Genomic DNA, 57671 nt, shown 5'->3' with positions numbered 1-57671 from the left:
AATACAGATACACCAACATCAGCAAATACAGCTTCCCACATTGTTGCAATTCCGAATGCACCAAGAGTTAAAAAGATGGCTTTAACACCTAATGCAAAAATAATATTTTGCCATACTATTTTCTTTGTAAAACTTGAAATATCAATGGCTTTTGCTATTTTAGAAGGTTCATCGGTCATTAAGACAATATCTGCTGCCTCAATAGCAGCATCTGACCCTAAACCGCCCATAGCAATTCCGATATCTGCTCTTGCTAATACGGGAGCATCATTGATTCCATCACCGACAAAGGCTAGTTTTCCTTTGTCGACTTCCTCATTTTCAAGTCTTTCTAAAATATCCACTTTGTCTGTTGGAAGTAATTCTGAATAAACTTCATCTAATGACAATTCTTTAGCAATATTTTGAGCAATCACTTTATTATCACCTGTTAGCATGACTGTCTTTTGAACACCTTTACTCTTAAGTGATTGAATGGCTTCAAAACTATCTTTTTTAATTTTATCTGAAATCACAATTGAACCAGCAAATACATTATCAACAGCAATATAAACAACCGTTCCTGTTTCGCTGTTCGACGTATACTCAATATTATGCTGTTTCATTAATTTTTCATTTCCTGCAAGAACAGGTTTTTCCTTAATCAATACACTAATTCCATGTCCTGCAATTTCTTGATAAGAATCAAGTTCACTATGTTCAATCTCTTTACCATAAACTTTCTTAATTGACATAGCGATTGGGTGATTGGATAATGTTTCTGCTTTTGCTCCATACTCTATTAATTGCTCTTCTGTAAAACCATTGCTTGTATTAATAGAAGTGACTTCAAATACTCCCTCTGTTAGAGTTCCTGTTTTATCAAATACAATTGTATCAACAGTGTTTAGGGCTTCAAGAAAATTACTGCCCTTTACTAGAATACCATGTTTAGAAGCACCACCAATTCCACCAAAGAAACCTAGCGGGATTGAAACAACTAATGCACATGGACAAGAGATTACAAGAAAGATTAGCCCTCTATTTACCCAATCAGACCACTCACCACCAAAGAATAAGGGAGGAATGACTGCTAATAGCGTTGCAACAATTACCACTACTGGAGTATAGTATCTTGAAAACTTTGTGATAAAGTTTTCGGTGGGGGCTTTTTTACTACTAGCATTTTCAACAAGATCAATAATCTTTGCCACCGTTGATTCACCAAATGTTTTTGTAACTTCAATCGTTAAGACACCACTCTGATTGATACAACCAGACAATACGTTATCTCCAGTTTTTGTTTTTCGTGGGACTGATTCGCCTGTTAATGCTTTTGTATCTAACATGGATTCGCCATCAACGACAATTCCATCAAGAGATACTTTTTCGCCAGCCTTAACAACAATAATATCACCAATCTTTATTGTTTCAGGTTTTACTTTCTTGATGTCGTTTCCAACTTTCAAGTTAGCATAATCTGGTCGAATATCCATTAAATCTGTAATTGATTTTTTAGATCGCTTAACGGCAATATCTTGAAACAATTCACCAATTTGATAAAAAAGCATAACAGCAACTGCTTCTGCGGTTTCTCCAATGATAAAGGCTCCAATCGTTGCAATACTCATTAAGAAGTTTTCATCAAATACTTGGCCCTTAAAAATATTACGAATTGCTTTTAACAATACATCTCCACCAAGAATTGCATAACTGATTAAGAATAACGCTAACTTCAACCAATCATTTATACCGTCTTGCATGTTGGCTATAACTGCAAATATGAGTATAATTGCACCAACTACTAGTCGAAGAAAAATCTTATTATCTTTAAGACTCAAATTTTTTGTTGGTTCTTTTTTATATTCCTGTTTAGGAAAAACACCAACTTCTGGTTCGTACGTATGCACGATTTTTTCGATTTCTTCATCAAGACCGTTGTCATCTTTCTTATCAAATGCTAACGTCGTATTCATTAAGTTAAGTGTCACATTTTCTATACCGCTTATTTTCTTAACGTCATTCTCAATTTTACCTGCGCAGTTTGCACAAGTTAACCCCTCTAAAATATACTCTTTCTTCATATTGGGACCTCCAGATTCATTCTGCTACATGCTTGAAACTTTGTTCGAAAATTTCATACACATGTTTGTCAGTAAGCGAATAATACACAATCTTACCCTCACGTCTGTTTTTTACCAGATTAGCGAGCCTTAAAGTTTTTAATTGATGAGAAATTGCCGATTTCGTCATATTCAGCAACACAGCCAAATCACAAACACACATTTCACTCTCGTGTAATGCATACAGTATTTCCAATCTAGTTTTATCTGCAAATGCCTTATATAAACTAGTTAAATTAGTTATTGCTTGTTTTTCAGGCATCACTTCTTTCACTTTCTCTACAACTTCTTTATGTATAACATCGCAATCACAGATCAATTCTTGTTTATTCATATTTCTCACCCTTTCAATTGAGCAATCACTCAACTGTATTATAGCCTTTCAAATTTATTATGTCAATGTTGATTCCATACAATTGTCTATGAACGCTCCCTTGTTCCGATACTAACTTATACAGACAACAAGTTTTGTCATTTTCGCTATATGCAATCTCTTAGAAAAAGTTTCAATATTTGAATCCTGTTCCAATCATTTGTTGTTCAATTAATTCGTTTGATGACATTAAAATTAAAAAAAGATAGAATCTTATTATTGAAATACAAATAAGTTTCTATCTTTTTACTGTTTAATAATCTAATTTTTACTCTCTCAACCTTTGATATTCCTTCTTTACTAGCTTCTCAGCCCTTTCCCTTTATCAACAAGATACCAACAAACAGAATAAAGGATGATAATAAAAAGAATTAGAATCGTTATAGAAATGACGAGTGGCACATCAGTTGTCCCTAGAAAACCGTATCTGAACCCAGAAATCATATAAACGATAGGATTGACTTTTGAAACTCCTTGCCAAAAAGGTGGTAGCATTGATATTGCATAAAACACACCGCCAAGATAAGTTAATGGCTGTAGAACAAATGTTGGAACAATTGATACATCATCATATGACTGAGCGAAAACTCCATTGATTAAACCTGCTAAGGAGAATAAAATTGCCGTCATTAGAAATGTTATAATGACCATAAACCATGAATAAACATGTAAAGGCACAAAGAATAGAGAAATGATTGTAACTAGTGTACCAACTAAGATACTTCTTCCAAGTCCACCAATCACAAATCCCCAAATGATGATATGAGTTGGTACTGGGGCGACTAGCAACTCTTCAATATTTTTTTGAAACTTTTGAGAAAAAAAAGAAGACGATACATTGGCATAAGAACTAGTGATAACTGACATCATAATTAACCCTGGTACAATAAATTCCATGTAGGAGAAGCCCCCCATATCACCAATACGACCACCAATCATTTTCCCAAAAATAACAAAATATAAAGAGGTAGTAATAACAGGAGGCACTAAAGTTTGTACCCATATACGCAGATAACGATTTGTCTCCTTAACTGCTAAACTTTTTAGTGCTGTAAAATAGATACTAAACATTTTTTTCCTCCTTTTGATGTTTGTCTTCGGTAATTTTTAAGAACAACTCTTCCAATCTATTTGATTTATTACGCATAGAAAGAACCTTGATATTTTGCTGATTGAGCTGCTCAAAAATATTATTAACTCCCTGATTTCGTTCAACTTCTATAGCAAGTGTTAGATCATCTTCAAAAAAGTTTTTATAACCTTTTATCACAGGCTTTTTGTCGTATTTATCTAGATCAAAGATGAAAGTCTCATATTGAAGCTTTGATAGAAGTGATTTCATACTTGTATTCTCAATTAATTCACCTGATTGAATAATTCCAATATTACGACAAAGCATCTCTGCTTCTTCTAAATAATGAGTTGTGAGAATGATAGTTGTACCACTTTCATTTAGCTCTCTTAAAAACGTCCACATTTCTCTTCTAAGCTCAATGTCTACTCCAGCAGTTGGTTCATCAAGAATTAACAGACGTGGCTCGTGCATTAATGCTCGAGCTATCATAAGTCTTCGTTTCATTCCTCCAGATAACATACGGGCACGAACGTTTCTTTTCTCCCATAAATTGGACTGCTTCAAATACTTTTCACTACGTTTCAGAGCTTCTTTTCTAGAGACACCATAATACCCTGCCTGATTTACTACAATTTGTTGAACTGTTTCAAAAGGATTGAAATTAAATTCTTGTGGTACAAGACCAATCTGTTGCTTTGCTCGCTCTAAATCATTGTCAATATCATAATCAAAAACCTTTACTTGACCAGCAGTCTTATTAACAAGTGAGGTAATAATTCCAATTGTTGTGGATTTCCCAGCACCGTTCGGACCTAGCAGTGCATAAAAATCTCCTTCTTCTACAGTTAAATCAATACCACGTAGTGCCTCAACACCAGTTGAATATACTTTTTTTAAACCTTTTAAATCTAGTGCATAGCTCATTTACTAATTACCTCCTTACTAATATTATCTTTTGCCAAATAACAAATGCAGTCAAAGTACAACTGCATTTGCAACAAACTATTTTCTATCTTCTTTAGATTCTCTCTTTTTAGCTAAAACATATAGCACCACAACAATTATAACAAAATTTACAAATATACCAATACTTACTTGATAGTTTAACAGTTTGGCAGCAAGGAAAGCTCCTAGGACACCAGCAAGTCTTGCCAGTGCTCTTTTTTCTTCTGTCATCTACTCAATTCCCTTCATCATTAAATCAGTTAGAGGCAAGCATTTGGGCAATTATCTGGTAATTTTTATTTCCTCCAGATAAATTATAGACTTCTTTAAATCCTTCGTTTAACAGGATATTTTGAGCAGCATTTCCAGTTACTCCCTTATTGCAATACGTGATTGTTGTTACATTTTTATCTAGCTCCGCCACTCTATCACGTATTTCTGCTAATGGAATATGGATAGCCCCTTTAACACAAGAAATTTCATATTGTTTTTTGGAACGAGTATCAATAATTTGAAGTTGTTCTCCACTTGCTTGTCGCTCAATCAATTCAGCTGGGGTCATTAAAGGTGTTCCATTGCTTATTGCATTATCTAACGCCATTCCAGTATAAAGAATGGGGTCTTTCGTTGTCGCAAATGGTGGTGCATAAGCAAGGTCTAAATGGAACAAATCTTCTGCTACTGCACCAAATGAAATGGCAGTGGCAATTACGTCAATTCGTTTATCTACACCTTGCTCTCCAATAATCTGAGCTCCAAGAATTCTCCCGCTACTTTTATCTGCTAAAGCTTTGATTGTCAGCTCTTTTCCACCTAAGTAGTCCGCATGATCTGGCTTAATATTATAAAGAATAGCTGTCTCTAATCCTTCTAATTGAGCTTCTTTTTCTGTTAAACCAGTATATGCAACCGCTAAATCAAAAACTCGAACAATACCAGTTCCTAAAATACCACGATGTTCCAGTGTTCCTCCTGTGATGATATCACCTGCAATTCTACCCATCTTATTAGCAGTTGATCCAAGTGGACGATATATTGGTTTATCTGTAATGACAGAATAGCTCTCAGCAACATCTCCTACCGCATAAATATGTGGTACCGTTGTCTGCATTTTCTTATTTACTTTAATCGCACCAGATTTTCCCAATTGAATAGTTGTCGATTGAATAAGTGAAGTATTCGGAATAACACCAGCTGCAAGAATGACTAAATCCGATTTGATTGTTTGACCTTGATTGGTTGCTAATTCAGTAATATAGCCATCCTTCTCAATTATTTTTGTGATCGTTGTATTCAGTTGAAGCTTAACATGATTCTTTTCAAGCTCCTTTTGGACACGATAAGCCATATCAGCATCCATTTGGTTCATGACTTGATTGCCACGTTGAATAATAGTTACCTCTATTCCTTTATGAGCCAATTGCTCTGCCATTTCTAATCCAATAAAGCCTGCACCAATAATTGTGGCTTGTTGCGGCTTTTCTTTTTCAATAAATGAGTGAATTGTAGCAGCATCTTGAATATTACGAACATGAAAAAGATTTCTATTGGCTTGCTGTGCTTTAAAAATCTCTGGCACAATCGGGTTGGCTCCTGTTGCTAAAACCAATTCATCATAGGATTCGGTTTTCTTCTCCTTTGTTTGAAGATTCTCAACCTCAAGCGTTTGAGTTTCAGGATGAATAGCTGTCACTCGATGCTCTGTAAAAATATCTACATTATAACGCTTTTTAAACCATGCAGCATTTCTAGGGGTCAACTTATCTAACTCTTCAACTTCCTCCCCTATATAATAAGGAATCCCGCAAATTGAATAGGAAATATCCTTATCTTGATCATAGACAACAATCTCTGCTTCCTCTGTATTTCGTCTAGCCTTTGCAGCCACACTTGTCCCAGATGCTACTGAACCAATAATCACAATTTTCATAAAGATGCCTCATTCCTTTTTTAAGTTTGCTTAAAATATTTTTGCTTAAATTTCAATGCTACATTTACTAAACCAATCAAAACCGGAACTTCCACTAGTGGACCAATTACTGCTGCAAAGGCTTCCCCTGAATTAATACCAAATACACCAACTGCTACCGCAATTGCTAATTCAAAATTATTGCTCGCTGCGGTAAAAGATAATGAAGCTGCAATTGGATAACTGGTTCCCATACGTTTAGAAATAAAGAATGAAACAAAGAACATAAGGACAAAATAAATGAGTAATGGAATGGCAATCCTTACTACATCCATTGGAAGTTCAATGACTTTTTCTCCTTTAACGGAGAACATCACAACAATTGTAAATAATAAGGCAACCAATGTAATTGGACTAATTTTAGGAATGAATTTTTCTTCATACCATTTCTTTCCTTTTTTCTTTATTAGAATCCAACGAGATAAAAAGCCTGCAATGAAAGGAATACCTAAATAAATGAAAACACTTGTTGCAATCTCACCCATTCCAATTGAAACAGCATGCGTTTCTAAGCCTAACCATCCCGGAATAACTGTCACAAAAATATAGGCAAACACTGAATAAAAGATAATTTGAAAAATGGAATTGAACGCCACTAATCCTGCCGTATACTCATTGTCCGCTTGAGCTAAGTTACTCCACACAATTACCATTGCAATACAACGAGCCAGACCAATCATAATTAACCCCACCATATATTCAGGATAATCATGTAAAAAGACAACAGCTAAAATAAACATTAAAATGGGACCGACAATCCAGTTCTGGAAAAGTGATAATAATAAAACCTTCCAATCTTTAAAGACACGCCACATCTCTTCATATTTCACCTTAGCTAACGGTGGATACATCATTAATATCAAGCCTATCGCAATAGGTATAGAAGTTGTTCCAACTTCCAGTTTATTTATTCCTGTCACAACCTCTGGTACAAAATAACCTAATCCAATACCAAAGCCCATTGCAAGAAAAATCCAGAGGGTTAAATAACGATCCAATAATGATAATTTTTTTGTTACACCTGCCACAATAAACATCTCCAAGTAATAAATTTAGTCTTCTTAAACTAGCTTCTTAACGATTGAGGTAACTCATTTTTTTGAAACCATCCAACTGTACTATTCGCAACTTTAACTAATAGCAACATGACTGGTACTTCAACTAATACGCCCACTACTGTTGCTAATGTTGCCCCTGACTGTAAACCAAATAGTGAGATGGCTACTGCTACAGATAATTCAAAGAAATTACTAGCTCCAACCATGCCTGCCGGAGCAGCAATCGAATGAGGCAACTTCCAAAAGCGAGCCCATGTATACGCAATAGCAAAAATCAATAGTGTTTGAATGGTTAGCGGAATTGCAATCAAAAGAATGTGCAGTGGATTATTCAAGATTCTTTCACCTTGAAAAGAAAAAATAATCACTAGCGTTAAGAGCAGCCCAATAATCGTAACCTTATCAAATTTTTTTAGAAATACTGTTTCAAAATAATGAAGTCCTTTATTTTTTATAATGAATGTTCGAGTGACAACACCTAAAAGAAGTGGAATCACTACGAATAAAACAGTCGACAAGATCAACGTATTAATTGGAACAGCTACATTTCCAACACCTAATAAAATAGCAACGATTGGCGCATACAACACTAAAATAATTAAATCATTAATCGCAACTTGAACTAATGTATAAGCTGGATCTCCTTTGGTTAAGTAACTCCAAACAAAGACCATTGCAGTACAGGGTGCCGCACCTAACAATACTGCTCCTGCAACATATTCTTTAGCTAAATCATTTGGGATAATCCCTTTAAATACAACGAAAAAGAAAAATGCTGAAATGGCATACATCGTAAATGGCTTAATTAACCAATTCACTGTACAGGTTACAATCAGACCTTTAGGTTTTTTTGCTGCATTGACAATACTAGTAAAATCTATTTTCAACATCATCGGATAGATCATCAACCAAATTAAGATTGCTGTTGGAATAGATACTTGATAATACTCGAATTTCCCTAAAGTTGCTGGAACAGCTGGCAAATATTTCCCAATTAAAACACCCGTAACCATACACAAAGCCACCCAAAGCGTTAAATATTTTTCAAATATTCCCAATCCTTTTTGTTCTTCTTTTTCCATCATCATCTTCCTCCATCATAAAATTCAAATAAGTGCATGATAGATAGAAAAAATTCTATCTATCAATTAAAAAAAATAAAATGCTTCTAATTCAATATATTGTGTAGTGCTTCTCCAGAGATTTCTTCTGCATGCCATTCTACAACCCCATAATGATTATTAGATAATTCTGCTACTTTATCAATCCATGTATTTTCATTTTGTGCTCGGGCTAGTAACATTGGATTTGTTGTACCACTTGTTAACATACTGTTATTCACGACCCACCATGTATGAGCAATGCCTGCTCGATCCAAGTCTTCCTGTAGTCGCATAGATTCATAAACAGGTGTTGTTTCAGGTAAAGTGACCATGACCACTTCGGTTTCTTTTCCATCTTGCAAACGAGGTAAGAGACGTTTCACTGATTCTGGTACTTCACCAGATGTCCGCTCTACTTCTTTATGGTAGCTTTGGGTAGAATCAAGTAATAGTAAAGTATGTCCTGTTGGTGCGGTATCAATAACTACCACATCACAATCGGCATCATCCACAATCTCTGCAAAAGCTCTGAATACAGCGATTTCTTGTGTACAAGGCGAACGCAAATCTTCTTCTACATAAGCAACATCATCTGGTGACATCGTTTCACGAGCCTTGCTTAATACTTCTTCTGTATAATCTGCTAATTCCTTGTCCTCATCGATATGACTCACCTTAATTTGATCGGATTCAGAAATCACAAATTGTAAATGAGCAGCTGGATCGGTTGTAGCCAAATGAACTTTCTTGCCTTTATCTGCTAAACCAGTGGCAATTGCCGCAGCAATAGTCGTTTTCCCAACGCCACCTTTACCCATTGTAAAAATCACTTTTTTACCAGATTGATGCAACTCATTCACGATGTCTTTCAATCTAGGAAATGCTCTTGGTGTGACTATTTCAGTTAAAAATTCACCTTGATTGGATTTCAACAATTGGCGTAGATTTTCAACACCAGTCACATTGTAAGAACGTAAAGGAATACTGTACTCAGGAAAAGCTTTCAAACTATCTGGCATTTGTGCCAACGCTTCTTGTTGTCCATCATAAATCAATTGAGATACTTTATCTGTTGCTTCCTCTAAGACGCCATTCACTAATAAAACTTGATTTTCAATGCCTATCTCTTGTAATTCTTTAGAAGCTCGATCTGCTTCTAAAAGTGGTGCCTTTTGTGGTCTTGTTACAAGCATTAAAGTTGTTTTTGCTCCATCAGCTAATGTGGCTACAGCATGCTCATAAATTTCCTTTTTATCACCTAAACCAGATAATTGACCTAAGCAAGAAGCTCCTGTTGTATTTTCATCCATAAAATTACTCCATGCAGATGGTAACTGTAACATTCTTAACGTGTGACCTGTTGGTGCAGTATCAAAAATAATATAATCATACTTTTTCTCTGCTTCTGGATCAGTTAAAAAACCAGAAAATTCATTAAATGCAGCAATCTCTACTGTACAAGAACCAGATAATTGTTCCTCCATATTCGCTAAAGCAGAATCAGGTAGTTTCCCTCTAAATGGTCCCACAACACTTTCTTTATAGTCATCAGCTGCTGTTACAGGATCAAAATTTGCTACAGTTAATCCCGGAACTTCTGGAATTTCTTTCCCTTTATTTGTTAATTCTGTTTGAAAAACATCTTGTAAATTACTTGCTGGATCGGTACTGACTAACATAACTTTTTTCCCACTATCTGCTAAATAAGTAGCAGTGCCACAAGCAGTCGTTGTTTTACCAACACCTCCCTTTCCTGTAAAAAATAGATACTTTGTTAATGGTAGCTGATCTGGTTGGTACAATTTCATGTTTGGTTTCCTCCTTTAAATTTAGCATCATCATTCTAAGCAGTTGTTACTTTCTTTGTAGCTGTTACTCTCCCTTTAGCCTCACAAGAACATGCAGCATTATCAATCGTATGACAAATACAGTCATCCGTGTTTTGAATGATTGTTTGAATGACACTAGATAATACTTTCATATTCTCCGCATTCAATGAATAATTGTGCCATGTCCCTGATTTTCTAGCTTGAACAATCCCTGCATTCATTAACACTTTCATGTGATGGGAAAGCGTTGGTTGCGTAAATTCAAAATGCTCTAATAAATCACATGCACAACGCTCACCACAAGAGAGCATATCCACAATTTGAACCCTTTTTGGGTCTCCTAATGCTTTAAAAACTTTTGCTGTTAATTCATAATCCATCTTTCATCCCTCCATACATAGAAGTTCTTCTATGTATAATATAGATGTTCATCTATCTATTGTCAATAGATTCTGTCTCACTTAATAAAAAAGCCTATGAGAATCTCTTCTCATAGGCTTTAGTTTCTTCGTTTTAGCAACATCCAGATGATGGAGAGCAACAACTATTTGATTGTTCTTCTTTCTTATCCTCTGAGAAATTAACACCAGTATAGACACTAAACTCCTCATTTGACGGATAACCAGCCATTTTCACAATTTCACCATCTAATAAAACAACTGGTAGTATGTCGGCTCCTTTAGACTGTAACAACTCCCCAATTTTTTCATTTTCTACGAATGCTGCAGGATTACCTGTTAAATTAAAACGCTCTACTTCTACACCATCGGCTTTTTCCAATGTTTGAATAATAGAGGAAACTCGAAGCAATTCTGTATCTACTCCGGGACCACAAACTCCTGTGTCACAACACATTGCTGGTTCATACAACGATACTTTACTCATTTTACATAACTCCTTCTTTTTGTTTTATATTCAATATCTGATGTATTAATTCTTGAAACTCTTCAATGTTCTCTGTTACCAGAGAATAATATTGCCATTTGCCTTCTTTACGTGCGGTTACTACTCCTGCCTCAATTAAAACCTTCATATGATGTGATAGTGTCGGCTGAGTAAAATCAAAATTATCCAAAATATCACATGCACACTTTTCACCAGTTGAAATCATATCTAATATTTGAAGTCTATTAGGCTCTGCAATTGCCTTCATAATTTTTGATAATCCTAAATAATCCATATTCTCACCTCCATATAGATATTCATCTATATTTAATATAGAACTTTATCTATGTTTTGTCAATGAGTAAAATATGAGTTGTATTCTATCGTAAATTACAAAATATCTCTTAATGCATCTCCTGAAATATCCTCAGCTTTCCATTCAATCACTGCGTAATGATTGTTAGACAGCTCTGCTACCTTATCTATCCAAACTTCTTCATTTTGTGCTCGTGCTAAAAGCATTGGATTCGTTGTTCCGCTAGAAAGCATGCTGTTGTTCACTACCCACCAAGTACGAGCGATTCCCGCTCTCTCCAAGTCATCTTTTAACCGAATTGATTCATAAACAGGTGTTGCTTCGGGTAATGTGACCATTACTACTTCTGTTTCATCCCCATTTTGTAGCTTAGGCAGTAGCTTTTGAACAGACTCGGGTATATCTCCAGAAGAACGTTCAATCTCCATGTGGTAGCTTTGTGTTGAATCTAATAGCAATAGTGTATGACCTGTTGGTGCGGTATCAATCACAACAACATCACTATCTGCTCCTTCAACTATTTCCGCAAACTTTCTAAAAACAGCAATCTCCTGTGTGCAAGGGGAACGTAGGTCTTCTTCAACATAAGCCACATCTTCTTCTGACATTGTTTCACGAGCCTTTGTTAATACCTCAGACTGATAATCAGCTAGTTCTTTTTCTTCATCAATATGACTCACGCTAATTTTGTCAGTTTCTGAAATAACAAATTGAAGATGTGCTGCTGGATCAGTCGTTGCTAAATGAACTTTTTTTCCTTTGTCAGCTAAAGCCATTGCAATTGCTGCGGCTATCGTCGTCTTCCCTACGCCACCTTTACCCATTGTAAAAATAACTTTTTTATCCGTTTTATATAAATTATCCACAATGACTTGTAAGTGGGGAAATTCTTTTGGTTTAATTGATCCCGTCAATAGTTCTTCTTGATGTTCATTCAATAATTTTCTAATATTTTCAATTCCGGTTAAATTATATGGACGTAATGGTACAAAATATTCTGGATACTTAGCTAAACTTGCTGGCATTTGTTTTAATGCTTCCTGTTGAATAGCATAAAATTCCTCAGATACTTTATCTGTTGCTTCTTCCAGTACCCCATTAATAATTAATGCTTGATTTTTAATCCCCATTTCTTCCAATTCTTTTGAAGCTCTATCTGCTTCTAATAAAGACGTTTTTTGTGGTCTCGTTACCAACATCAACGTCGTTTTCTGACCGTCAATTAAGGTTTTAACAGCTAGATCATACATTTCTTTTTTGTCTACAGCACCTGATAATTGTCCTAAAGGAGCAGTTGCGTTCTCATTCTCATCTAAATAATTATTCCAAGCAGAAGGTAATTGAAGCATTCTCAGAGTGTGACCTGTTGGGGCAGTATCAAAAATAATATGATCAAATTTTGTAGAGGCTTCTTTATCCGTTAAAAAATTGGCAAATTCATTAAATGAGGCTATCTCTACAGTACAAGAGCCTGACAATTGTTCTTCCATATTTTCCAAAACTGAATCTGGCAATTTACCACGATAAGGTCCTACAATACTTTCTTTATAGTCATTAGCCGCCTCCACAGGGTCAAAGTTGGCGACAACTAAACCTTCTACATTAGGAATTTTAGTCCCTTTATTTGAGAGTTCTAATTCAAAGACATCCTGCAAATTACTTGCTGGGTCGGTACTAACCAACATGACTTGTTTCCCTTTATCAGCTAGATAAGTTGCTGTAGCACTAGCTGTAGAAGTTTTCCCAACACCTCCTTTACCTGTGAAAAATAGATATTTCGTTAAATTAATTGCCTCTGGTTGATACATTTCCATGATATTTCCTCCTTAATTTTTATTCATTTACACCTGTAAAATTTTCAAATTCTTTTAATGAGGGATAGGCACCAAACTTTTTTACCTCTCCATCCACAACGGTTATCGGTAAGACACTAATGCCATTTTTATCTATTAATGATTTGACTTCCTCATTTTCCAAAAATACATTTGGTTCAATTGTTAAGCTATGACGCTCCACTTCGTAATTTGTTTCTCGTTGAATTTTCTGTAATGTTGGGCTCAAATATAATAGATTTTTATTTACTTCTGCTCCTGTCTTTTTGATGCCACAACACATCTCTGACTCAAATAAAACTAATGATTTCACTTTATTCCTCCTTCAAACACATAGATAAATATCTATGTGTCGATCAAAAAAATAGGGAGATTGTCTCCTTAAACCCCTCTGTTTATTTTTATACTTTTACGGTTTCATTTCTAAAGCCTGTATGAGTATCATTTCATTTGCTAGTTTCCCCAGCTAGTCACAGGTTTAAACTTAGCAAATTGAAACAGAAGAAACTACACTACAATTACTTACATTCAACCATTTTGATATCAACTAAGTCTTTTCATTTCAATACGCCTCATCCTTTCACATAGATCGACATCTATGTATAATATAGATGAGAATCTATGTGTTGTCAATATATAATATTTGTTGCTTTTTCCATTAGGTATTTCAATTTATTGTTGAATACCTAATTTGAAAGGAGAAATTATGAATATTTCTGATGAAAAAAAAGTCATTTACCATCTTATGCAAGCAATTATGACTGAAAGACGACAACTAACTGAACAATATTTTGACTTAAAAGAGCGATTAAATGAGCTTAGTCAAACTACCACGAATGTTCACGAAAATAATGAATATTCGACAATGAGACAAAATCATATTAAAAAAGAAGATATTGAGAACGCTAAGTACTTATTAGCAAAAAAAGAAGGAAAATCCTACCTTCCTTACTCAAAAATAGCATTACAAATTTCTCATCTTCTTAAAAGTCATGGTGTGCCACTAAGTAATAAACAAATATATGAAAAACTAATCAATGATTTTCAACTATCTATCAACTACTCAAATTTGACGAACAATATTTTACCAAGAATGAATTCAGATTCTTCTATAAACGTCGAGAAAGTGACTCGAGGTTACTGGCAGTATAAATTAAATAATTAGTAAAGGATGATTCAATCATGAAATCAGAAGTTGAAGTTAACTATTTATTTGTTAGTTATGTACAGCAATCTATTAAAAATTCTGCCAGTGCTTGCCTAAAAAAGAAACAAAAATATTCTCATACCTACTTTCCAACTGATTCATTAGAAGATATTATGAGAAGCAGTATATCCGAATCTTATTTATCTCTTGATTTTATCTCAGAATCTGAAATTGTGAATCTAGAAAATTTCGCTGAGGACGAAGCGCTATCTAGGGCTATTGAACAACTAAACTTCAAAGAAAAAAAACTACTTTATGAAAAATATATTCAATGTAAAACAGATAGTGAAATTGCCCGAATTTTTGATATCAGCCGTCAAGGAGTCTCTATATTCAGAAAAAGATTATTAAAAAAACTTGAGGTATTTTTAAAAAGATAATCAATGGTCTAACAGTCGTGCTCCTCCTTCCATCTTTCACCTAACACTAAGGAAGGAGGGGATATCATGAAAAATTTCTTACCACTAATTGAACAAGCCAAAAAAGGGGATGAACAAGCTATGGAATTGTTACTTAAAGATTTCAAGCCCTTGCTAATTAAAGAAGCATCCAGACAAGGCTATTTGGATGAAGATTGCTTTCAAAACTTAACTGAAACTTTTATAAAAATAGTCCGCAATTTTGATCCAGAAAAATACCTTGGTTAAATTAGAGAGACAGGCTACTTTGCCTGTCTCTTTTCTATCTTTTTTGAAAAAAATCTGAATTATGTTGCTTTTATTTCTTCTTTTTCCAATTTACTTATAGAAACATTGATCTTTGATAATTGAATAATCTTCTATCAAATACGTTTTCTTTGTATTGAGCAACGCTTGAAAAGCGCCATGACCGTGTATTTTACTGCGAGCGATTTTTTTCAAGCAAAGTAGACTTGTCACCTACTGCCACGACATGCAAAGAATATAATGATACTTCTGTAAAGCTCGCCATAAACTGGGGAGAGGTGAAACTCCTATGATATCTTTTGACAAAAGATAATTTGATAGAAGAAAAGAGACAAATTAACAGATTACTATTTAAGATATTGAAGCTTAAACACATATTTATATTTATCCAATTTATAAAATCAAAACGATATTTGTAAGAAGTAAGATTTTAACTCATCAATATTTTTCTAGGAAATGGGAGCTGGAAGTCTTATAATCAATATACAGTATTTGCTTCTAGCTCGCATCCCTTGAAACATATACTGTATCTGAAAGAAAGGTTGAATAAAATTTTATTGATTAATTTTGAATATTCTATTAGTCTCAGAAAGGAAATTGCCTATGAATACTCCTGATAAAGTACCTTTGATTCTTGGTAGATATGTGAACCAACAAACCTTAATGAAAGAGCTGCATATTGGTTTCGACACGTTAAAAATGCTTCATCTAAACGGTTTAGAAGCGGTTATTATCGGGAGACAACATTTATATGACCTAGAAGACTTAAAGAACGTTTTAAATCAATTAAAAAGCGCTGAACATCAATAGGGAATAAAAACGAATATTAAAATCTTACAAACAACAAAATATCCTAATCCAAATAATGAATTAGGAAGGAAGATTTTATATGTCAGTATCTTTTAAACAATACACTAAGTACAATCAAAAGCTTTGGAAATTCCAATGTTACCTTGGAAAAACTGAATTTGGTGAAGAAGTACGCACTACTAGAAGTGGTTTCCAAACAAAAAAGGAAGCCCAGCAAACTTATCGACAGTTACAACTTGATTTTGATAAAAATAAGTTAAAGATGAATGGTAATATTACGTTTAAAGAGCTTTATGAAGAATTTATTGAACAATATCGTTTAAAAGTAAAACCATCTACTATCATGATAACAAGAAGAGCGATTGAAGATCATGCACTTGAATACTTCGGAAATAAAATGCTTAAAGACATTTCAGTCCGATTTTGTACTCAAGTCAATCGTCGCTGGATAAGAGATGGTTATAAGCAAGCTTATTATTTCCGCAGGGCTGTTGCTCAAATTTTACAATATGGTGTTCAACAGGAATTGATTCTTGAAAATCCCATGCGTAAAACTGAACCAATCAAACGTCAAGAAATTGATGAACATTTAGTCGCTACAGAAACAATGACTGTTTATACACCAAAAGAATTAGCCATTTTCTTGGAGTCTTGTAAAAAACATGACAATATGAAAATCGAAACTTATTTTCGTGTTTTAGCCTATACTGGTGCAAGAAAATCTGAAATACTTGCCTTAGAATGGAACGATATTAATTTTGATAGTAACAAATTAACGATCAGTAAAACATTGGCAGAAGTTGAGTACGATCCAAAATCTAAAAAAACTAAAGTAGCCAGTCAAAGCGCCAAAACAAATGCCGGTAAAAGGACTATTTCAATTGATTTAGAAACGATGGCTATGTTACAGGAATGGCGAACTAGACAGCAGTTTGAGTTTAAAGTTTTGGGAATTAGAGCAACGAATAAGCATCAGCTAGTCTTCCCTAATAAAGATAATCATTTTTGTCGCCCCGGTCAGCCAAATGACTGGTATGATGTCATAGCGACTAAGTACAACTTAAAACGAATTACACTTCATGAATTTAGAAAAACACATGTCTCTCTTTGCGCAATGGCTGATATGAACTTAGAGGATATTATGTACCGAGTTGGTCATAAAGATTCTAAAATGACTCGTCAGGTCTATAACTACTTCTATCCTGAACGTGAAGAACGCAGTGCAGATCAATTCGCACAATTCATTGAAAAAGAGAAATATTTATTTTAATCGCTGTTGTAGTTAGTTTTGTAGTTAGTTTGCTTTTACGAAAAAAAGAAGCACCAGAAACATTGATAAATCAACGTTTCTAGTGCTAAAAAAGGCTTTAGCCAACACTGCCTTCCATCTCATAACTAATCAATCTATTAAGTTCAACCGCATACTCCATCGGCAATTCCTTCGTAAACGGCTCCACAAATCCCATAACGATCATTTCAGTCGCTTCTTGCTCTGACAAACCACGGCTCATCAGATAATAAAGCTGTTCTTCCGAAATTTTCGAAACCTTCGCTTCATGCTCCAACGCCACTTGGCTGTTATGGATCTCATTAAACGGAATCGTATCTGATTTCGATTTATCATCCATGATGATCGTGTCACACTCAATATGTGAAATCGAGCCAGCACTATCTTTGGCAAAGGTTACTTGTCCACGATAGTTCACTTCTCCGCCATCTTTAGCGATCGATTTTGAGACGATCGAGCTTGATGTGTTCGGTGCGTTATGAATCATTTTTGCCCCTGTATCTTGGATTTGGTTTTCGCCGGCGAATGCGATCGATAGCATCGTCCCGCGTGCGCCTTTTCCATCTAGATAGACACTTGGGTATTTCATCGTTGCTTTTGCTCCTAGGTTTCCATCGATCCACTCAACGGTTGCTCCTTCGTAAGCTTTAGCACGTTTGGTTACTAGGTTATATACGTTATCTGACCAGTTTTGGATCGTTGTGTAACGTGTATAGGCATCTTTATGCGTGAAGATCTCAACGATCGCTGCGTGTAAGCTATTGCTTGTGTACGTAGGTGCAGTACAGCCTTCTACGTAGTGAACACTTGCGCCTTCATCCACGATGATCAACGTACGTTCAAATTGTCCAGTATTTTCCGCATTGATCCGGAAGTAGGTTTGTAATGGGACGTCTACGCGAACGCCTTTCGGAACATAGATAAAGGTTCCACCAGACCAAACAGCAGAGTTTAGTGCAGCTAATTTGTTATCTGTTGGTGGCACTAATTTTGAGAAATATTTCTTGAATAAATCAGGATATTCTTTCAATGCTGAATCAGTATCGGTAAAGATGATCCCTAGTTTTTGGAATTCTTCTTTCATATTGTGGTAAACCACTTCTGATTCGTATTGGGCAGAAGCACCAGCTAAGTAAGCACGTTCTGCTTCTGGGATCCCGATTTTTTCAAAGGTTTCTTTGATTTTATCTGGTACATCGTCCCAGTCACGAGCAGGTTTATCGCTGGCTCTTTGGAAATATTTGATCTTATCAAAATCGATATCTGATAAATCCGGTCCCCATTCCTGCATTTTCATTTTATTGAATTGTTCTAATGATTTCAAACGGAATTCTAACATCCATTCTGGTTCTTCTTTTTTACGTGAAATTTCTCTAACGACTTCCTCTGTTAGTCCATCTCCCGTACTGAAGATCGGTTTCACATCATCGTGGAAACCAAATTTATATTCTTCTAACTCTGGTACGTTGCTCATTATTTCACCTTCCCTTAAATATAAGTTCGAACTCTAAATACGAATAAACGGTGGGAGCAGAAGCAACCCTTTCGGAAATAAGCTGAAATTAACAAAAATTTGAAAAGCAATTTTCGTTAATTCCTTCTTATTTCTCAGGGTTGAGCACTTCTGTCCCATCCTCTCTTGATTTGTATTTTTATTCTTCGCAGTGTAATTGTCCTGCAGTTCCTTGTCCGTCATTTTCCACTGCTTGTTCTAATGCTTTCCACGCTAATGTGGCGCATTTGATCCGTGCTGGGAATTTCGCTACGCCGCCAAGCATCGCTGCATCACCAAGTTTTTCTTCATCTGATACCTCATTGCCTTGCACCAATTGGGAGAAATCTTCCGCAAGCTGCTCTGCTTCAGTTAAGCTTTTTCCAATGACTGCATCGGTCATCATGCTGGCACTTGCGGTACTGATCGAACAGCCGCTGCCGTTAAAGGCGATATCTTTGATGATATTATCCTGGATATCCAGCTGTAATTCGATCACATCACCGCACGTCGGATTGTTCATTTCGATTGTCTGACTTGACGCATCCAAGCTTCCATGATGATGCGGATGGCTAGAATGATCTAAGATCACTTGACGGTATAAATTATCTAATTTAGAGAGAGCCATGTTGGAAAAACTCCTTTGTCGCTAAAATTGCTTCGATCAATCGATCCGCATCTGCTTTGGTATTGTAGAGATAAAAGCTTGCTCTAGCTGTTGCTGCTACGTCTAAATATTTCAGTAATGGCTGGGCACAATGATGTCCTGCCCGAACTGCCACACCCTCCATATCTAAAGCCGTCGCTGTATCATGAGGATGCAGTCCATCTAAATTAAATGCGATCACACCCGTATGATGCGCAGGATCTTGTGGTCCATACACCGTTAGACCATCGATCGCTAACAATTTTGGCAATACATACTCTACTAATTCTGCTTCATGTTGATGGATATTGTCTAAACCGATCTCATTGAGAAAATCGATTGCGGCACCCAAAGCGATCGCACCGCCAATATTTGGCGTTCCTGCTTCGAACTTCCATGGCAATTCTTTCCATGTACTATCATACAAATTCACAAAATCGATCATTTCTCCGCCGAATTCGATGGGCTCCATTTTCTCTAGCAATTCGCGTTTTCCATATAATACACCAATTCCAGTTGGGGCGCACATTTTATGTCCGCTAAAAGCATAAAAGTCCGCATTGATGGCTTGAACATCCACCGACATATGAGGAACAGCTTGCGCACCATCGACAACTAAGACAGCACCATGACTGTGCGCTAATTCAGCTAGTTCTTTAACTGGATTGATCACACCTAAGACGTTAGAGACATGAGCGATAGAAACGATCTTGGTTTTGTCTGTGATTTGTTGTTTCGCACTTTCCATATCTAAAAAGCCGTCTGCTGTAATATCAATATATTTCAACGTCGCACCTTTACGTTCAGCTAATTGCTGCCACGGAATGATGTTTGAATGGTGTTCCATGTAAGAGATCACGATTTCATCACCAGCTTGTACTGCTAGATCACCATAGCTTTTTGCGACCCAGTTCAAGCTAGTCGTTGTGCCTCGCGTGAATAATGTTTCAGTTGTTTCTTTGGCATTGATAAAAGCTCTAACTTTTTCACGAGCCGCTTCATAATCTTTTGTTGCCCGTTCAGCTAAAGTATGCACACCACGATGGACATTGGCGTTATCATGTTCGTAATAATAAGTCAGTCTATCTAAAACTGCTTTGGGTTTTTGAGTTGTTGCTGCATTATCCAGATAAACAAGCGGCTCGTCATTTACTTCTTGAAACAAGATGGGAAACTGTTGCCGAATCTTATCTGCGTTTATCATGCATTCAACTTCCCTTCAATAACCTCTACAAATTCTTTTTGGACTTCTTTGACCGGGATCGCTGTGATCACTGAGCCTAAGAAACCACGAATGACCAATCGTTCTGCTTCTTCTTTGCGCAGACCACGACTCATCAAATAGTACATTTCTTCTGGATCGACACGACCAACACTGGCTGCATGTCCTGCAGTTACTTCATTTTCATCGATCAATAAGATTGGGTTCGCATCACCGCGCGCTTTATCAGAAAGCATCAAGACACGGCTTTCTTGTTGCGCATCTGCCCCTTTAGCCCCTTTTAAGATATGACCAATTCCGTTAAAGGTCAATGTACCTTTTTCACGGATAACCCCGTGCTGTAAAATGTGCCCTACAGAATGAGACGCTTTATTGGTTACACGTGTATCGATTCCTTGTGTTTGTTTGCCGGCACTGATTGCCACAACTTTGACTTCTGAGTGAGAGCCTTCGCCTACTAAGTCAGAATCAAAATCAGCAACCACATCGCCATCATTCATAACACCGATCGCCCAGTCAACTGAGGCATCGCGCATGATATGACCACGGCGGTTCATATAAGTCGAAAGGTTTTCACCTAATTGATCGACTGCTGAATACTTCACTTTTGAGCCTGCTTTAGCGATGACTTCAACAACGATGTTTGCCGAAACTTTTGCTTTACGTTCGCCGATCGTTTGGAATCGTTCTAAATAACTGAATTCACTATGCTCATCTGCAATGATCAAAACATGTTTGAAGAAGGGCTGTTCACTATCTGAATCTTGGATAAAGATCGATTCGATCGGTTCTTCGATCACGACATTTTTGGGTACATATAAGAACACACCGCTATTCATGAACGCTGTATGGAAAGCTGTCAGCTTGTCTTCGTCCATCTCCACAGCTTTTGTCATATAGTATTCTTTGACTAGATCACCATGTTCCTGGATCGCAGTGAACAGATCAGTGAAGATCACGCCTTGGTCAGCTAATTTTGCTGAAAGTTGTTCAAATGCTGTGATCGATCCTTGCTGCACGATGACTGGATTGTCTTTCATTGCATCAAAGCTAGGGATATTCATCGCTTGTGGTGTATATTCGTCTGTATTTACATTAAACAAAGGCCAACGGTGAAATTTCACCCGTTCGATCTTTGGTAATTCTAAGTGTTCAGCTTTTTCTAAAGCCGCTGCGCGCAAGTCCGTCATCCATGAGGGTTCTTCGTTACGTGCTGAAAAAGCTTTGATGTCGTCAAGATAATTTGCTGTTGTGATATCTTTCATTTATCTTGTCCTCCTTACGCTTCTTCTTTGTATTCGATACCTAATTCTTCACTGATTCCAGCATAGCCTTCTGCTTCTAAACGTTTTGCAAGATCAGCGCCGCCTGTTTTTACGACACGGCCTTCCATCATGATATGCACAACATCAGGTGTGATGTAGTTCAATAGACGTTGGTAGTGAGTGATGATCAATGCGCCAAAGTTTTCGCCGCGCATTTCATTCACGCCTTTTGAGACAACTTTTAAAGCATCGATATCTAAACCAGAGTCGATTTCATCTAAAATAGCAAAAGTTGGTTCCAGCATCAATAATTGTAAGATTTCGTTACGTTTCTTTTCTCCGCCTGAGAAGCCTTCGTTCAGATAACGTTCAGCCATTTCTTCCGGCATATTTAGTAGTTCCATTTTTTTATCTAATTTTTTGATGAACTGCATCACAGAAATTTTGTCGTCTTCGTCACGTTTGGCATTGATCGCTGCACGCATGAATTCGGCATTTGTGATACCAGGAATTTCACTTGGGTATTGCATCGCTAAAAATAGACCTAAACGCGCACGTTCATCTACTTCAAGTTCTAAGACATTTTCACCGTCAAAAAGAATTTCACCTTCTGTGACTTCGTAGTTTGGATTTCCCATGATCGCAGCAGATAATGTCGATTTACCTGTTCCGTTTGGTCCCATGATCGCGTGGATCTCTCCTGTTTTCATGGTCAGGTTCACACCTTTTAAAATCTTCTTATCTTCGATTGATACGTGTAAATTTTTAATCTCTAAAACGGACATGTATAATTCCCTCCAACTTAAAAATAATTATTTTATCGTTCTCATTCATTTTATCCTAATTGAGAATGATAAGCAATCTCTTTACTAGAATAATTCTTAATTACTAGAGGTTTTCTTTGTGAAAAAATGGACTTATTTAGAATCTTTCTAAAGTGAATCTCTTCTTACCGTCTATAAAACAGCTAACCCAAATCATTTTTGACAAACAAAAAAAGAAAGTTCTTCTACATTAAGTAGAAGTCCTTTCTTTCGCTTCATTATTGAGGAATAATTGAGATGTATGTTCCAGTGATCTGAACTTTAGACATACTATCTATATTCGGTAACGCTGCCCAGTTAGGCACTGGCGCACGGTCAGCTTTTACATGTAAAACTGTTCCGCCAGGTAATCCTTCAGTTACGGCCATTGTCGTTTTATAAACCGGTGTTAAGCCATTCACTCTTTGAATGTTGAATGCCCAAATTTTAGTATTACCATTAAAATAAGATTCTCTTGGTGAATAGGTTCCTTCAAAATCAAAAATCCGATCCTTCACAACATAGGCTGCTTGGATTTTTTGTGTATTTGCCGTTACATGCGCATACTGGATCTCTCCAGAATAATCAGCATAGCTAAAGCCAGTTGCACTCGTTCCAGAAAATACACCAGAATAGATTCGTTTCCACTCACCCTCTGAATTAAATGTGAAGGTCGCTCCTCGATTCAAATCATACTCACTTGCCTCCGCACTTGAACTAGTTCCAACAACAGCAAAACAAATTGCCATCATCGAAAGAAAAAATAAAACAATGTTGCTTTTTTTCATGTTAACCTCTCCTTTTTTATAAATGTGCACTAGATGAGATTATCATACGCAAACACAAAAATCAACCTAAAGAATAAAATTGTTATTTTTAAATAATAAATAAATTACAATATACATGTCTTTTTTATAGAGTATTCTGAGTAGACAAAAAAACAGCTGAATTATAACTCGACAGAGCGTAGTTCAGCTGTTTCTATTTGTTTACTTATCTACAGGTTTCACTGAGCCATCCCATTTTTCAAGAATCCAATCTTGGATTTCTTTACTATGCAAGGCATCAACCAATTTTTTGATTTTATCACTATCTTTATCTTCTGAACGAACTGCAACAATATTCACATATGGTGAGTTATCTTTTTCAAGCAAGACAGAATCTTTCAATGGATTCAAGCCTGCACTGTATGCAAAGTTGGCATTGATCGCAACAAGGTCAGCTTCATCATTGTTATACGTTGTTGTTAAGACTTCAGGGTTGATGTTATGAATAAACTTCAAGTTTTTAGGGTTTTTGTCGATATCTTCAAATGTTGCTGTTTCTAGATCAACACCATCTTTGACCGTTACTAAATCCGCATCTTGTAAAATCGTGATGATTCGGCCCCAGTCTGATTCTGAGTTAGAAGTTATGATCGTCGCGCCATCTTTCAAATCCTTGATATCTTTGATACGTTTTGAGTATAAGCCCATTGGCTCGATATGGATACCGCCCGCATTGGCGAAATCATATTTGTTTTCTTTTACTTGTAGATTGAAGTATGGAATATGTTGGAAGTAGTTTGCATCGATATCGCCTTCTGCCAAATTTTTGTTTGGTAAAATGTAATCATCGAATTGAACGATTTCCAAATCAACGCCTTCTTTTTTAAGGATTGGTTTTACTTGCTCCAAAATTTCTGCGTGTGGAGAAGCAGATGCGCCGACTTTTAAAACAGAAGATTCTTTGTCTGATCCCGCAGTTTTACTATCATCTGTTTTACTATTTCCGCCACCACATGCTACTAAACTAACCGTAACGACTGCCAATGCTGCTAAACCGAATAATTTCTTTTTCATCTTTATTTCCTCCAATTATTTTCTATATTAATTGCTTATCGTTTGTCTGAACGTTTTACCAATTGATCACCGACAAATTGAATGATAAACACAATCACCAAAATCAAGATCGTTGCTACAAGTGTTACTGTATTATTGTTCCGGCTAAACCCTTCTTGGTAAGCTAACCCGCCAAGGCCACCACCACCGATGATTCCGGCCATTGCCGTAAATCCGATCATCGTGATCGTTGTTAACGTGATTCCTGATAGTAATGCTGGTTTGCTTTCTGGAATCAAAACTTTAAAAATCTTTTGAAATTTGGAAGCCCCCATCGCATCAGCAGCTTCTAATACACCACTATCCACTTCACGAAATGCAATTTCAACTAATCTAGCATAAAAGGGTGCTGCAGATACGATCAATGATGGGATAGCCGCTTTTGCACCGATCCCTGTTCCCACTAATTTCCGAGAGAAATCCATCAACAAGATGATCAATACAATATAAGGAATCGAGCGGAAAACATTACTAACAACGGATAACACACTATAGCTGATTTTCGCTAGAGGAGACTTGTTGCGGCTCAAACTATATAACAGCAATCCTAACAAGAATCCGATAATAATGACAAAAATCATTGCAACGACTGTCATAAACAATGTATCGACCGCCGCTTGTTTCATTGATTCTGGGTTCACCCGGCTAAAATTCAAGTACTTTTCAACAAATGTTTCATTCGCCACGGTGAATCACCTCCAACCCAACTTCTTTTTCTTTGAAGAAAGCGAGTGTCTTTTCGACTTCATTTTGCTCTCCTAAAACCATGACCGTCAAAGTTCCAAAGGCGCCTTCTTTCGCTTGCTGCACTTGACCTTGAACGACATTGATGTCCACTTTAAACTGACGAATCACTTGAGAAATCACTGGTTCATTGGCATTGTCTCCACTAAACTGAAGCGTAACGACTAAACCAGCTGGATTTTCTTTGATCAACTCACCAAGTAGTTCTTCTGTGTCTTCTTTTGGTTCAAGTTCTTGTTGAACAAAACGTTTTGTGACAGCTTGTTGGGGATTTCTGAAAACTTCTAATACGTCTCCTTCTTCCACGATTTGTCCAAGCTCCATTACAGCTACCTTATTACAAATTTTACGGATCACATGCATTTCGTGTGTGATCAATACGATGGTTAGATTCAATGTTTTATTGATTTCAAGTAGTAGATCCAATACTTCGTCTGTTGTTTGCGGATCTAAGGCGCTGGTTGCTTCATCACAAAGTAAGATCTCTGGATTATTTGCCAATGCTCTGGCGATCCCCACCCGTTGTTTTTGGCCACCGGACAACTGACTTGGATAGGCATCTCCTCTGCCTTCTAAACCAACTAAAGTCAAAAGCTCCTGTGCTCGCTCTTTTCTACTACTTTTAGGCACCCCGGCTAATTCTAACGGCAACATGATATTTTCTAAAATCGTTCTTGACCATAGCAGATTGAAATGTTGGAAAATCATGCCGATCTTCTTGCGGAACTGACGAAGTTCACGATTCGCCATTTGCGCGACATTGTGTCCTTGGATGTTTACTTCTCCTTCTGTTGGCAGTTCCAAGCCATTTAACAGACGAACCAAGGTACTCTTTCCTGCTCCAGAGTAACCTACGATACCATAAATGTCGCCCTGCTCAACAGATAAAGACACATCATTGACGGCCGTTACTTGCCCGTTTTTACCGGAAAATTGTTTTTTTACGTGTTGTAATTCAATTAGAGGCATTTTTCCCCCTCGACTTTCTTTTGTTTTGCTTGTTTAAGTATACTATATGTTTGGCGGTATGGTTAGACTTATCTTGGTTATCGAGCGTGTGTTTTAAACTATGGATACTTTGATTTTTTGATGCTAGTACCTTCAATGAAAGATTGGCTTGTTTCACTAGTAATGTAACTTCGCTCACCCTGCTCGCCAAGTATTGTTCAACATCTGCTCTGGCTTAGCCAGTCGCAGTGTTTCACAACAAAAAGCTTCCGCCCTTTTGTCTTATTTGACAAAAGGACGAAAGCTTGTCTTTCGTGTTACCACCTTGATTTACTATCATTTCACAATAATAGCCTTATACAGTACTTGAATTCGTATACTGTGGTGCTGTAACGGGCACACCCGTAATAAGTTTACTCATGCTCACTTATTCTGCTCAAAGACCATCTTCCATATCAATCACGTTGCCTATTTTCAGCAAACAAGGCTCTCTTTAAAACACTTTTGACATGTACTCTTCTTTTCAAAGCTTTCAATTTATATTGATGAAATTATAGCAACAACCAAAACACTTGTCAAACATTTTTATGCTTATACTAGCTCTTCTTCGTTAACGTCAGTTAAAATAGCGATCCATGCATTTGATTGATTAGGATCATCAAGGACACTTGGCTCATTTTCAGCAGCTTCATTGATAGAAGCGACCGTTCCAGTTACTGGTGAACTAAATTCACTAACTGCTTTTTCCGCTTCCACTTCAATCAAGGAATCACCTTTTTTTAATTCTTGACCCACTTTTGGTAATGTTGCAAAAGTGATATTACCTAATTCTTCTTGCGCTTCATTGGTTAAGCCTACCTTGTATCCTTCAGCGGTTTTCAAGACCCATAAGTTATCAATGATTTTTACTTCTTCAGCCATTATTGAATAGCTCCTTCGTAATCAGATTCTTTAAATCCGTTCGCTAAAAATTGATCTCCTTTAACAAAAATCGGACGTTTGATCAACATGCCGTCTGTCGCTAAAAGCTCGCTGGCTTCTTTGATCGAAAAGTCATTGACTTTGTCTTTCAAGCCTTGTTCTCTATAACGAATACCGCTTGTATTGAAGAAACGACGAACAGGCAGATCACTTTGCTCCATCCAGCTTGTTAACTGTTTTGCTGTTGGCGGATTTTCGATCATATCGATCGTTTCATAGTTGACCTGTTTTTCATCTAACCAAGCCTTTGCCTTTTTACATGTTGAACACTTTGGATACCAGAAAAATGTATACATTCTAACGCCCTCTTTCGTTTAATATTCTTCGATCACTGCTTCTTTTTGATATTTCATAGACATGATCAAACCTACGCCCAGCATATTTCCTAAAATAGATGAACCACCCTGACTAATAAATGGCAACGGAATCCCTGTCAATGGCAGAAGTCCAATGTTTGCACCGATATTTTCAAATACGTGGAACAAGATCATCATGATGATCCCTGTCGCAATATAGGCATAAAATTCATTATTCGTCTCAAAACAAACTTTGATCATGCGGTAAATCAAGATAAAGTATAGCAAAATAATAAAACATCCGCCAATGAAACCAAAGTTTTCTCCCACAACCGTGAAAATCATATCTGATTCTCTGACAGGCACATACACATCGCTATTATTGAATCCTTTACCAAATAATCCGCCTGAACCAATAGCAGTCAACGCAAGCGCTGGTTGCTGCGAACGATTTGGATCATGATGAAACGGCTTCATCCATAAGTCGATCCGTTCAAACTGATAAGACTTAAATCCAACCGAATAAAGAAACTCTCGCCCTGCTGTTGTTGTCACAAGATAAATCGTTCCAGCCCCAATCAAGATAGCTACTAAAAACGTCGGTAAAATAATTTTCCAGGAAATCCCTGACATCAAGAAAACGCCACTGAAAATGGCTAAGAAAACCAACATCGTTCCAAAGTCATCTTGTAGTAAAATCAAAATCAGAACAGGCAGTGTCACCAACAGCATCTTACCGATCAACCAAAAATCAGATTTCAATGTCCGATCAACGTTCTTCACATTATGCATTGTGACAATATAAGCTAGCATCAAAATAAAAGCAATTTTCATCAATTCAGATGGCTGAAACGTCGTACCACCAAAAGAAATCCAGTTTTTAGACCCTGTTTGAGACTCTAAATAAGGATCATAAAACTTAAGCAATAGACCCATCATCACAAGACCAATGGCGTAAAAAATCGGTGTCAATCGCCAAAGTAACTTCGAGTTAAAATGCATCACCACAACGATACTGATGCCGCCAACAAGGTACCATAGTCCTTGCTTCATCAACATATTCCCTATCTCAGGCCGTAACGGATCATTGCTCAATGCTACATATAATGAAAGTATTCCTATGATCGACAGAAGAAAAACAGGTAAGATCACTCCGTAGTCGATTCGATTATCTAAGTTATTTAGTAATTTATTTTTATTCATTCGTCATCCCTTTTCCTTGAATCATACGCTTTTTATTATAACTTTCTATGGATAGAAAAGAAAGTGTAGACTTGAGGATTTTGGAAAAACTTTAGAGAATCAGCTTTAAAGAAGAGCGTGCGAAACAGAAGTAACTACTACACAATGCTTCGATCCTATCAGTTAAGGGATATAATTTCACTATTGTTCAAGGAACAAAATGAAGCTAGTAAAATTAATTCTACATGCTAAAGCACCACAAGTTGAAAGCTTCAAAAATAAACTGAAATCCACAAAAATTTGTAGTACAATTTTCGTGAATTCCAGCTTATTTCTTAGAGTTGAACACTTCTGTCCCACACTCTCTCATTTTTACAAATATTTAATTAGACAAAATCTTAGATTGCCTGCAGCACCTTTTTATCCATCTCACTTAAGATGCCGTCCAGCGCATTTTCCAAATGTTCGTCCAAAAGAAGTTCTACCTGTTTCTCATTTTTTGTTTTCATATAATAGTAAAGTTTCACATGGTCTTCGATCGCATTCGCTCTTCGATCATTCGAATGCACAGATAATTCTCTAAAATAGCTTAAATAATTTTGGATGTTTTCCCTCGTATCTCTAAGCCGAAATAACTGACTCTTAGAGTAAATGAATTCGTTGAAATCAGTGAATATTGAAGCCAATTCCTCACCGTTTTCTCCCTGCTTTTGCATGAGCGACACGATTTGTTCGAACTCTTCAAAATCACGATCATTCATTTCGTGCATTGCAGTGATCGTTGCTAATCGATCCAACGATTTTCTAATGGTGAAAATTTCATACGCATCTTTGCTCGTGATTCCTTTGACGATCATCCCGCTCCCCGGCACATATTCTAAGAGGTTTTCATCATGAAGACGTTGCAGGGCGGAACGTAACGGTGTTCTACTGATACTCACTTTGTTGCAAAGAAATAATTCATTGATCCTCGTCCCTGCTGGAATCTCTCCATTTAAGATCGTTTTTTTCAACGCTGAATACACCACTGTTTTCAATGATTTTGTGCTACTGAAGTCTAAGTTTTCTGCAACAATTTCAGCTACATCTATCATATGTGTCATTTAGTTTGCTCCTATTTGTTTTTTAGCTTAGTTTGTTTCTTAGTACCATTGGTAGAATCCCTTGATTTCGGTAATAATCGATCTCCGTTTCTGACTCAAATCTTGCACGTACTTTAAATCCAGTCACATCGCCATTTGCGTTTGTCGCTCGAACACTAATGATGTCATTTGGTTTGATCGAGTCATCGATAATGAAGTCAAAGCTTTCCTCGCCAGTCAATCCTAAACTATCTGCATCCTGTCCCTCAACAAATTGAAGTGGTAAAACGCCCATCATCAATAGATTCGAACGATGGATTCGTTCAAAACTTTTAGCGATCACTGTATTCACTCCAAGCAGCCGAACACCTTTCGCTGCCCAGTCTCTAGAAGAACCCATGCCATAGTCTTCTCCAGCTAAGATAAGCAAACCAACATCCTCTTTGAGATATTTTTCACTTGCATCAAATATTGTCAAGATCTCTCCAGTTGGAAAATGTTTTGTATATCCGCCTTCTTTCCCATCGGCTAATTCATTACGTAATCGAATGTTATTCAGTGTTCCGCGTACCATCACTTCGTGATTGCCGCGTCGACTGCCGTAAGAGTTAAAGGCTTGAGGTCGCACACCATGCTCTGTCAAATATTTCCCCGCAGGTGACTGTAACGGAATCGAGCCCACTGGAGAAAGGTGATCCGTCGTGATCGAATCGCCCAATTTAGCCAACACTCGTTGATTTTTTAAAGCTTGAATCGACTGAGCTTGAGATTCCAGCGCTTCAAAATAAGGCGGATTGGCAATATAAGTCGATTTTTCATCCCATTCATAAGTCATCGATGGTGTTGTTTCAATATTGTTCCAGTGTTGATTTGAGTTGAACACAGAACCATATTCTTCTTTGTATAGGTCTGTTTTGACATAACGATTGATCAACTGTTCCACTTCCTCATTGCTCGGCATGATGTCTTTCAGATAGACTGGCGCGCCTTCTGAATCAAAGCCTAATGGTTCTGTTGTCAGATCAACATTGACATTTCCGGCTAGAGCATAGGCAATCACTAAGTGCGGTGCTGCTAGATAGCCTGCTTTTACATCGGCATGGATACGTCCTTCAAAATTACGATTGCCACTGAGGACAGCTGAAACAAGTAAATTTTCATCTTGAATCACTTGGCTGATCGTTTCATCCAGTGGTCCAGAGTTTCCAACACAGGTCATACAGCCATAACCAATCACATCAAACCCTAGTTTTTCTAAGTATGGAAGTAAGCCAGCATCTTCAAAGTAACGTGTTGCTACTTTTGAACCAGGCGACAATGATGTCTTCACATATCGTTTCACTGATAATCCTTTTTCAACTGCTTTTTTTGCAAGTAGTCCTGCACTCAGCATGATGAACGGATTACTTGTATTTGTACAACTTGTGATCGAAGCAATAACGACTGCTCCTGTTTCGATCGTCTCTTGTGTACCATCTTCATAGTTGATCGTTGCTTGCTTCTTTTCTTCTCCTGCTGCTAAACCGTACCCGCTGTTCCCATTAGGCTTCGTAAGCGAATCGATGAATCCTTGTTTGACTTTTGATAGTGGCACCAAATCTTGCGGACGTTTGGGTCCTGCTAAGCTTGGTTCGATGTCGCTTAGGTTCAATTCGATGATTTCTGTATAGTCTGCTTCTTTCGCAGCGTCATAAAATAGCTGATTTTCTTTTACATAGGCTTCAATGATCGCTCGTTGTTCAGGATCTCTTCCGCTGAAATCTAAATAGTTGAGTGTTTCTTGATCGATCGGGAAAAATCCGCAAGTTGCCCCATATTCAGGTGCCATATTTGCTACAACAGAACGATCCGATACAGTCAAATGAGCGAGACCTTCACCAAAGTATTCAACAAATTTTCCAACAACATTTTTTTCTCGTAATAGCTGCGTAAGCGTCAAAGCTAAATCTGTAGCAGTCGCGCCATTTTTAAGTGATCCAGTTAAACGAACACCAATAACATCAGGTGTCGTTAAGTAGCATGGCTGTCCTAACATTCCTGCCTCTGCCTCGATGCCGCCAACTCCCCAGCCTAAAACTCCTAGTGCATTGATCATTGTTGTATGTGAATCTGTCCCCACTAAAGTATCTGGGAAAAGAAGGTTTTCGTTTTTAGTGTCTCTTTCCGTTACGACATCCGCCAGATATTCTAAATTGACTTGGTGAACGATCCCGGTTGCCGGTGGAACCACTCTAAACGAATCAAAGGATTGCTCTGCCCATTTAAAGAAACTATAGCGTTCCATATTTCGCGCAAATTCCAGCTCTTCATTTTTCTGAAATGCTGTTTTTGACCCTGCAAAATCAACTTGAACTGAATGATCGATCACTAAATCAACAGGAATTTCTGGATTGATGATATTGGGATCTTGACCAAAATCCTTCACCGCTTTTCTCAAAGAAGCTAAGTCTACGATCGCAGCTCCTCCAGTCAAATCTTGTAAAATAACTCGACCTGGTTTAAAAGGAATTTCGGTTTTTTGACTATTCGGTAAGTTCCAATCCACTAATTGATGAACGACTTTATCACCTTCCGCTGTTTCCTGACGTAAAATATTTTCCAGTAAAATTCTGATGGAATATGGCAGACGGGAAATATCGGCTCCCGTTTTTTCAGCCAATGCCTTTAAACTAAAAAAAGTGTACTCCTTGTTTTGAATTATTATTGTTCTTTTCATCGAGTGACCTCCAAAAAATGTTGTTTTAATATGAAAATACTTTATGATTGATAGTAAAGAAACAGATGAAAGGGGTATCTATTTCATGGAAATAAAAGATTTTGAGTATATTCGAGCAATTTTAGAATTTGAAAATTTGACCAAAGCAGCTGAATCTCTGTACATCACGCAGCCTTCTTTAAGCATGTATTTAAAAAATATGGAAGAGCGTCTAGGTTTTCAAGTGTTTCAGGTCATCGGTAAAAAATTTTCTTTGACCCTATTAGGTGAAGAATATCTAGCAGCCGGATTAAGCATCCTTGAAATCAAAGATAATTTCCAAAGTAAGCTGGAAACAATGTTGGAACAACGCTATGGTAAAATCCGCTTAGCGATTCCTTTATTACGCAGTTCCTATTTGCTGCCTGAAATATTGCCTAAATTCAATACGCTTTATCCAAATGTTCAAATTGAATTGAGTGAGGATGCTTCTGTTGTTCTTGAGAAGAAAATACAAGATGGGCGTGCAGATATTATTATCATGAATAAACCTGACCGTTTCTTAAATATGGATTACGAAATCGTCCGTAGAGAAAAAATATTGCTGGCTGTCCCAAGATCATTTCTTACAGCAGATCTACTTCCAGAAAAATCTCAACCCAAATATCCCTATTTTGATTTACGACAGCTTAAAGATAAACGGTTTATTTTGCATTTTCCCAACCAAAGAACAGGTCAAATGGCTGAAAAAATTTTCCGCTATTATCAAATCAAACCCAAGAATGTATTTTACACAAAAAATATCGAAACAGCTCTCAATCTAACAGTTGCTGGATATGGAGTATCCTTCGTTTACGAAAATCATGTAGAACATCTGAATCTAAAAGAACGCCCCTATTTCTTTTCGATCAGCCAGCCAGATGAACATTTATTTTCTACAGAAGTGTTGATCGGTTATCGTAAAAACCGGATACTCCCACCCTATACACGTGAATTTATTGACCTTTGTAAAACATTAATTTAAAAATGGCAAAGGAATAGCCCCGGTCAAGATCGCGATCGCTAATTGAATGAAGTAGCTGGGGATTCCCCATTTTAAGTATTCTTTTTGGTAATCTCCAAAGCTGACTTCTGTACGATCAACTAATACATAAAGGAACGCCACCAAAGGACTGGCAAAACGTACAGCTTGCCCGATCAACGAAGCTACCCCAATGTTTACTGGAGTCGCGCCAAATGTATACGCAATCGGTGCGATCACAGGTAAAATACCAAAGTAAAACGCATCATTCGGTAAGAAAAATAGCCCCGGTAAAGAAATCAACGCCAGTAAAAGAGGAATATAGCCGCCCATACTTTCAGGCAGTAAGGAAACGATATGCTGCGCAATTCCTTCACTCATTCCACTACCATTCAGCACGCCCATAATAACACCTGCGCCAAAAACTAAACTCACAGGTCCTAGCGCTTCTGAACCATTTGCCGTCAATCGTTGCGCTTGAAGCACAGGATTTTTGTAGTTAACGATCAGTGCGATACTCGTCCCAACTAAGAAGAGTATTCCACCGTTGACAGTATCCAATATCAGTAACGCCATGATGAAAATCGTCAAAATAAAGTTGAACAGTAATAGTTTGGGACGTTTCAAGCTCTCTGGATCTTCATCTAGAGAAGACATGATCGCTGTTAAATCTTCATCCGTGACAATACTTTTCTCTGCTGTATAGCCTAATCTTACACGCTCTTTTTTTCCGTAACTATAAGCCATATACGCTGTAAGGAACATCGCTCCGATCATTCCAGGAATCAAAGGTAAGAAAAATTCTTTAGGCCCAATGTTCAGCACCGGCATGGCCCTAGCCATCGGTCCACTCCACGGCACTAAATTCATGATCGAATTAGGTATGGCAATCAATACTGCCAAGTAGAGCTGCCGCATCTTCATTTTTTTGAATAGAGATAAAACTGCCGCAGTTACGATCAATACAGTTGTTGTTCCGTCACCGTCTAAAGAAACGATCATCGAAATAACTGCTGTAGCTACACAAAGTCGAAGAGGATCTCCTTTTGCCCACTTGATCAAGACTTTACTTAACGGATCAAAAAGACCAACATCTAACATGATCGAGAAGTATAAAATAGCAAATAACAATAAAGTGATCGTCGGTGCGACACCTGATTTCACTTTGCCTCCGGCAAGTTGATAATATAACCCTTCATATATCCACTCAAATACATTTAAGAATGATTGCCCTGTATATCCCGCTGCAATAAACCCGAATGCCAATGGTACAAGAATCAGCCCTGCAAAAGGGGAGATTTTTTTCGAAAGTAATAGTGCCATAAATACAATAATCATCAAATATCCCAATAAAGCCAACATACTCTTTTCATCTCCTTTTTAATCTAAAAAAATACCGTACCCGTTAAAATCTTTCTTGCTGTTCTATAAGATGATATAGAACGAATGATTGCGTCACCTTCTTTTGGTTCTTCATAATCGATAGTAGTTTCGATCAAGCCATCGCCATGACCAAAGCATAATTTCGTTTGATGGTTCGACTGATTCTCTTTTTTAAGAAGCTGATTTGGAATCGTACCAGCTATCACACAAGCTGCTGCAGTGCAAAGTGCGCCTGTCAAAGCAATCGTTTTGTGCGCTTTTTGCATACTCATCATTCGAACAGCTAAGTCGTAGCTATCTGATGCAATCGTTTCACCACTGACAGTTGTGTATGTTTCAGCTTTACTCACTAAAGTCAGTTTAGGTACTCCCGGCGATTCTTTTGCGCTTTGATCTGCCGCTTTGACGAACCCTAGTTTTTCTGCTGCTGCTCCTCTGATTTTTTCCAGTAAAGCTAATCTGTCGTCATTACTATCTATTTCCGAAGCGCTTTCTTTTCCGGTCAAACCAACCTGATCTGCTTCTATAAAAACGAGAGGATTTGCTGCATCAACGATCGATACCTCTATCTCACCTAACCCTTCGATCGTTAATGTATCTACTACATTGCCCGTTGGTAATAATTTTCCAGTCATTGAACCAGCAGGATCAATAAATTCCAACTCGATTTTTAATCCGCTCCCAGGTACTCCAGATATTTTGAAGTCGCCTTCATAACTTAATTTTCCATCAGGCGTAGGAATATGCTCATAGATCACTTTCTTTGTATTCGTGTTATATACTTTAACGGTCGTTATCGGATCAGTCGTTTTTACTAAACCGCTTTCAATTGCGAATACACCAACAGCTGAAGAAATATTTCCGCAATTCCCAGCGTAAGAAACGATCGGCTTATCGATCGCTACTTGAGCGAACGTATAATTTACATCCCACGCTTCTTTTTCTTCAGGTGAAATGATGGCAACCTTACTTGTAGTAGAAACAGCTCCACCTAAGCCATCAATTTGTCTTACATCCGGACTTCCCATTATCTTAAGAAGAACATCATCATAGTTTTCACCAAATTCAGCTAAGTCCTTTTCAAATAAAAAGACACCTTTACTCGTCCCTCCTCTATAAATACTACAATCAATTTTTTTCAATACTATCACTCCTATCTGACATCATTATATGTTTGAAAGAATCCGAAGTACAATCAATGTTTTTGATAATAACCATCAGTGATACTTATTATCAGTTACCGATAGATCAGCGATCAAAAAACAGGCAAGTTTCATTTAATTAAGAAACCTGCCTGTCGTTATTTACAATAAATCATCTATTTACGCTTCTACTATCTCTTTTGCTTTAGCTTTTTTCATTTGACTATAGCAAATGTTCAAAACTAGTCCGATACAAGCAACAACAATTGCAACATAAAACGCATTGGTAAAGCTACCGCCGCTAGCTGAAGCCATACTAACTGCTACTCTCGGTGCAAAAAAAGCAGCTGTAGAGTAACCAATAAATACTATACCGTAATTGACTCCTTGATTGACGGGACCATAATTTTCCATAACAATCGGCGGAAAAACACCCATCACACCGCCAAAACATAATCCTAATGCAATAATTCCAATAGCAAATCCTAGCTGACTCGATAAGACAGTCAATACGATCAACGCCGCAATGATCACACTCAAAATAATATTCAATGTCTTATTTCGGCCTAATTTATCAGAGACAGTTCCCCACAAAACGCGGCCAGCACAATTGCTCAATGAATATAAGCTTACATAAAAAGCGGCAGTTCCTGCACTCAAGCCAAACATCTGCTGCCCGATCACAGAAGCATTTGAAGCGATCATTAAACCAGAAAACGCTCCAGTGCATAACATAAAGAAAATCAAATAAAAATAAGGAGAGCGCAGCATTTGTTTCCAATTTTTATTGATCATTTTCCCACCACGCATCATTTCAGGTGGTGTAAAGCCTTCCGGTACATAATTTGCGGGAGCCGTCTTAATGAAAAAACTGGCGATCACGATAACGATGATATAGGCAATCCCTAATGATCGAAATGCATAAAATACATCGTTGTTTTCGATAAAATAGTTACCTATCGGAGCAGCTATGATCGCTGCTCCACCCATTCCCGCCGTAATAATCCCTGAAGCTAAACCTTTTTTATCCGGAAATAGCTTGATCGTATTACTAAGACAACCAGAATAGGCTAAGCCTTGACCAAAGCCGCCAATAAGTCCGTAAGTCAAATACAGCATTCCTGTACTTGTCACAAAACCAGTCAATAAGAAACCTAATCCAAATAATACGCCCCCAATAACGATCGCCCACTTGGCTAATCCTTTATCTGTAAGAAATCCGCCAAAAATCATAGGAATCGGACCTATCGCTGCATTTATCGTAAAAGCAAGCATGATCTCAGTCATCGTCCAGCCTTTTTCAACGCTTAACGGACCTGCAAAAACACTAAATGCATAGACTGCACCTGTACATAATAATACAGCTGTGGAAGCAATCAGCACTTGCCATCGATTTACTTTAGCATTCATTTTTACTCCTCCATATCTCTCATTAGGTTAGTCTGTCTGTGTATCTTTTAATGCTGTTTTTCCTGCAATTCGGCCAAATGTAAAGATATCTGTCAATGAATTTCCGCCCAATCGGTTGCCTGCGTGAATTCCTCCTGCTACTTCTCCAGCAGCATAAAGTCCCGGAATGATTTTTCCAGATTTATCTAAAACATGTGTTTCAGTGTCGATTTTTAGCCCACCCATCGTATGGTGTACTGCAGGTTTTCTTGGTGTAGCATAAAATGGCGCAACTGTTACTTTTAGATCAAATACATCTTTTCCAAATTCTGGATCGTTTCCTTGATCGACATAACGATTATAGTTATCAATAGTTTCTACAAATACAGCAGGATCCATGCCAAGTTGTTCAGCTAATCCTTCTAATGTGTCAGAACGGAACAAGGTTCCTACCGCTACCTGACGATCGATTTTTTCTTGGGTCGTGTTGTATGCAGTCTTTTTGATTTCATTATCTGCGATCAAGTAGAACAGTCCGCCATTATCGATCGCTGCTTGAGTCAAGGCATCTCGACTGCCATATTCGTTCACAAAACGTTTTCCTTTTTGATTGACCATCACAAAGTTTTGCGGCGGTACCTGCAATCCACTAAACAAAGCTCCCGTTTCCGGATCAGAAACTGGCATCATCTGAGAAAAACCCATTCCAACAAGATCTGCACCAGCACTTTGGCCTAAAAGAATACCATCTCCTGTAATAGCTGGGGAATTGGATGTTTTGATATCATCATCGATTTCAGTCCAATAAGTGTTGTACTCTTTCAGCATTTTCGTGTTTGCCCCAAATCCTCCAGAAGCCAGCACAACAGCATCGGCATGAACTGTTACGCTTTGACCGCCAGCTCCTGAACCAATGATTCCAGTAATCTTACCATTCTCAATAATCAGTTCATCTACAGCTGTATCTGTAATAATTGTTCCACCATTAGTTTCAACAAACGATTGAAGGGCTGAAACAAATGCATAGCCTTCGTTTTTCAACGGCTTATGTCCGCGGCGCCACAATGCACCAACTGGCATAGTCACATCCTCTGCATCAAATTCAACACCGATCTCTTCTAACCATTTAACGGAATCAAGGGCTTGATCTGTAAGGATTTTTACTAGATCATACTGGCCATAAATCACATTTCCTTCTTGGTCTGTCCGTTTTCCTCCAAGATAGGTCTGCATCCGATGGAAAATTGCAGAATCGAATAAATAACCTGTTTTTCCTTTATTTTCATTTAGATAGGCGTCGATTTGTTGTTTCAGTAATCGGAAATCTTCTATATATTCTGGATCGATCGACTCTTCATCGATCTCAGCCATTTCTCTCAGCGTATGGCTTTCTCCTGAAATCGCCTCAAATGTATTTTGCCATTCTGGGTCAGCAGCATTCATCGGACCTCCTGTTCGAACAGTATTTCCACCAACTGCTGGAAATTTTTCGACAACGATGACTTTCTTTCCTTCCTGAAGGACACTTGCTGCTGCAGCTAATCCAGCTCCACCAGCACCCACGACCACTACATCAGTTGTATATTCAGCATCTTCTGCTACAGTGCTTGGTGCCTTTGGACGTTTTCTAAGAACATCTGGGTTTGCTCCAGCCATTTTCACCGCTTTTGCCACACCATCGATCACACCATTACTCGTTACAGAAGCACCAGAAAGCACATCGACATTCAATGTCTGTCCTTCCAAAATCTGTGTCGGAATCCTTGTAAACACAACATCTGCAATGCCTTCTGATTCTCCAGTCGTATCAATATCGATCGACTCGATTCGATCAGTCGTCAACGTAACGACCATCGGCAGATCACCATTATGTCCCGGCGCAGTAACCGTATAATCTCCTGGTTCAAAAGTCACATCTTCTGGAACATTCAATAAATTAGCAATTTCTGTAAAGCGCATAAAACGCCAGAAACAGCTTTCCAAGAAATCGATCGTACGCTCCTCTTTGATATTTCCTTCCTCATCAAACGCTTGATGCGCACGCCCCAGCAAGAATTCATAGCCAGGCATGACAGTCGCATTGACTCCTGGAGCATCTAAAATTTGACGTAAATGAAGCTGTGCGCGAGAAGAACCTTGCACGTCATACGATGCTCCAACGATCATCACTGGCTTCCCGTCAAATGGATGAAGATTGAAAGATAACCACTCAAGGATGCTTTTAAGGGCTGAAGGGATGGAATGGTTATGTTCTGGAGTAGCAATGATGACACCATCTGCTTCCGTAATTTTCCGGTTGAATTCCTGAATGATCTCACTATTTGATTGGTCATTTGTTTCATTAAACATTGGTACATTTGTCAATTCTAAAATTTCAATCTCCGCTTTATGACTGAAATGTTTCTGCATAAACTGTAAAAGTAGACGATTATATGATTCTTGTGCATTTGTCCCTACGATCCCGATAAATTTCATGCTTTTTCTCCCCCATCAGCAAGTTGTTCCCATGTAAATTTTCTATTTTGTTCCGTTTTAAAGCGATGATCTTTGACAAGTTGATTGGTAATTGAGACGAATAAACAAAATTCTTCAAAACATTCGTCTAATTCTTTCACTTTTTCTGAATAAATCAACTCTCCATTTTCGTCAAAAGCTTTTAGAGAATGTCCTAGTAAGAACTCTGAACCAGGCATGATTCTAGCTTTCAGCTCTGGTGCATCTAAAATTTGACGTAAATGAGCTTGTGCTCTTGAAGAACCGAGTGACCCATGTGAGGCACCGACCACCATCACAGGTTTATCGATCAAGGGTCTTGTTGTATACGAAAGCCATTCGATCAAACTTTTTAATACAGCAGGAATCGAATGATCATATTCTGGCGTACTGATGATCACCCCATCTGCCTCGTTGATTTTTTCTGATAATACTCTAATTCCTTCTGGAGCAACCTTATCCTTTGGTTCATTAAACGCTGGAAAATCACCGATTTCACAAACCTCGATCTCAGCAGTTTCTGAAAAATGATTACGCATAAATTGTACTAATTTACGGTTTGTTGATTGAGCGGAATTTGTTCCTACGATCCCAATAAATTTCATAATATACCTTCTTTCTTATTGTGAAACATTGCACATAAAAATCAAAAAAAATAAATAATAAAAGTCATTCATTTCAAAATGAAATAAAAATCGGTATAAAACCAAGAGAATTCCGTAAGTAAACTGTTTTTTATGTGTATTTCTGTTTCTATAAGCAGTGTAAATTAGAAAAAAGCATTTGTGAAATATTTATTTAATTATCGAACTATAAGTATTTTGTTATAATAAAAAGAAAACAATCTAGGAGTAAAAAATGACCTCTATTTATTCATCGAATATGCTGCAGTATCTCGATATGCTCTTAAAACATGGAAACTATACAAAAGCAGCTAAAGATCTGTACATTTCTCAGCCTTATCTTACGCAAACGATCAAAAAGGTCGAACTAGAATTAGAGATCGATATTATTAATCGACAAGCTTCACCGTTACAGTTGACCGAAGCCGGAAAAGTTTATTATCACTATTTGCAATCGCTAGAAACAGAGCAGGACCGCTTTCGAAAAAAAATTTCAGCTTATGCTCCACAAGAACAGACCGTTATTCGAATTGGGGTTTTATCCAGTTTAGGGACCTATCTATTGCCTTTGTTTCTCCCCGACTTCTTAAAAAAGCATCCTGAAATCAGCATTCAGATCATCGAGTCTGTACCCGAACAAACTGAAGAAAAAATTATTGCTAAGGAGCTTGATTTTTTTATAGGGCAAAATCCAGAGTCGATTTCACCAAAGCTTACTGTTTATAGTAAAGGGCCACACGGGTATTATGCAGTCATTCCTAAAACATCGAAGCTATATCAAAAAAATCAGACCATACTTAAACCAAATACACTTTCGATCAAACAGTTACTCCAAGAACCGCTGATTTTAACGACACGCGGCTCAGCAATCAGACGCCAAATAGATTATTTATTACAAAAATTCAAAATCAAGCCGACGATCCTCTTAGAAAGCAATAACATTTTTACTATTTTAGAACTAGCTAAACAAAGTGTGGGGTTGACTTTTATACCTGAAAGTGTCCGTATTTCTAAATTAGATGGCACTTATAACATTTATTCTATGCCTTTAGAACTCTTGTCACTAGACTATTTCATCGCTCATTCCGCTGATAAAACGATGCGTCCGATCGAAAAAGAACTAGTTGATTGCTTTTTAGATCAGTTAGCTATCGATTTAAAGACAAAATAAAAAGACCAGAACATAACTAGATATTGACAGTTAAATGCTAAAACGAAAGCTTTAACATTTGATTGTCAATATACTTAACGAGTGATGATCTGGTCTTTTGAATGACAGATCAACGATCCATCATCTAAGATATTACGTGTTCGAGTGCTCCAGCTAATCCTTGTGTATGTGCCATACGGCCATCCGTCGTGATAACTAAGCCTTCTATTTCTTTTTGCCGCGAAAGAAAAGCAATCACTTCTGCTGCTTTTTTTCCATATAAACGCGTCGTCCAAATTTCGCCATCCAGTGATAGCTTTGAAACGATCGTTAAACTAGCAAGATCCGTTTCAATGGGATAGCCTGTTTCACTGCTAAAGATATGATGATAATTTTTTCCTTGCCATTCAAATTTCCGTTCATAAATTCCTGAAGTCACGACTGACTGATCTTTGATTTTGAGCACTGCCGCATGATTTCCTCGTGGTAAAAATGGATTTTGAAGTCCAATTCGCCAATATCCATCCTCATGATGAGGTGATTCTCCAAATGTCAGAACATTGCCTCCTAGATCAATAAAAGCTGCTTTTGCCCCTTCATTTTTAAAATAATGAATGATTTGATCCGCAAAATAGCCTTTAGCTAAAGCACCAAGGTCGATCGCCATACCGGAATTTTTAAGAAAGACAGTTGTTTCAGCTTCATTCAATTCGATATTTTTGGGATCGATCAAAGAGAGTAATGCTTCAATTCTTTTATCCGATGGATGAGCAGCATTGGAAAAACCAATCCGCCATTCCTGAACCATTGGACCAATAGCAATGTTCAAAAAGCTATTTTCGGCTAAGCTGTGTTGCTTTCCGATTTTTATCAGCTCAAATAAGTCTAAATCTGTTCTTACTGGAGCAATCCCTGCTTGCTGATTGATCTTCATTAAATTAGAACTTGCATCATTTGCGCTGAATCGTTTTTCATAATCCATCAATCTTTTCTGTGCCTCTTTTAAGAGCACCTCAGGATTTTCATGCTGTACCCATATTTGAATCACAGTGCCCATTAAATGGATCGTACATTTCTCTTCTCTCACCCAATCCCTCTCTTCTTATGATCAACTCACTAAACAACAAAATAGTGAAAACAACTTCATTTTAGACTTCACCGTTTTAACTAGTAAAAGTATACTCTTTACATAAAAGTAGAGCAATAAATACTTATATCTATTTATTTCATAAAAATTATATGTTTAGTACATCTCTTATTAAATAAACTTCAGGAAAATAATCAAAAAACAGGATTTTTTTTGTTAAAAATGACTTTCCCAGCGTCTTTTCTCATGATATATTAATATTGTAAATATGTTGTTCTATCGTTTCGTATAAAAAAGGAGGAAATTATGAAAAAGAAGATGTTAGGGATTTTCTTTGGTTTTGTGATGATCATCAGTACAGTATGCTCAATCGATACTGTAAGCGCTGCACCTATTGACAACGTAACTTATACCGTCCATGGACAGGACTATGGTTGGCAAAAACAAGTATCTAACGGAACTATGGCTGGCTCAACTGGTAAAAACAAGCGTTTGGAAGCTATGAAACTCAATGTTACTGGTGACGGCGGCATCACATACCAATTACATGGACAAGACTATGGCTGGCAAAGCTGGAAAAAAGATGGCGAGCTAGGTGGAAGTACAGGTACTGGAAAAAGAGTCGAAGCTCTTAAAATTCAATTAACTGGTAATCTTAAAAATAAATATGATATTTATTATCGAGTTCATGGACAAGATTATGGCTGGCAGGAATGGAAACGAAATGGCGAGCTTGCTGGCACAACGGGCAAAAAGAAAAAGGTAGAAGCAATAGAAATTCGTCTAGTTGCTAAGACTCCACAGGTTTACTACTCTGCTCATGGTCAAGACTACGGTTGGCAAAGTCAAGTGGGTGATGGTATCACTGCTGGTACAACTGGAAAAAATAAACGTGTGGAAGCATTAAAAATCAATACAACTGGTGATGGTGGTATCAGCTATCAAGTCCACGGACAGGACTATGGTTGGCAGAATTGGAAAAGCGATGGTGCCCTTGGTGGTACTTCCGGACAAAAAAAACGCGTAGAAGCCATTAAGATTGAATTAACTGGGAATTTAAAGCAAACGCATGATGTATATTATCGAGTCCATGGACAAGATTATGGCTGGCAAGGTTGGAAGAAAAATGCTGAACTAGCCGGCAGTATTGGACAAAAGAAAAAGTTAGAAGCCATTGAGATCAAGCTTGTTGAAAAAGAAACGATTCCTGTTACTGAAATCGACATGAGCGTCACGAAAGCAAACTTGATCGTTGGTGAAAAAACGACAGCACCTGCTTTTGTCTACCCTAGAAATGCGACAGATAAGTCTATCACATACAGCAGCATCAACCCTGCTATCGCGACGATCGATCAGCTAGGCAACATCACAGCTGTTGGGGTAGGTTCTACAACGATCACAGCAACGTCTCACAACGGGATCAAAAAAAGTCAAACCGTAACGGTGAGCGCAAAATCAACAATCACATTTAATTACAAAGATACAGATGACAACGTTCTTCAAACTACAACTAGCGACACACAAGCAATCGGCACAACCAAAACATATAATGCACCATCGATCAAAGGTTATACGGCTCAAGAGCCAAGTTCCCAAACAATAACTTTTACAGAAAATGATCAGCAAGCAACATTTATCTATAAGAAAAACGAAGTAGTTATGCATACTCTTACGATCAATTATGTTTACAATAACAATACCATGATTCGATTACCTGAGATCATTGAAATTCCTGAAGGCGAAACGTATACTGCTATTGCCCCTGAATTTGATGAATGTACACTCAAAGGGGATACGTCTCAAACAATCACGAATATGAGTGCCGACCAAAGCATCACTTTCACCTATCAGATGACTTTGAAAACTGCGGGTGAACAAAATATCGAACTGGTTCTAGCCTACTTGATCAATCAATATCGATTAGAGAACGGAAAAGCTGAAATGACTCATGATGCTCTTTATCAATTAGGCAACAGAAATCGAGCAAGAGAGTTATCAACGTCGTTTACTCCCCTTCGTCCAGATGGTAGATCGTTTAAGACGGTGATTCAGGAAACTGGGATCGACATGGCGAAACATAACCCAACAGTCCAAGCTATTGGAAACATGACTGATGTAGGTAAGCCTGTTGCCTCAGGACATGCCGAAGATATGGCGAAAGAGATCCTTGATTTTTGGAAGAATGATCCAACAGATAATGCTGCCCTTCTTGCAGAAGAGCTCAATGAATTTTCAGTGGGTGTCTATCTTTTACCGACAAATGATTTAGGGGCTCATTCAATGTACTTTGTGTTTATAGGTGGAGTTGGATCATAAAATATACATTTAATTTTAGATAATGTTGAAAAGAAGCACATCGACAAAAAATCCTGGATTGATGAAAAGTAATTTTCATGAATCCAGGATTTTTTTATAAAGAAGTTTCTCTAGAGCCAACGTTTACTTGTGCTTGTGCAAAAAAAGAAATACTTAATTTTATTCTATACACCATTAATCTGTCTTCTTATTTCTGTATAATACACAAGCAGACTGTCTTCTAACAAACTGTTAGCAAAAACAGTTGATTTTTATCTTTTACTCACTCTTTACAATCAATACTCACACAGTTACTGTATATATTATTTCGTTTTACCTACTATGATATAATATTTCTAAATAAAAAGGAGGCATTATTATGAAAAAATTTTTTAAATGGGTATTCTTGATTTTAGGAATTCTAGTATTGTTGGTCAATATTCCATTACTGCTCAGAAATATAATAATATTATTAAATTCTATTTATCTAACATCTGCTGAAAAAGGTGTTGTATTTGGAGAAATTATTGCTAATATCGGCTTACCTGCCTTATTTTTTATAGGTTTCTTTTTATTGCGTGAAAACTAAATTGCAGACGATTGAGGCTTGATCAGAAAATAGCGAAAAGGAATGCTTCTAGTCTTAAGACGCTTAAAGAACAGCAACAACATTTTCCCATTTACACTGAATATGTTAACTATACAAAACCCTCGAAACCTTAAATTTCAAAGACTTCGAGGGTTACTTATATGCCAGCTGCAGGGATCGAACCTGTGACCTATGCGTTACGAGTGCATTGCTCTACCAACTGAGCTAAGCTGGCGACACAAACAAAATTATAAAACGAATCTGTTTTTTTGTAAAGTCTTTGGATGTATTTTCTTCAAAAATCAGACTTGTGAATTTTTTCTTCAAATGTGGTATAATAGAAGTAGTTAAGAAAGGAAGTTTTTTATAAATGTCTAATTTCGGTAACTTTAATCGCCCTGTCGTGCCTTCTTCTGAAGGGGAATTATTCACTGTTGATACTCAAGTCACTTTCTTGATGCATGGCCAACAACAAACTGGAATCATCACTAAGCAACTTAGTAATTCCGCTGTTGTAGAAATTGATGAAAACTCTGATAACACTGACTTGATGGTCAAAAGCAACGGAGTCATCGTCATCAATTACAAAAAATTACAAAAAGTCTAACTACTTCCATCCAAACAATCTTGGATGGATTTTTTTTCATAAAAAAACCATAACAGATGTTGTAAATAAAACGAATCTGCTATGGTTTATTTTATTATTTAGTTCCGAATAAACGGTCACCGGCATCGCCCAAGCCTGGAACGATGTAGCCATTTTCATCTAATTTTTCGTCTAAAGCAGCTGTGTAGATATCAATATCTGGATGAGCTTCTTGTAACGCTTTGACCCCTTCCGGCGCTGCAACTAAGCAGACGAATTTGATGTTGCTGCCGCCGCGTTTTTTCAATGCATCGATTGCCATGATCGCTGAACCACCTGTCGCTAACATCGGGTCAACAACGAACAATTGACGAACATCGATATCTTCCGGCATTTTTACGAAATACTCCACAGGTTCTAATGTATCGTGGTCACGGTACAAACCGATATGTCCAACTTTAGCTGCTGGAATCAATTCCAAAATACCATCTACCATTCCAATACCTGCACGTAAAATCGGTACGATCGCTACCTTTTTACCAGTTAATGTTTTTTGTGTTGATTTACAGATAGGTGTCTCAATAACGACATCTTCTAACGGCATATCTCTTGATACTTCATAGGCCATCAACATCGCAATCTCATTCACGACTTCACGAAAAACCTTTGTTCCACAATCCTTATCTCTAATGATTGTTAATTTGTGTTGGATCAGCGGATGATCGATTACTTGGAATTTTCCCATGTTCATTCTCCTTCAATAATTTATTCCTTCCTATTGTAAAACAAAATCGAGCGATTGACTAGTCAATCACTCGAATCTTTTACTTATAAAGTGGATATTTTTTTGTCAGCTCACTCACAGATGCACGAACTTCTGATAGTGTCACTTCATTTTCATGATCTTTTAAGACTTTTACGATCAATTTAGCCACTTCTACACAATCGTCTTCTTTGAAGCCGCGAGTTGTGATTGCAGGAGTACCGATTCGGATCCCGCTTGTTTTGAATGGGCTAAGTTGCTCAAATGGTATCGAGTTTTTGTTTGCAGTGATATTCACACTATCCAAAATCGCTTCCGCTTCTTTTCCATTCAAACCAAAACCAGAGACGTCGATCAATAATAAATGATTATCTGTCGAACCGCTCACTAAACGAGCTTCTGGTGCTTGATTGAAAACTTTTGTCATTGCTTTGGCATTCTCGATCACTTGTTCACTGTATTCTTTAAAGCTAATATCCAGCGCTTCTTTAAAAGCAACTGCTTTACCAGCGATGACATGTTCTAATGGTCCGCCCTGAATCCCAGGGAATATATTGCTATTGATTTTTTTAGCTAAGTCTTCATCGTTGGTCAAAATCAACCCGCCGCGAGGACCGCGTAATGTTTTATGAGTTGTTGAAGTCGTGATATCTGCATATGGTACTGGATTTGGATGAAGGCCTGCTGCAACTAAGCCAGCAATATGAGCCATATCCACCATTAATTTTGCTCCAACTTCATCTGCGATTTCGCGGAATTTAGCAAAATCGATGATTCTAGAATAGGCACTTGCACCAGCAACGATCAATTTTGGTTGATGTTCACGTGCTAAAATGCGTACAACATTATAATCGATCACTTCTGTAGTCGGATCCACACCATAACTAACAAAGTTATAGGTTTTTCCACTGAAATTCACTGGTGATCCATGTGTTAAATGTCCTCCCGCAGACAAATCCATGCCCAACACCGTGTCCCCTGGCTCGATCAATGAAAGATAAGCTGCTGTATTCGCTTGTGAGCCTGAGTGCGGCTGTACATTCGCAAACTTAGCACCAAACAGCTCTTTTGCACGATCGATCGCTAAATCTTCAACGATATCGATAAACTCACAGCCGCCATAATACCGTTTGCCCGGATAACCTTCAGCATATTTGTTCGTTAAAATACTTCCTTGCGCCGCCATTACTCCTTTTGAAACAACATTCTCAGATGCGATCAGCTCCAAATTGTTTTCTTGACGGTCATTTTCTTTCGCGATTGCCTCCCATAAATCAGGATCAAATGTTTTATAATCCATTAAACAAGCCTCCATTTCATTCAGATGTCTCGATTGTATCATACTTAAATGCTCTCTACTCGAAAATAGAATCTTTTTTTAAAATTTTTTGGTTTGCAGCTTTTTTTAACCGGTTCATGTAAGCGATCCCTAGGCCAGTCTCCGGAAATCCCTGAGCAAAAATAACATCGATCTCTGTCTCATCCAGTGCTCTCAAACCAGCAAATAACCACTTTGTCGCTGACTCTACGGAGGGCTGCCCGAATGAAAAGGTCTCATTGACTTTTTTTGTCTCAACGATGATCTGATCATCTGCAAAAAGACCAACTTTTTTATGGTTCTTGAATGCCCAATCGATTGCTTGATCAAACACCTCTAAACCGCCCTCAATGATCCAAACAGGTACATCTGGAGAATAATGCTTGTATTTCATTCCAGGAGCTTTAGGTGCTTCACTTTCGCTGATCAAGTGCTGATCGACCGCTACCTGTCCAATGACTGCTTCCAGCTGTTCTTTCGTGACTGCCCCAGGTCGAAGTATCACTGGGACACCGTCAGAAGAAGTCAAATCTAAAACAGTAGATTCTACCCCGATTTGAGTGGGTCCATCATCTAATATACCAGCAATTTTCCCTTCAAGATCATGATAAACATGATCGGCCGTTGTAGGACTTGGTTTTCCAGAAGTATTAGCGCTTGGTCCAACAATAGGCACACCTGCTTTTTTGATCAAATCGATCGTCTGCTGATTATTCGGCATACGAAAAGCAACGGTCTGCAATCCGCCTGTAACTGTTTTTGAAAAGGCAGCTGGTTTTACATTGAAGATCATCGTTAGCGGTCCAGGCCAAAAAGCGCTCACTAATGCTGCAGTTTGCTTTGGAAAATCAGTGACGTACTCTTTGACCATCTCAAAATCACTGACATGGACGATCAGCGGATTATCACTGGGACGCCCCTTGACAGCATAAACCTGTTTGACTGCTGACTCATCCAAAGCATTGGCACCAAGACCGTATACTGTCTCAGTCGGAAAGGCAATGAGCTCCCCTTGGCGAAGCAAATTTGCCGCTTGATCTATTTCATCAACTGTAAATAGTTTTGTTTCCACATTTTCACCCCGCTTTTTCATCTGGTGTGACTGCTACCATTCGTTCATTACCAGATAAATCTTTAAGTACTCGAACGACATGTCCAGGAAAAGCCTGCTGAAATAATTCTTTCACTGCTTTCCCTTGCTGAAATCCGATTTCTAAATATATTTTCCCTTTAGGTGCTAAAATCTTCGGTGCTTCTTGTGCTAAACGCTGATAAATAGCCAAACCGTCCTGCTCTGCAAAAAGAGCTGTTTTAGGTTCAAACGTGCGGACACTTTCATCCATCAGGCGCCACTCATCATTACTGATATAAGGCGGGTTTGAGATCAAAAGATCAATTGCTTTTCCTTCTAAAGGTTTTAGAAGATCCCCTTGTAGAAAATCCACTGCTGCATGTAATCTCTTGGCATTTCCTTCAGCAACTCTTAAAGCTTCAACAGAAATATCAACTGCTAAGATTTGCCAGCTTGGACGATTTGCCTTCAAACTGATTGCGATTGCTCCTGTACCTGTACCGATATCTACAACGGTCAAAGGCTCATCAGGATTTTCTTTTAGACAAAGTTCAACAAGTTCTTCTGTTTCCGGTCTAGGAATAAGTGTATGTTCGTTTACAGAAAAGCGCTGTTCATAAAAGTCAGCATAGCCTAATAAATATTGAGCTGGATAATGATCTGCTAACAAGGCTAGGTCTGTCTCAAGCTGCTGCTCTTCTTCTTCAGGCATTTCATCTTTTAAATGGATCAGCCAATCTGTCTTGCTCCAGTTTTTCCGCTCTAAAAAGACAAAAAGGATACTTTGACCTTCAATCCCTTGTTCTTCCAAAAAAGAAGAAGCCCGTTCAAGGACTTCAAAATACCGGTTACCCATTTTGCATCTCTTCTAGTTTTGAGGTTTGATCATACAGTACTAATGCATCCACGATTTCATCCAGCTTTCCAGCTAAAATTTGATCTAATTTTTGGATCGTCAAACCAATTCGGTGATCTGTTACACGGTTTTGCGGGAAATTATAGGTACGAATACGCTCTGAACGATCGCCTGTCCCCACAGCAGATTTCCGATTTGCATCGTACTCATTTTGTGCTTCTTGTTGAATTTGGTCATACACTCTGGCACGTAAAATTTTCATTGCCTTTTCACGGTTTTTGATTTGAGAACGTTCATCCTGCATTGCTACAGCAATTCCTGTTGGAATATGAGTCAAACGAACAGCAGATGCCGTTTTGTTGACGTGCTGACCTCCCGCCCCAGAGGCATGGTAAATGTCCGTACGAATATCCTTGTCTTCCAGCTCAAGTTCGACTTCCTCTGCTTCCGGCAACACCACTACTGTCGCTGTAGAGGTATGGATTCGTCCTTGTGATTCCGTTGAAGGGACACGTTGTACACGATGTGCACCACTCTCATACTTTAATTTAGAGAAAACGTTCTCCCCAGAAATCATCATGATGACTTCTTTATAGCCGCCGATCCCAGTAATACTCGCTTCCATAACATCTGTTTTCCAGCCTTGGGATTCTGCATATTTTTGGTACATGCCGAATAGATCCCCCGCAAATAATGCGGCTTCATCTCCACCAGCTGCTCCGCGAATTTCCATGATAATATTTTTATCGTCATTTGGATCTGTTGGTAATAGTAAAATCTTGATTCGTTCTTCAAGCACTTCTTTTTCTTTTTTTAGTTCTGAAAGTTCTTCTTTTGCCATTTCAGTCATTTCAGCATCCATTTTTTCACCTAATAACTCTTCGGTGTCACTGATTCCTTCGATGACTTGTTTATAACGGCGGTAGACTTCTACTGTTTCACGAGTATTCGCCTCTTCTTTTGATAGCTGCATAAAGCGTTTCGTATCACTAATGACTTCAGGGTCACTTAGTAATTCACCCAGCTCTTCATAGCGATCTTCGATTGATTGTAACTGATCGTACATAGTCAACTGCTCCTTTTTTGTTTGATAACATTTTTATTCATTTATTTATCGTTTACTTTCCTTCTTGTTCCCCATCGATCGGCGGGTGAAAGTAATGATTACGGCAGACTGGATAATAGGCTTCATTACCGCCAATTTGAACTTGTGTGCCTTCATAGACAGGCTTACCATCGATATAATGCAAGTTCATTGTCGCTTTCTTATGGCAGAACCAACAAATTGTTTTTAGCTCTTCTAATTTATCTGCATAAAGCATCAAATATTTAGATCCTTCAAACAGCTCGTTACGAAAATCATTTTTCAAGCCAAACGCCATGACTGGAATATTTAGCTCATCGACTACTCGAGCAAATTCGATCACATGCTGCTTACCTAAAAATTGAGATTCATCCACTAAAATACAATAAGGTTTGTATTCTAGATTTTGGATCAATTCATAGACATTGGTTTCTTTAAAAATTGGGATTGCTTCTCTTCTAAGGCCGATACGACTTGAAACGACACCAACGCCATCTCTAGTGTCTAGTCCGCTTGTCATGATCACAACAGGTTTGTCCTGTTCTTCATAATTGTGAGCTACTTTTAAAATTTCAATGGTTTTCCCACTGTTCATCGCGCCATATTTAAAAAATAATTGTGCCATTTATCCGTCGTCACCTTTCGTTTTGTTCCTCTCGTATTTTACTATAAAACTGCAGTTTTTTACAGTGGTAAATTTATGGCATATCGAACAAGAGCTTTTTTTCTATAAATTTTCTCTTCCTTCTCTCCTTTGCCTCTTTTTATAATGTTGGAAAATATAAAAACTGTAGACTGATTTTCATAAAAATAGACAATAAAAGAATCGATCTATCGAAATCAATTTCTTTATTGTCTATTGCATGCTATCTTTTATTTTTCCTGTGTTCTTTTTCTAAATAATAAAATGATTGCTGTTACTACCATTATTATCATACCAAGAATATTGAGTGTTAAGTGATCGGTTTCGCCTAATGCCGGCAGTGCACCTTTAGTTGTATCATTTTTTTCGTATCCTTGACCATTGTTCGAAGATCCTTGTGGTTTAGGCGCTGGTGAAGAAATATTCTCTTTATTTTTTGTATAGATATATGTCACTGTTTGAACCTGATTCGTGAATGTACCAACAGTATTTCCTTGAACTTCTTTAAATGTATAACCAGTGATCTCTTGTTTTTCTGTCGTATAGCCTTCTCCTATCTTACCTGATTTCACGATTTCATCCGCAATTGGATGGCCAGTCGTATCGACATACTTGACAATGACATCTCCAGCAGATCCAGTATTCTTTGTATAAACATATGTCACTGTTTGCAATTGATTCGTAAATTTACCGCTCACATTTCCCTGCACTTCTTTAAATGTGTAACCAGCGATCTCTTGTTTTTCTGTTGTATAATCTTCTCCTATGCTGCCGGACTTTATGATCTCATCCGCAATTGAGTTGCCTTCTGTATCAACGTACTTGACAATGACATCCCCACTGATCTCCGGCAAAATCGTTACAAAGACTTCAACTGGCTTAGCATTTGCTCTAGAGTCGATCGTTGAAGATAACTTTGTATCGAGCTGTACTGTATATTCTCCAGGTTGATTAAAATCAACGTTTTCTGAAAAGTTACTCTTTATTATTACATCCGATTCTACAGGTAGTTTTGCTGCATATTCGGCATGGATATCTGAAAGAAACGTTGCTTCAGAAATGGATGTATTCGCATGATATGAAATTTCCGAATCTGCTTCAATCACAAAATCACCATAAACTGGTACGTTAAAATTGACCATCGTAAAGTAATATTGTATTTTCCATTCATTATCTGCAAAGTAAAGTTCATCAATTAGGTTATTGCTAGGGACGACCATCGTTCCATCAGCGATTTCTGTAAAAAATATCCCATTCTCTTCGTCATAGAAAATATCTGATGAGGGTGCATCAATACTCAGTTCTTGGCTCTCAGCCCCTTCTCGATCGATAAACGGATTTGCAATTGCATATTTATATGATGGTGTATAAGCAGTAACATCTAAATTCATAAAGTTGACGTTTAAAGGAAAGCCATTATCTAATAGTTCATTAAATTGAGTCAAATCAACACTTGATTTTTGGGATGTGCCATTCGGGACTAGTGTATGTTCATTCCCGCCACTACCATCATACGTTAGCGTTTCAAACTGCTTCAAAGGCAGTAGATACTGAACATCGTTCTCAGGATGACCGATTCCAGTGAAAATGACTAATTCAGTAAGATTAGTCAAATATTGAAATCCTTCCCAACCACTGGCAGATGCTCTTAATGTTGTGATTGTATCTAATTGTTCTTGCGTGACTTCATCGGTTGGAAGAATACCTAAATTTCCACTGATATCAGCTACAGCCTCTGGGTTTTTAGGAATCAATTGTTCCAAAGTCCCTAAAGAGTCTGCTAAACCTTGAATCACGTTTGACTCCTGGGCATCAACTGCTTTTTCTATTTCGTTTTTATCATCAACTAACGTTTGAGTTGAGTCTGCTAAAGGATTTTCTGTTTCATTGACTTCATTCTGTGTTTCTTGGTTTGTCTGTTCTTCAACATGCTCTGATTCCATGATCGGCTGATCAGATAAGTCTTGCTTTGGATTTATCATCATTTCTTCACTATTTTCATTATATAACGTTGAAGTATTTGATTGATTCAATGTCCCTGCTTCCATAGAATATGAAATCATCGGTGCTAATTGAGTCGTGCATAATAATATTGTTCCAAGTAATACTAAACTTTTTCTTTTCTTCACTATTCATCACCTTTACTTGATCTACTTAATTATTTGTACCTTTTCCGCCTTTTAAAGTCTCGTCGAAGAATTTGTCATTGCTCTCTGATATTCCTTCTTCTTTTTGAAATTTAGTTTCAGATGCATTCATTACAGAAGATGATTTGATCGTATTTCCCCAGCAATCGGCATTTTTTCTAAAATAACAGGATTCATTCCAGCATCTTTCGCTTGTAATGCAGCTGTCATGCCTGCACCACCAGCGCCAACAATTACAACATCATAGCTGTCTTTCAATTCACTGATATCTGTATAACCATTTGCAGAGGCACCTGAGGTCACTTCTTCTGTACTTTCTTTCGACGTTTTATGGCTCATCTTTTTCTCTTGATCACTGCTGCAGCCAACTGCTAAGCCCGCAAACCGTCCTAAAGAAACGAAGCCAAGACGATTTTTTTTATTGTTTCCCCCACCCCATCTTTTTTAGACAATAGATCGTTTTTTTAGTGAAACGAATCACAATAGAAAGCAAATAGTAATCAATTAAAATAATATTTTAACGAATAAATTAAACAATCTAACTTTTTTCACAAATTAGAACGACTATAAATTGTCTTTTGATAAAATAACATGTCTTTTTTCATTTGTCTTGTTTTTCTATTTTTTTTTAATCAATTTTTTATCTATTCTAAGAAATTTTTCTTTATTTGCCCATCTTTCATTTTCTGATATACTTATCTTAACGACAGTTGGGAGGTTCGTTATGAATCGAAATCGGCTTATATGGCTGGCACAGCGAAAAGGGAAACACTTTTCAAACCATTTCTCTTCCATTCAAATTATTGTTTCATACTATATTATTATGACAGTCATCTCGTATATTCTTTTTTGTCTGCCTTTTTTTAGAGAAAAGGGCTCGCAGGTTCATTTTATAGATATGCTGTTTATGGCGATCAGCACTGTTAGTGTGACAGGGTTATCTACCTTTGATATCAATTCTGTTTTTAACGACCGCGGAGTAGTATTATTGGAAATTCTTTTTCAAATCGGTGGACTCGGGATCATGATGATTTCGACAGCTTTTATCATCTTGTCAAAACGCAAGATTTCATTAAGGCAGCGTCAGTTGATCATGACAGACATGAATCAACCTAAATTGAGCGGAATTGTCCGACTGATCCGCATCACGTTCTCGATTATTTTGTGGTTTCAAGTTATTTTCGGTACATTTTTTTCGATCTATTTTTATTATGCAGGATATTATAAAACATGGTCGAAAGCGATTTTCTTTGGCTTTTATCAATCCATTTCGGCTGTAACAAACTCTGGATTCGATGTAACAGGGGATTCGATCATTCCTTTTGCGAATGATTATTTATTTTTGATGCTCATCATGTTTTTGATTTTTATCGGCGGGATCGGTTTTCCTGTATTGATGGAAGTTCGAGAATGGGTATTTTTTAAAAAGAAAAAGCGGGGATTGCCGTTTCGATTCTCTCTTTTTAGTAAAATCGCTCTACTGGCCTTCGTGATTCTATTTGTCGGTGGAACATTACTGATTTATTTGCTGGAAAAAGATCATTTATTTATTGAGATGGGCGAAGTGCAACGCTGGATCACCTCGATGTTTTATTCTATGACCACTCGAAATGCTGGTTTACAGATCAATGATTTAGGCGATTTTCAGGTGACAACGCTCATTGTTTTTTCTTTATTGATGTTTATCGGCTGTAGTCCCAGCTCTGTTGGCGGAGGGATTCGGACGACTACCGTAGCAATCATAGGTCTATACTTATACTCTTTCTTAAAAAGTGAAGATAAAATCAACGTTTTCGGACGAAGGATCGATGAGGATGATGTCAGAAAATCGATCGTTGTTTTCATGCTTTCATTAACTATGTGTTTCTTTGCCGTCTTATTTTTGACCGCAACAGAGGATCATCCGCTGATTGCAATCATTGTTGAAGTTGCTTCTGCCTTTGGAACGACCGGTCTTTCGTTGGGGATCACTTCTGATTTAACGACCGTCGGCAAACTAATGATCGCTTTATTGATGTTTATTGGACGAATCGGTATGTTGTATACATTGATGCTTTTCGTGCCAAAAGAAACACGTGATATCGGCTATGAATATCCTTCTGAAAAAATCATTATTGGATAAAAAAAGAGGGACTGGGACATAACTCTAGGAGTTACGACCCAGTCCCTCTTTAAAACGAATAAACAGCGATAAAAAAGCAACTACTACGCTTCTATCTCAACCTTTTTGTTTAAATCAAGACATTCACGATCAGATACACTAAAAACAATCCAGAAATCAGCCACATTGGTAATGACAGTTGGTTTTTCTTTCCAGCGATCCATTTTGTTAACGGATAAGCGACAAATCCAAAAGCCATTCCATCAGAAATGTTCATAGTAAAAGGAATCAAAACGATCATCAGCATTGCGGGAAAGTAATCACTAAAATCACTAAAATTTAATGACTTGACTTGCTGGATCATTAAAAAGCCTGTGATGATGATTGCTGGAGCTAACGCAGAATCAGGGATATAGGAAAGAAAGGGTAAAGCTAACAAGGCTAAAAAGAAACAGATTCCGCTCGTAATGGCAGTCCAGCCTGTTCTTCCACCTTCTTCGATCCCAGTCGCACTTTCTGCTGCTGCAATAGTCGGGCTCGTTCCAAATAGACTAGACAGCAGTGTAATCAAGCCTGTGACGCGATAAGCACGCAAATACTTATCCTCATCTGCTTCCGGCATCAAGCCTTTAAGAATCCCCATCGATTCAAAAATCAGGATCATCGATAAGGCAAATACACCGAGTAAGAAACTTTTTGAGAGCATTGAACTGAAATCAAGTTCTAGAAAAATTTGAGAAACATTTTTTAAACTGCCTAAAGAAAAATGTTCTGTTGGATCCACTAATCCTAAAAGATTAGCAACTGCCGTCACAACAACGATCCCTATAAAAAAGCTGCCTTGTATCCCTTTGATAAAAAGAAATACAGTCAATAATAGTGAAAATAATGTCAAAATCGTCAAACTGTCATTCAGCGGGGCTAATTGTGTAAAGGTATGCTCCCCTCTTAAAATCAAATGTCCCTTTTCTAATCCAATCAGCACTAGAAAAAAACCGATACCAACTGTTATTCCAGCTTTCAACGTTTCAGGAACGACTTCTGCGAATAACTTACTCAACTTCGTAAAGGCAACGATCAAGTATACGACCCCTGCACAAAAACTAACAGCTAATGCTTCCTGCCAGCTCAGCCCCAAAGAAAGAACTAACGTGTAGGTGAAAAATGAATTTACGCCCATCCCTGTCGTCAGTACAATTGGTGCATCTGCTATCAATCCCATCAAAATCGAACCAA

The 57671-nt window shown here is 37.6% G+C and carries 53 protein-coding genes, 1 tRNA gene, 1 pseudogene and 1 other annotated feature (2 of these 56 cut by a window edge); of the genes and pseudogenes, 11 read left to right on the top strand and 44 right to left on the bottom strand.

Features of this window, described 5'->3' with window-relative positions; all coding sequences use genetic code 11:
- The 14 genes from cadA to arsD2 form a co-directional block, all read right to left on the bottom strand.
- Nucleotides 1-2063 carry the 5' portion of a cadmium-translocating P-type ATPase CadA gene (cadA, locus tag A5889_RS16400; protein ID WP_087639831.1) on the bottom strand. The gene continues 40 nt to the left of window position 1, outside the view, so only the first 2063 of its 2103 coding nucleotides appear in the window; the start codon lies at nucleotides 2061-2063; its stop codon lies off the left edge, out of view.
- Between the two features lie 16 nt (nucleotides 2064-2079).
- Nucleotides 2080-2436, bottom strand: coding sequence for a Cd(II)-sensing metalloregulatory transcriptional repressor CadC (cadC, locus tag A5889_RS16395; protein WP_003744462.1), 357 nt, complete (start codon nucleotides 2434-2436; stop codon nucleotides 2080-2082).
- Between the two features lie 339 nt (nucleotides 2437-2775).
- Nucleotides 2776-3546 carry an ABC transporter permease gene (locus tag A5889_RS16390; protein ID WP_087639830.1) on the bottom strand — a complete coding sequence of 257 codons (771 nt, stop codon included), beginning with the start codon at nucleotides 3544-3546 and terminating at the stop codon, nucleotides 2776-2778.
- The gene (locus A5889_RS16385; protein WP_087639829.1) at nucleotides 3539-4474 is read right to left on the bottom strand and encodes an ABC transporter ATP-binding protein; all 936 of its coding nucleotides are present in this window, start codon (nucleotides 4472-4474) and stop codon (nucleotides 3539-3541) included. The genes A5889_RS16390 and A5889_RS16385 overlap by 8 nt, the downstream gene beginning before the upstream one ends.
- 78 nt (nucleotides 4475-4552) lie before the next feature.
- On the bottom strand, nucleotides 4553-4726 hold the full coding sequence (locus tag A5889_RS16380) for a hypothetical protein (protein ID WP_176372758.1): 174 nt from the start codon (nucleotides 4724-4726) through the stop codon (nucleotides 4553-4555).
- 25 nt (nucleotides 4727-4751) lie between these two features.
- Entirely contained in the window at nucleotides 4752-6425 is a 1674-nt protein-coding gene (locus tag A5889_RS16375; protein ID WP_087639828.1) for an FAD-dependent oxidoreductase, read from the bottom strand.
- Between the two features lie 20 nt (nucleotides 6426-6445).
- A complete protein-coding gene (gene arsB, locus A5889_RS16370; protein WP_176372792.1) occupies nucleotides 6446-7501 on the bottom strand; it encodes an arsenite efflux transporter membrane subunit ArsB in 1056 nt (351 codons plus the stop codon).
- A gap of 29 nt (nucleotides 7502-7530) precedes the next feature.
- Nucleotides 7531-8610 carry an arsenite efflux transporter membrane subunit ArsB gene (gene arsB, locus A5889_RS16365; protein ID WP_242585304.1) on the bottom strand — a complete coding sequence of 360 codons (1080 nt, stop codon included), beginning with the start codon at nucleotides 8608-8610 and terminating at the stop codon, nucleotides 7531-7533.
- Nucleotides 8611-8690: 80 nt separating this feature from the next.
- Entirely contained in the window at nucleotides 8691-10433 is a 1743-nt protein-coding gene (arsA, locus tag A5889_RS16360; RefSeq protein ID WP_002333378.1) for an arsenite efflux transporter ATPase subunit ArsA, read from the bottom strand.
- 35 nt (nucleotides 10434-10468) lie between these two features.
- Nucleotides 10469-10834: an As(III)-sensing metalloregulatory transcriptional repressor ArsR gene (gene arsR / locus A5889_RS16355; protein WP_087639826.1), complete on the bottom strand. Its 366-nt coding sequence runs from the start codon at nucleotides 10832-10834 to the stop codon at nucleotides 10469-10471.
- A 133-nt stretch (nucleotides 10835-10967) separates the two neighbouring features.
- On the bottom strand, nucleotides 10968-11339 hold the full coding sequence (gene arsD / locus A5889_RS16350) for an arsenite efflux transporter metallochaperone ArsD (protein ID WP_000049327.1): 372 nt from the start codon (nucleotides 11337-11339) through the stop codon (nucleotides 10968-10970).
- A 1-nt stretch (nucleotide 11340) separates the two neighbouring features.
- Complete coding sequence (locus tag A5889_RS16345) at nucleotides 11341-11634, bottom strand: ArsR/SmtB family transcription factor (RefSeq protein ID WP_002333381.1); 294 nt, start codon at nucleotides 11632-11634, stop codon at nucleotides 11341-11343.
- A 95-nt stretch (nucleotides 11635-11729) separates the two neighbouring features.
- Complete coding sequence (gene arsA, locus A5889_RS16340) at nucleotides 11730-13469, bottom strand: arsenite efflux transporter ATPase subunit ArsA (RefSeq protein ID WP_087639825.1); 1740 nt, start codon at nucleotides 13467-13469, stop codon at nucleotides 11730-11732.
- Between the two features lie 19 nt (nucleotides 13470-13488).
- Nucleotides 13489-13800 (bottom strand): arsenite efflux transporter metallochaperone ArsD-related protein, encoded by a 312-nt coding sequence (arsD2, locus tag A5889_RS16335; protein ID WP_087639824.1) that lies wholly within the window; start codon nucleotides 13798-13800, stop codon nucleotides 13489-13491.
- Nucleotides 13801-14193: 393 nt separating this feature from the next.
- Between arsD2 and A5889_RS16330 the strand changes: the two genes are divergently transcribed.
- From A5889_RS16330 to A5889_RS16310, 5 genes are all read left to right on the top strand, one after another.
- Nucleotides 14194-14652 (top strand): hypothetical protein, encoded by a 459-nt coding sequence (locus A5889_RS16330; RefSeq protein WP_085406440.1) that lies wholly within the window; start codon nucleotides 14194-14196, stop codon nucleotides 14650-14652.
- A gap of 17 nt (nucleotides 14653-14669) precedes the next feature.
- Entirely contained in the window at nucleotides 14670-15074 is a 405-nt protein-coding gene (locus tag A5889_RS16325) for a sigma-70 family RNA polymerase sigma factor (RefSeq protein ID WP_207114568.1), read from the top strand.
- Between the two features lie 66 nt (nucleotides 15075-15140).
- On the top strand, nucleotides 15141-15341 hold the full coding sequence (locus A5889_RS16320) for a helix-turn-helix domain-containing protein (protein WP_002372173.1): 201 nt from the start codon (nucleotides 15141-15143) through the stop codon (nucleotides 15339-15341).
- Between the two features lie 621 nt (nucleotides 15342-15962).
- Complete coding sequence (locus A5889_RS16315; RefSeq protein WP_002367045.1) at nucleotides 15963-16169, top strand: hypothetical protein; 207 nt, start codon at nucleotides 15963-15965, stop codon at nucleotides 16167-16169.
- A 79-nt stretch (nucleotides 16170-16248) separates the two neighbouring features.
- Entirely contained in the window at nucleotides 16249-17439 is a 1191-nt protein-coding gene (locus tag A5889_RS16310; protein ID WP_207114569.1) for a site-specific integrase, read from the top strand.
- 97 nt (nucleotides 17440-17536) lie between these two features.
- On the opposite strand, the gene sufB is transcribed toward A5889_RS16310, so the two are convergent.
- The 14 genes from sufB to acnA form a co-directional block, all read right to left on the bottom strand.
- A complete protein-coding gene (sufB, locus tag A5889_RS16305; RefSeq protein ID WP_086444234.1) occupies nucleotides 17537-18931 on the bottom strand; it encodes a Fe-S cluster assembly protein SufB in 1395 nt (464 codons plus the stop codon).
- Between the two features lie 178 nt (nucleotides 18932-19109).
- Entirely contained in the window at nucleotides 19110-19577 is a 468-nt protein-coding gene (sufU, locus tag A5889_RS16300) for a Fe-S cluster assembly sulfur transfer protein SufU (protein WP_087639821.1), read from the bottom strand.
- Entirely contained in the window at nucleotides 19564-20799 is a 1236-nt protein-coding gene (locus A5889_RS16295; RefSeq protein ID WP_087639820.1) for a cysteine desulfurase, read from the bottom strand. The genes sufU and A5889_RS16295 overlap by 14 nt, the downstream gene beginning before the upstream one ends.
- A complete protein-coding gene (gene sufD / locus A5889_RS16290) occupies nucleotides 20796-22082 on the bottom strand; it encodes a Fe-S cluster assembly protein SufD (RefSeq protein WP_087639819.1) in 1287 nt (428 codons plus the stop codon). Before sufD ends, A5889_RS16295 begins: the two co-directional genes overlap by 4 nt.
- Before the next feature lie 14 nt (nucleotides 22083-22096).
- The gene (gene sufC, locus A5889_RS16285; protein ID WP_086279110.1) at nucleotides 22097-22867 is read right to left on the bottom strand and encodes a Fe-S cluster assembly ATPase SufC; all 771 of its coding nucleotides are present in this window, start codon (nucleotides 22865-22867) and stop codon (nucleotides 22097-22099) included.
- Nucleotides 22868-23124: 257 nt separating this feature from the next.
- Nucleotides 23125-23673, bottom strand: a complete 549-nt coding sequence (locus A5889_RS16280; RefSeq protein WP_087639818.1) for a hypothetical protein — start codon at nucleotides 23671-23673, stop codon at nucleotides 23125-23127.
- A 201-nt stretch (nucleotides 23674-23874) separates the two neighbouring features.
- Nucleotides 23875-24726 carry a MetQ/NlpA family ABC transporter substrate-binding protein gene (locus A5889_RS16275; RefSeq protein ID WP_087639817.1) on the bottom strand — a complete coding sequence of 284 codons (852 nt, stop codon included), beginning with the start codon at nucleotides 24724-24726 and terminating at the stop codon, nucleotides 23875-23877.
- 35 nt (nucleotides 24727-24761) lie between these two features.
- Nucleotides 24762-25391, bottom strand: a complete 630-nt coding sequence (locus A5889_RS16270) for a methionine ABC transporter permease (protein ID WP_176372791.1) — start codon at nucleotides 25389-25391, stop codon at nucleotides 24762-24764.
- 49 nt (nucleotides 25392-25440) lie between these two features.
- Complete coding sequence (locus A5889_RS16265) at nucleotides 25441-26478, bottom strand: methionine ABC transporter ATP-binding protein (RefSeq protein ID WP_087639815.1); 1038 nt, start codon at nucleotides 26476-26478, stop codon at nucleotides 25441-25443.
- A 269-nt stretch (nucleotides 26479-26747) separates the two neighbouring features.
- Nucleotides 26748-26993: a binding site (T-box leader), on the bottom strand.
- Nucleotides 26994-27048: 55 nt separating this feature from the next.
- Complete coding sequence (locus A5889_RS16260; RefSeq protein WP_303393935.1) at nucleotides 27049-27381, bottom strand: glycine cleavage system protein H; 333 nt, start codon at nucleotides 27379-27381, stop codon at nucleotides 27049-27051.
- Nucleotides 27378-27734 carry an arsenate reductase family protein gene (locus A5889_RS16255; protein ID WP_087639813.1) on the bottom strand — a complete coding sequence of 119 codons (357 nt, stop codon included), beginning with the start codon at nucleotides 27732-27734 and terminating at the stop codon, nucleotides 27378-27380. The genes A5889_RS16260 and A5889_RS16255 overlap by 4 nt, the downstream gene beginning before the upstream one ends.
- Before the next feature lie 18 nt (nucleotides 27735-27752).
- Nucleotides 27753-28937 (bottom strand): FtsW/RodA/SpoVE family cell cycle protein, encoded by a 1185-nt coding sequence (locus tag A5889_RS16250; RefSeq protein ID WP_087639812.1) that lies wholly within the window; start codon nucleotides 28935-28937, stop codon nucleotides 27753-27755.
- Between the two features lie 377 nt (nucleotides 28938-29314).
- Complete coding sequence (locus tag A5889_RS16245) at nucleotides 29315-30019, bottom strand: GntR family transcriptional regulator (protein ID WP_087639811.1); 705 nt, start codon at nucleotides 30017-30019, stop codon at nucleotides 29315-29317.
- A gap of 22 nt (nucleotides 30020-30041) precedes the next feature.
- A complete protein-coding gene (gene acnA, locus A5889_RS16240; RefSeq protein WP_087639810.1) occupies nucleotides 30042-32714 on the bottom strand; it encodes an aconitate hydratase AcnA in 2673 nt (890 codons plus the stop codon).
- Nucleotides 32715-32799: 85 nt separating this feature from the next.
- On the opposite strand from acnA, the gene A5889_RS16235 reads away from it, so the two are divergent.
- Nucleotides 32800-33717 carry a LysR family transcriptional regulator gene (locus A5889_RS16235; protein ID WP_087640413.1) on the top strand — a complete coding sequence of 306 codons (918 nt, stop codon included), beginning with the start codon at nucleotides 32800-32802 and terminating at the stop codon, nucleotides 33715-33717.
- Here A5889_RS16235 and A5889_RS16230 read toward each other — a convergent pair.
- From A5889_RS16230 to A5889_RS16210, 5 genes are all read right to left on the bottom strand, one after another.
- Nucleotides 33709-35076: a CitMHS family transporter gene (locus A5889_RS16230; protein WP_087639809.1), complete on the bottom strand. Its 1368-nt coding sequence runs from the start codon at nucleotides 35074-35076 to the stop codon at nucleotides 33709-33711. The two genes, A5889_RS16235 and A5889_RS16230, sit on opposite strands and share 9 nt — an antisense overlap.
- A gap of 23 nt (nucleotides 35077-35099) precedes the next feature.
- Nucleotides 35100-36248, bottom strand: a complete 1149-nt coding sequence (locus A5889_RS16225) for a 2-methylaconitate cis-trans isomerase PrpF family protein (protein ID WP_254909545.1) — start codon at nucleotides 36246-36248, stop codon at nucleotides 35100-35102.
- Between the two features lie 171 nt (nucleotides 36249-36419).
- On the bottom strand, nucleotides 36420-37649 hold the full coding sequence (locus A5889_RS16220; protein WP_087639807.1) for an L-lactate MFS transporter: 1230 nt from the start codon (nucleotides 37647-37649) through the stop codon (nucleotides 36420-36422).
- 27 nt (nucleotides 37650-37676) lie between these two features.
- On the bottom strand, nucleotides 37677-40103 hold the full coding sequence (locus A5889_RS16215) for a flavocytochrome c (protein ID WP_087639806.1): 2427 nt from the start codon (nucleotides 40101-40103) through the stop codon (nucleotides 37677-37679).
- The gene (locus A5889_RS16210) at nucleotides 40100-40726 is read right to left on the bottom strand and encodes an NADPH-dependent FMN reductase (RefSeq protein WP_087639805.1); all 627 of its coding nucleotides are present in this window, start codon (nucleotides 40724-40726) and stop codon (nucleotides 40100-40102) included. Before A5889_RS16210 ends, A5889_RS16215 begins: the two co-directional genes overlap by 4 nt.
- A 253-nt stretch (nucleotides 40727-40979) precedes the next feature.
- On the opposite strand from A5889_RS16210, the gene A5889_RS16205 reads away from it, so the two are divergent.
- The gene (locus A5889_RS16205; protein ID WP_087639804.1) at nucleotides 40980-41915 is read left to right on the top strand and encodes a LysR family transcriptional regulator; all 936 of its coding nucleotides are present in this window, start codon (nucleotides 40980-40982) and stop codon (nucleotides 41913-41915) included.
- A 124-nt stretch (nucleotides 41916-42039) separates the two neighbouring features.
- Here A5889_RS16205 and A5889_RS16200 read toward each other — a convergent pair whose 3' ends face one another.
- A complete protein-coding gene (locus A5889_RS16200) occupies nucleotides 42040-42981 on the bottom strand; it encodes an FAD:protein FMN transferase (protein ID WP_422389707.1) in 942 nt (313 codons plus the stop codon).
- 306 nt (nucleotides 42982-43287) lie between these two features.
- Here A5889_RS16200 and A5889_RS16195 point away from each other — a divergent pair, with 306 nt between their 5' ends.
- Nucleotides 43288-45297, top strand: a complete 2010-nt coding sequence (locus tag A5889_RS16195; RefSeq protein WP_087639803.1) for an Ig-like domain-containing protein — start codon at nucleotides 43288-43290, stop codon at nucleotides 45295-45297.
- 358 nt (nucleotides 45298-45655) lie between these two features.
- Nucleotides 45656-45865: a hypothetical protein gene (locus A5889_RS16190; protein ID WP_087639802.1), complete on the top strand. Its 210-nt coding sequence runs from the start codon at nucleotides 45656-45658 to the stop codon at nucleotides 45863-45865.
- 162 nt (nucleotides 45866-46027) lie between these two features.
- Here A5889_RS16190 and A5889_RS16185 read toward each other — a convergent pair.
- Nucleotides 46028-46100, bottom strand: a tRNA-Thr gene (locus tag A5889_RS16185).
- A gap of 135 nt (nucleotides 46101-46235) precedes the next feature.
- Here A5889_RS16185 and A5889_RS16180 point away from each other — a divergent pair.
- The gene (locus A5889_RS16180; RefSeq protein ID WP_087639801.1) at nucleotides 46236-46472 is read left to right on the top strand and encodes a hypothetical protein; all 237 of its coding nucleotides are present in this window, start codon (nucleotides 46236-46238) and stop codon (nucleotides 46470-46472) included.
- 94 nt (nucleotides 46473-46566) lie between these two features.
- Here A5889_RS16180 and upp read toward each other — a convergent pair whose 3' ends face one another.
- From upp to A5889_RS16140, 8 genes and pseudogenes are all read right to left on the bottom strand, one after another.
- Nucleotides 46567-47196, bottom strand: coding sequence for a uracil phosphoribosyltransferase (gene upp / locus A5889_RS16175; protein WP_087639800.1), 630 nt, complete (start codon nucleotides 47194-47196; stop codon nucleotides 46567-46569).
- A gap of 79 nt (nucleotides 47197-47275) precedes the next feature.
- Nucleotides 47276-48514 carry a serine hydroxymethyltransferase gene (gene glyA / locus A5889_RS16170; RefSeq protein ID WP_087639799.1) on the bottom strand — a complete coding sequence of 413 codons (1239 nt, stop codon included), beginning with the start codon at nucleotides 48512-48514 and terminating at the stop codon, nucleotides 47276-47278.
- Nucleotides 48515-48569: 55 nt separating this feature from the next.
- Nucleotides 48570-49604, bottom strand: coding sequence for an L-threonylcarbamoyladenylate synthase (locus tag A5889_RS16165; RefSeq protein ID WP_087640411.1), 1035 nt, complete (start codon nucleotides 49602-49604; stop codon nucleotides 48570-48572).
- A gap of 4 nt (nucleotides 49605-49608) precedes the next feature.
- Nucleotides 49609-50460 carry a peptide chain release factor N(5)-glutamine methyltransferase gene (gene prmC, locus A5889_RS16160; RefSeq protein WP_087639798.1) on the bottom strand — a complete coding sequence of 284 codons (852 nt, stop codon included), beginning with the start codon at nucleotides 50458-50460 and terminating at the stop codon, nucleotides 49609-49611.
- Nucleotides 50453-51526: a peptide chain release factor 1 gene (gene prfA / locus A5889_RS16155; protein WP_087639797.1), complete on the bottom strand. Its 1074-nt coding sequence runs from the start codon at nucleotides 51524-51526 to the stop codon at nucleotides 50453-50455. Before prfA ends, prmC begins: the two co-directional genes overlap by 8 nt.
- 52 nt (nucleotides 51527-51578) lie before the next feature.
- The gene (locus A5889_RS16150) at nucleotides 51579-52169 is read right to left on the bottom strand and encodes a thymidine kinase (protein WP_087639796.1); all 591 of its coding nucleotides are present in this window, start codon (nucleotides 52167-52169) and stop codon (nucleotides 51579-51581) included.
- Between the two features lie 248 nt (nucleotides 52170-52417).
- The gene (locus A5889_RS16145; protein WP_254909544.1) at nucleotides 52418-54316 is read right to left on the bottom strand and encodes a MucBP domain-containing protein; all 1899 of its coding nucleotides are present in this window, start codon (nucleotides 54314-54316) and stop codon (nucleotides 52418-52420) included.
- Nucleotides 54317-54344: 28 nt separating this feature from the next.
- Nucleotides 54345-54658: pseudogene (locus tag A5889_RS16140) on the bottom strand (FAD-dependent oxidoreductase); the annotation flags it as partial.
- A 400-nt stretch (nucleotides 54659-55058) separates the two neighbouring features.
- Here A5889_RS16140 and A5889_RS16135 point away from each other — a divergent pair.
- The gene (locus A5889_RS16135; RefSeq protein ID WP_087639795.1) at nucleotides 55059-56456 is read left to right on the top strand and encodes a TrkH family potassium uptake protein; all 1398 of its coding nucleotides are present in this window, start codon (nucleotides 55059-55061) and stop codon (nucleotides 56454-56456) included.
- 109 nt (nucleotides 56457-56565) lie between these two features.
- On the opposite strand, the gene A5889_RS16130 is transcribed toward A5889_RS16135, so the two are convergent.
- On the bottom strand, nucleotides 56566-57671 hold the 3' portion of the coding sequence (locus A5889_RS16130; RefSeq protein WP_087639794.1) for an NCS2 family permease. 169 nt of this gene lie beyond the right edge of the window; 1106 of the gene's 1275 nt are visible here — the last part of the coding sequence; the start codon falls outside the window, past its right edge — the gene reads right to left on this strand; the stop codon is at nucleotides 56566-56568.

It is taken from the genome of Enterococcus sp. 9D6_DIV0238 (assembly GCF_002174455.2).
Classification (GTDB): Bacteria; Bacillota; Bacilli; order Lactobacillales; family Enterococcaceae; genus Enterococcus_L; species Enterococcus_L dunnyi.
This window is presented reverse-complemented; position numbering and strand designations above follow the sequence as displayed.

Excerpts from the sequence above, each read along its gene's own strand:
- prmC (WP_087639798.1), bottom strand. The coding sequence starts at position 50,460 with ATGGGTAACCGGTATTTTGAAGTCCTTGAACGGGCTTCTTCTTTTTTG.
- A5889_RS16195 (WP_087639803.1), top strand. The coding sequence starts at position 43,288 with ATGAAAAAGAAGATGTTAGGGATTTTCTTTGGTTTTGTGATGATCATC.
- A5889_RS16325 (WP_207114568.1), top strand. The coding sequence starts at position 14,670 with ATGAAATCAGAAGTTGAAGTTAACTATTTATTTGTTAGTTATGTACAG.
- A5889_RS16220 (WP_087639807.1), bottom strand. The coding sequence starts at position 37,649 with ATGAATGCTAAAGTAAATCGATGGCAAGTGCTGATTGCTTCCACAGCT.
- A5889_RS16150 (WP_087639796.1), bottom strand. The coding sequence starts at position 52,169 with ATGGCACAATTATTTTTTAAATATGGCGCGATGAACAGTGGGAAAACC.
- acnA (WP_087639810.1), bottom strand. The coding sequence starts at position 32,714 with ATGAAAAGAACAATAATAATTCAAAACAAGGAGTACACTTTTTTTAGT.
- sufU (WP_087639821.1), bottom strand. The coding sequence starts at position 19,577 with ATGGCTCTCTCTAAATTAGATAATTTATACCGTCAAGTGATCTTAGAT.
- A5889_RS16385 (WP_087639829.1), bottom strand. The coding sequence starts at position 4,474 with ATGAGCTATGCACTAGATTTAAAAGGTTTAAAAAAAGTATATTCAACT.
- sufB (WP_086444234.1), bottom strand. The coding sequence starts at position 18,931 with ATGAGCAACGTACCAGAGTTAGAAGAATATAAATTTGGTTTCCACGAT.
- A5889_RS16280 (WP_087639818.1), bottom strand. The coding sequence starts at position 23,673 with ATGAAAAAAAGCAACATTGTTTTATTTTTTCTTTCGATGATGGCAATT.
- A5889_RS16215 (WP_087639806.1), bottom strand. The coding sequence starts at position 40,103 with ATGAAATTTATCGGGATCGTAGGGACAAATGCACAAGAATCATATAAT.
- A5889_RS16315 (WP_002367045.1), top strand. The coding sequence starts at position 15,963 with ATGAATACTCCTGATAAAGTACCTTTGATTCTTGGTAGATATGTGAAC.
- A5889_RS16275 (WP_087639817.1), bottom strand. The coding sequence starts at position 24,726 with ATGAAAAAGAAATTATTCGGTTTAGCAGCATTGGCAGTCGTTACGGTT.
- A5889_RS16255 (WP_087639813.1), bottom strand. The coding sequence starts at position 27,734 with ATGTATACATTTTTCTGGTATCCAAAGTGTTCAACATGTAAAAAGGCA.
- arsR (WP_087639826.1), bottom strand. The coding sequence starts at position 10,834 with ATGGATTATGAATTAACAGCAAAAGTTTTTAAAGCATTAGGAGACCCA.
- A5889_RS16270 (WP_176372791.1), bottom strand. The coding sequence starts at position 25,391 with ATGAAACAAGCGGCGGTCGATACATTGTTTATGACAGTCGTTGCAATG.
- A5889_RS16390 (WP_087639830.1), bottom strand. The coding sequence starts at position 3,546 with ATGTTTAGTATCTATTTTACAGCACTAAAAAGTTTAGCAGTTAAGGAG.
- A5889_RS16320 (WP_002372173.1), top strand. The coding sequence starts at position 15,141 with ATGAAAAATTTCTTACCACTAATTGAACAAGCCAAAAAAGGGGATGAA.
- A5889_RS16245 (WP_087639811.1), bottom strand. The coding sequence starts at position 30,019 with ATGACACATATGATAGATGTAGCTGAAATTGTTGCAGAAAACTTAGAC.
- A5889_RS16180 (WP_087639801.1), top strand. The coding sequence starts at position 46,236 with ATGTCTAATTTCGGTAACTTTAATCGCCCTGTCGTGCCTTCTTCTGAA.
- A5889_RS16265 (WP_087639815.1), bottom strand. The coding sequence starts at position 26,478 with ATGCCTCTAATTGAATTACAACACGTAAAAAAACAATTTTCCGGTAAA.
- cadC (WP_003744462.1), bottom strand. The coding sequence starts at position 2,436 with ATGAATAAACAAGAATTGATCTGTGATTGCGATGTTATACATAAAGAA.
- A5889_RS16230 (WP_087639809.1), bottom strand. The coding sequence starts at position 35,076 with ATGTTGGCTTTATTGGGATATTTGATGATTATTGTATTTATGGCACTA.
- A5889_RS16205 (WP_087639804.1), top strand. The coding sequence starts at position 40,980 with ATGACCTCTATTTATTCATCGAATATGCTGCAGTATCTCGATATGCTC.
- A5889_RS16190 (WP_087639802.1), top strand. The coding sequence starts at position 45,656 with ATGAAAAAATTTTTTAAATGGGTATTCTTGATTTTAGGAATTCTAGTA.
- arsB (WP_176372792.1), bottom strand. The coding sequence starts at position 7,501 with ATGTTTATTGTGGCAGGTGTAACAAAAAAATTATCATTATTGGATCGT.
- A5889_RS16380 (WP_176372758.1), bottom strand. The coding sequence starts at position 4,726 with ATGACAGAAGAAAAAAGAGCACTGGCAAGACTTGCTGGTGTCCTAGGA.
- A5889_RS16210 (WP_087639805.1), bottom strand. The coding sequence starts at position 40,726 with ATGAAATTTATTGGGATCGTAGGAACAAATTCCGCTCAATCAACAAAC.
- A5889_RS16250 (WP_087639812.1), bottom strand. The coding sequence starts at position 28,937 with ATGAATAAAAATAAATTACTAAATAACTTAGATAATCGAATCGACTAC.
- A5889_RS16295 (WP_087639820.1), bottom strand. The coding sequence starts at position 20,799 with ATGATAAACGCAGATAAGATTCGGCAACAGTTTCCCATCTTGTTTCAA.
- prfA (WP_087639797.1), bottom strand. The coding sequence starts at position 51,526 with ATGTACGATCAGTTACAATCAATCGAAGATCGCTATGAAGAGCTGGGT.
- sufD (WP_087639819.1), bottom strand. The coding sequence starts at position 22,082 with ATGAAAGATATCACAACAGCAAATTATCTTGACGACATCAAAGCTTTT.
- glyA (WP_087639799.1), bottom strand. The coding sequence starts at position 48,514 with ATGGATTATAAAACATTTGATCCTGATTTATGGGAGGCAATCGCGAAA.
- sufC (WP_086279110.1), bottom strand. The coding sequence starts at position 22,867 with ATGTCCGTTTTAGAGATTAAAAATTTACACGTATCAATCGAAGATAAG.
- arsA (WP_087639825.1), bottom strand. The coding sequence starts at position 13,469 with ATGGAAATGTATCAACCAGAGGCAATTAATTTAACGAAATATCTATTT.
- arsB (WP_242585304.1), bottom strand. The coding sequence starts at position 8,610 with ATGATGATGGAAAAAGAAGAACAAAAAGGATTGGGAATATTTGAAAAA.
- A5889_RS16375 (WP_087639828.1), bottom strand. The coding sequence starts at position 6,425 with ATGAAAATTGTGATTATTGGTTCAGTAGCATCTGGGACAAGTGTGGCT.
- A5889_RS16235 (WP_087640413.1), top strand. The coding sequence starts at position 32,800 with ATGGAAATAAAAGATTTTGAGTATATTCGAGCAATTTTAGAATTTGAA.
- A5889_RS16330 (WP_085406440.1), top strand. The coding sequence starts at position 14,194 with ATGAATATTTCTGATGAAAAAAAAGTCATTTACCATCTTATGCAAGCA.
- A5889_RS16135 (WP_087639795.1), top strand. The coding sequence starts at position 55,059 with ATGAATCGAAATCGGCTTATATGGCTGGCACAGCGAAAAGGGAAACAC.
- upp (WP_087639800.1), bottom strand. The coding sequence starts at position 47,196 with ATGGGAAAATTCCAAGTAATCGATCATCCGCTGATCCAACACAAATTA.
- arsD (WP_000049327.1), bottom strand. The coding sequence starts at position 11,339 with ATGAGTAAAGTATCGTTGTATGAACCAGCAATGTGTTGTGACACAGGA.
- A5889_RS16310 (WP_207114569.1), top strand. The coding sequence starts at position 16,249 with ATGTCAGTATCTTTTAAACAATACACTAAGTACAATCAAAAGCTTTGG.
- arsA (WP_002333378.1), bottom strand. The coding sequence starts at position 10,433 with ATGAAATTGTACCAACCAGATCAGCTACCATTAACAAAGTATCTATTT.
- A5889_RS16345 (WP_002333381.1), bottom strand. The coding sequence starts at position 11,634 with ATGGATTATTTAGGATTATCAAAAATTATGAAGGCAATTGCAGAGCCT.